General features: G+C 41.2%; 50 protein-coding genes and 1 pseudogene (1 of these 51 running past the window's edge). 13 read left to right on the top strand and 38 right to left on the bottom strand.

The features are described 5' to 3' along the window. The 4 genes from FHQ08_RS07395 to FHQ08_RS07380 all read right to left on the bottom strand — a co-directional run. Positions 1 to 984 carry the 5' portion of a glycoside hydrolase family 97 protein gene (locus FHQ08_RS07395; protein WP_230913766.1) on the bottom strand. 906 nt of this gene lie to the left of the window's left edge, so only the first 984 of its 1,890 coding nucleotides appear in the window; the start codon lies at positions 982 to 984; its stop codon lies beyond the left edge, outside the window. 252 nt (positions 985 to 1,236) lie between these two features. Beyond that, positions 1,237 to 3,048 (bottom strand): hypothetical protein, encoded by a 1,812-nt coding sequence (locus tag FHQ08_RS07390; RefSeq protein ID WP_230913765.1) that lies wholly within the window; start codon positions 3,046 to 3,048, stop codon positions 1,237 to 1,239. A gap of 186 nt (positions 3,049 to 3,234) precedes the next feature. Continuing rightward, positions 3,235 to 4,104, bottom strand: coding sequence for an NAD(P)-dependent oxidoreductase (locus tag FHQ08_RS07385; RefSeq protein ID WP_230913764.1), 870 nt, complete (start codon positions 4,102 to 4,104; stop codon positions 3,235 to 3,237). Positions 4,105 to 4,107: 3 nt separating this feature from the next. Further along, positions 4,108 to 5,337, bottom strand: coding sequence for a serine hydrolase domain-containing protein (locus FHQ08_RS07380; protein WP_230913763.1), 1,230 nt, complete (start codon positions 5,335 to 5,337; stop codon positions 4,108 to 4,110). Between the two features lie 241 nt (positions 5,338 to 5,578). On the opposite strand from FHQ08_RS07380, the gene FHQ08_RS07375 reads away from it, so the two are divergent. Continuing rightward, the gene (locus tag FHQ08_RS07375; protein WP_230913762.1) at positions 5,579 to 6,685 is read left to right on the top strand and encodes an FIVAR domain-containing protein; all 1,107 of its coding nucleotides are present in this window, start codon (positions 5,579 to 5,581) and stop codon (positions 6,683 to 6,685) included. Positions 6,686 to 6,705: 20 nt separating this feature from the next. Beyond that, entirely contained in the window at positions 6,706 to 7,485 is a 780-nt protein-coding gene (locus tag FHQ08_RS07370) for a hypothetical protein (RefSeq protein ID WP_230913761.1), read from the top strand. 218 nt (positions 7,486 to 7,703) lie between these two features. On the opposite strand, the gene FHQ08_RS07365 is transcribed toward FHQ08_RS07370, so the two are convergent. The 8 genes from FHQ08_RS07365 to FHQ08_RS07330 all read right to left on the bottom strand — a co-directional run bounded on the left by FHQ08_RS07365 (position 7,704) and on the right by FHQ08_RS07330 (position 16,514). Next, positions 7,704 to 8,813: a DUF916 and DUF3324 domain-containing protein gene (locus FHQ08_RS07365; RefSeq protein ID WP_230913760.1), complete on the bottom strand. Its 1,110-nt coding sequence runs from the start codon at positions 8,811 to 8,813 to the stop codon at positions 7,704 to 7,706. 81 nt (positions 8,814 to 8,894) lie between these two features. Beyond that, positions 8,895 to 9,545, bottom strand: a complete 651-nt coding sequence (locus FHQ08_RS07360; protein ID WP_230913759.1) for a WxL domain-containing protein — start codon at positions 9,543 to 9,545, stop codon at positions 8,895 to 8,897. A 331-nt stretch (positions 9,546 to 9,876) separates the two neighbouring features. Continuing rightward, a complete protein-coding gene (locus FHQ08_RS07355; protein ID WP_230913758.1) occupies positions 9,877 to 11,001 on the bottom strand; it encodes a DUF916 and DUF3324 domain-containing protein in 1,125 nt (374 codons plus the stop codon). A 94-nt stretch (positions 11,002 to 11,095) separates the two neighbouring features. Further along, on the bottom strand, positions 11,096 to 11,758 hold the full coding sequence (locus FHQ08_RS07350; RefSeq protein WP_230913757.1) for a WxL domain-containing protein: 663 nt from the start codon (positions 11,756 to 11,758) through the stop codon (positions 11,096 to 11,098). Continuing rightward, the gene (locus tag FHQ08_RS07345) at positions 11,758 to 12,078 is read right to left on the bottom strand and encodes a hypothetical protein (protein ID WP_230913756.1); all 321 of its coding nucleotides are present in this window, start codon (positions 12,076 to 12,078) and stop codon (positions 11,758 to 11,760) included. Before FHQ08_RS07345 ends, FHQ08_RS07350 begins: the two co-directional genes overlap by 1 nt. Before the next feature lie 19 nt (positions 12,079 to 12,097). Then, the gene (locus tag FHQ08_RS07340) at positions 12,098 to 13,159 is read right to left on the bottom strand and encodes a DUF916 and DUF3324 domain-containing protein (protein WP_230913755.1); all 1,062 of its coding nucleotides are present in this window, start codon (positions 13,157 to 13,159) and stop codon (positions 12,098 to 12,100) included. 18 nt (positions 13,160 to 13,177) lie between these two features. Continuing rightward, on the bottom strand, positions 13,178 to 13,822 hold the full coding sequence (locus tag FHQ08_RS07335) for a WxL domain-containing protein (RefSeq protein WP_230913754.1): 645 nt from the start codon (positions 13,820 to 13,822) through the stop codon (positions 13,178 to 13,180). Continuing rightward, positions 13,815 to 16,514, bottom strand: a complete 2,700-nt coding sequence (locus FHQ08_RS07330; RefSeq protein WP_230913753.1) for a pectate lyase-like adhesive domain-containing protein — start codon at positions 16,512 to 16,514, stop codon at positions 13,815 to 13,817. Before FHQ08_RS07330 ends, FHQ08_RS07335 begins: the two co-directional genes overlap by 8 nt. 388 nt (positions 16,515 to 16,902) lie before the next feature. On the opposite strand from FHQ08_RS07330, the gene FHQ08_RS07325 reads away from it, so the two are divergent. Continuing rightward, a complete protein-coding gene (locus FHQ08_RS07325; protein WP_230913752.1) occupies positions 16,903 to 17,856 on the top strand; it encodes a CAP domain-containing protein in 954 nt (317 codons plus the stop codon). Positions 17,857 to 18,006: 150 nt separating this feature from the next. On the opposite strand, the gene FHQ08_RS07320 is transcribed toward FHQ08_RS07325, so the two are convergent. Beyond that, entirely contained in the window at positions 18,007 to 18,816 is an 810-nt protein-coding gene (locus tag FHQ08_RS07320) for a Cof-type HAD-IIB family hydrolase (RefSeq protein ID WP_230913751.1), read from the bottom strand. A 75-nt stretch (positions 18,817 to 18,891) separates the two neighbouring features. Continuing rightward, positions 18,892 to 19,650 (bottom strand): DNA/RNA nuclease SfsA, encoded by a 759-nt coding sequence (gene sfsA / locus FHQ08_RS07315; RefSeq protein WP_230913750.1) that lies wholly within the window; start codon positions 19,648 to 19,650, stop codon positions 18,892 to 18,894. Between the two features lie 91 nt (positions 19,651 to 19,741). Between sfsA and FHQ08_RS07310 the strand changes: the two genes are divergently transcribed. Continuing rightward, positions 19,742 to 20,272, top strand: a complete 531-nt coding sequence (locus FHQ08_RS07310) for a DUF308 domain-containing protein (protein WP_230913749.1) — start codon at positions 19,742 to 19,744, stop codon at positions 20,270 to 20,272. Positions 20,273 to 20,405: 133 nt separating this feature from the next. On the opposite strand, the gene FHQ08_RS07305 is transcribed toward FHQ08_RS07310, so the two are convergent. From FHQ08_RS07305 to FHQ08_RS07295, 3 genes are all read right to left on the bottom strand, one after another. Further along, entirely contained in the window at positions 20,406 to 21,032 is a 627-nt protein-coding gene (locus tag FHQ08_RS07305; RefSeq protein ID WP_230913748.1) for an NADPH-dependent F420 reductase, read from the bottom strand. A 67-nt stretch (positions 21,033 to 21,099) separates the two neighbouring features. Further along, on the bottom strand, positions 21,100 to 21,885 hold the full coding sequence (locus FHQ08_RS07300) for an alpha/beta hydrolase (RefSeq protein WP_230913747.1): 786 nt from the start codon (positions 21,883 to 21,885) through the stop codon (positions 21,100 to 21,102). Beyond that, positions 21,882 to 22,955 carry an acyltransferase gene (locus FHQ08_RS07295; protein ID WP_230913746.1) on the bottom strand — a complete coding sequence of 358 codons (1,074 nt, stop codon included), beginning with the start codon at positions 22,953 to 22,955 and terminating at the stop codon, positions 21,882 to 21,884. Before FHQ08_RS07295 ends, FHQ08_RS07300 begins: the two co-directional genes overlap by 4 nt. A 232-nt stretch (positions 22,956 to 23,187) precedes the next feature. Between FHQ08_RS07295 and FHQ08_RS07290 the strand changes: the two genes are divergently transcribed. After that, positions 23,188 to 24,141 (top strand): polysaccharide deacetylase family protein, encoded by a 954-nt coding sequence (locus FHQ08_RS07290; protein WP_230913745.1) that lies wholly within the window; start codon positions 23,188 to 23,190, stop codon positions 24,139 to 24,141. A 100-nt stretch (positions 24,142 to 24,241) separates the two neighbouring features. On the opposite strand, the gene FHQ08_RS07285 is transcribed toward FHQ08_RS07290, so the two are convergent. From FHQ08_RS07285 to FHQ08_RS07275, 3 genes are all read right to left on the bottom strand, one after another. After that, on the bottom strand, positions 24,242 to 24,790 hold the full coding sequence (locus FHQ08_RS07285) for a hypothetical protein (RefSeq protein ID WP_230913744.1): 549 nt from the start codon (positions 24,788 to 24,790) through the stop codon (positions 24,242 to 24,244). Between the two features lie 112 nt (positions 24,791 to 24,902). Next, positions 24,903 to 25,868 carry an AEC family transporter gene (locus FHQ08_RS07280; RefSeq protein WP_230913743.1) on the bottom strand — a complete coding sequence of 322 codons (966 nt, stop codon included), beginning with the start codon at positions 25,866 to 25,868 and terminating at the stop codon, positions 24,903 to 24,905. A gap of 24 nt (positions 25,869 to 25,892) precedes the next feature. Then, complete coding sequence (locus tag FHQ08_RS07275) at positions 25,893 to 27,515, bottom strand: malolactic enzyme (RefSeq protein ID WP_230913742.1); 1,623 nt, start codon at positions 27,513 to 27,515, stop codon at positions 25,893 to 25,895. Between the two features lie 325 nt (positions 27,516 to 27,840). Between FHQ08_RS07275 and FHQ08_RS07270 the strand changes: the two genes are divergently transcribed. Next, on the top strand, positions 27,841 to 28,722 hold the full coding sequence (locus FHQ08_RS07270) for a LysR family transcriptional regulator (protein ID WP_230913741.1): 882 nt from the start codon (positions 27,841 to 27,843) through the stop codon (positions 28,720 to 28,722). 73 nt (positions 28,723 to 28,795) lie between these two features. Here FHQ08_RS07270 and FHQ08_RS07265 read toward each other — a convergent pair whose 3' ends face one another. Continuing rightward, the gene (locus FHQ08_RS07265; RefSeq protein WP_230913740.1) at positions 28,796 to 29,245 is read right to left on the bottom strand and encodes a universal stress protein; all 450 of its coding nucleotides are present in this window, start codon (positions 29,243 to 29,245) and stop codon (positions 28,796 to 28,798) included. A gap of 14 nt (positions 29,246 to 29,259) precedes the next feature. Beyond that, entirely contained in the window at positions 29,260 to 30,849 is a 1,590-nt protein-coding gene (locus FHQ08_RS07260) for an Nramp family divalent metal transporter (protein ID WP_230913773.1), read from the bottom strand. Between the two features lie 184 nt (positions 30,850 to 31,033). Here FHQ08_RS07260 and FHQ08_RS07255 point away from each other — a divergent pair, with 184 nt between their 5' ends. The 3 genes from FHQ08_RS07255 to FHQ08_RS07245 all read left to right on the top strand — a co-directional run bounded on the left by FHQ08_RS07255 (position 31,034) and on the right by FHQ08_RS07245 (position 34,461). Next, complete coding sequence (locus tag FHQ08_RS07255) at positions 31,034 to 31,555, top strand: GNAT family N-acetyltransferase (protein ID WP_230913739.1); 522 nt, start codon at positions 31,034 to 31,036, stop codon at positions 31,553 to 31,555. A 28-nt stretch (positions 31,556 to 31,583) separates the two neighbouring features. Then, the gene (locus tag FHQ08_RS07250) at positions 31,584 to 33,113 is read left to right on the top strand and encodes a helix-turn-helix domain-containing protein (protein ID WP_230913738.1); all 1,530 of its coding nucleotides are present in this window, start codon (positions 31,584 to 31,586) and stop codon (positions 33,111 to 33,113) included. Between the two features lie 406 nt (positions 33,114 to 33,519). Then, positions 33,520 to 34,461 (top strand): CAP domain-containing protein, encoded by a 942-nt coding sequence (locus tag FHQ08_RS07245; protein WP_230913737.1) that lies wholly within the window; start codon positions 33,520 to 33,522, stop codon positions 34,459 to 34,461. Between the two features lie 231 nt (positions 34,462 to 34,692). Here FHQ08_RS07245 and FHQ08_RS07240 read toward each other — a convergent pair whose 3' ends face one another. Both FHQ08_RS07240 and FHQ08_RS07235 read right to left on the bottom strand, forming a co-directional pair. Continuing rightward, positions 34,693 to 37,221, bottom strand: coding sequence for an ABC transporter permease (locus FHQ08_RS07240; RefSeq protein ID WP_230913736.1), 2,529 nt, complete (start codon positions 37,219 to 37,221; stop codon positions 34,693 to 34,695). Between the two features lie 13 nt (positions 37,222 to 37,234). After that, positions 37,235 to 37,936, bottom strand: coding sequence for an ABC transporter ATP-binding protein (locus tag FHQ08_RS07235; RefSeq protein ID WP_230913735.1), 702 nt, complete (start codon positions 37,934 to 37,936; stop codon positions 37,235 to 37,237). Positions 37,937 to 38,084: 148 nt separating this feature from the next. On the opposite strand from FHQ08_RS07235, the gene FHQ08_RS07230 reads away from it, so the two are divergent. Beyond that, on the top strand, positions 38,085 to 38,639 hold the full coding sequence (locus FHQ08_RS07230; protein WP_230913734.1) for a TetR/AcrR family transcriptional regulator: 555 nt from the start codon (positions 38,085 to 38,087) through the stop codon (positions 38,637 to 38,639). Positions 38,640 to 39,045: 406 nt separating this feature from the next. Here FHQ08_RS07230 and FHQ08_RS07225 read toward each other — a convergent pair whose 3' ends face one another. From FHQ08_RS07225 to serC, 12 genes are all read right to left on the bottom strand, one after another. Further along, positions 39,046 to 40,266, bottom strand: a complete 1,221-nt coding sequence (locus FHQ08_RS07225) for an MFS transporter (RefSeq protein WP_269073895.1) — start codon at positions 40,264 to 40,266, stop codon at positions 39,046 to 39,048. Between the two features lie 166 nt (positions 40,267 to 40,432). After that, positions 40,433 to 41,350: a class C sortase gene (locus FHQ08_RS07220; RefSeq protein WP_230913733.1), complete on the bottom strand. Its 918-nt coding sequence runs from the start codon at positions 41,348 to 41,350 to the stop codon at positions 40,433 to 40,435. Positions 41,351 to 41,390: 40 nt separating this feature from the next. Further along, positions 41,391 to 43,244: a SpaA isopeptide-forming pilin-related protein gene (locus FHQ08_RS07215; RefSeq protein WP_230913732.1), complete on the bottom strand. Its 1,854-nt coding sequence runs from the start codon at positions 43,242 to 43,244 to the stop codon at positions 41,391 to 41,393. A gap of 46 nt (positions 43,245 to 43,290) precedes the next feature. After that, a complete protein-coding gene (locus FHQ08_RS07210) occupies positions 43,291 to 45,141 on the bottom strand; it encodes a SpaA isopeptide-forming pilin-related protein (RefSeq protein WP_230913731.1) in 1,851 nt (616 codons plus the stop codon). 44 nt (positions 45,142 to 45,185) lie between these two features. Beyond that, positions 45,186 to 47,060, bottom strand: a complete 1,875-nt coding sequence (locus FHQ08_RS07205; protein ID WP_230913730.1) for a pilin N-terminal domain-containing protein — start codon at positions 47,058 to 47,060, stop codon at positions 45,186 to 45,188. A gap of 32 nt (positions 47,061 to 47,092) precedes the next feature. Beyond that, positions 47,093 to 48,874, bottom strand: coding sequence for a SpaA isopeptide-forming pilin-related protein (locus FHQ08_RS07200; protein WP_230913729.1), 1,782 nt, complete (start codon positions 48,872 to 48,874; stop codon positions 47,093 to 47,095). A gap of 272 nt (positions 48,875 to 49,146) precedes the next feature. Beyond that, complete coding sequence (locus tag FHQ08_RS07195) at positions 49,147 to 49,431, bottom strand: hypothetical protein (protein ID WP_230913728.1); 285 nt, start codon at positions 49,429 to 49,431, stop codon at positions 49,147 to 49,149. After that, a complete protein-coding gene (locus FHQ08_RS07190; RefSeq protein ID WP_269073896.1) occupies positions 49,403 to 50,011 on the bottom strand; it encodes an NAD(P)H-hydrate epimerase in 609 nt (202 codons plus the stop codon). Before FHQ08_RS07190 ends, FHQ08_RS07195 begins: the two co-directional genes overlap by 29 nt. A 95-nt stretch (positions 50,012 to 50,106) precedes the next feature. Then, positions 50,107 to 50,805: a VIT1/CCC1 transporter family protein gene (locus FHQ08_RS07185; RefSeq protein WP_230913726.1), complete on the bottom strand. Its 699-nt coding sequence runs from the start codon at positions 50,803 to 50,805 to the stop codon at positions 50,107 to 50,109. A gap of 24 nt (positions 50,806 to 50,829) precedes the next feature. Further along, complete coding sequence (locus FHQ08_RS07180) at positions 50,830 to 51,519, bottom strand: VIT1/CCC1 transporter family protein (RefSeq protein ID WP_230913725.1); 690 nt, start codon at positions 51,517 to 51,519, stop codon at positions 50,830 to 50,832. A gap of 322 nt (positions 51,520 to 51,841) precedes the next feature. Next, a complete protein-coding gene (locus FHQ08_RS07175; RefSeq protein WP_230913724.1) occupies positions 51,842 to 53,011 on the bottom strand; it encodes a 3-phosphoglycerate dehydrogenase family protein in 1,170 nt (389 codons plus the stop codon). 32 nt (positions 53,012 to 53,043) lie between these two features. After that, entirely contained in the window at positions 53,044 to 54,114 is a 1,071-nt protein-coding gene (gene serC / locus FHQ08_RS07170; RefSeq protein ID WP_230913723.1) for a 3-phosphoserine/phosphohydroxythreonine transaminase, read from the bottom strand. A gap of 334 nt (positions 54,115 to 54,448) precedes the next feature. Between serC and FHQ08_RS07165 the strand changes: the two genes are divergently transcribed. Both FHQ08_RS07165 and FHQ08_RS07160 read left to right on the top strand, forming a co-directional pair. Beyond that, complete coding sequence (locus tag FHQ08_RS07165) at positions 54,449 to 55,069, top strand: histidine phosphatase family protein (RefSeq protein WP_230913722.1); 621 nt, start codon at positions 54,449 to 54,451, stop codon at positions 55,067 to 55,069. Between the two features lie 21 nt (positions 55,070 to 55,090). Beyond that, the gene (locus tag FHQ08_RS07160) at positions 55,091 to 55,858 is read left to right on the top strand and encodes a hypothetical protein (RefSeq protein WP_230913721.1); all 768 of its coding nucleotides are present in this window, start codon (positions 55,091 to 55,093) and stop codon (positions 55,856 to 55,858) included. A gap of 35 nt (positions 55,859 to 55,893) precedes the next feature. On the opposite strand, the gene FHQ08_RS07155 is transcribed toward FHQ08_RS07160, so the two are convergent. Continuing rightward, positions 55,894 to 56,829: a hypothetical protein gene (locus FHQ08_RS07155; protein ID WP_230913720.1), complete on the bottom strand. Its 936-nt coding sequence runs from the start codon at positions 56,827 to 56,829 to the stop codon at positions 55,894 to 55,896. Beyond that, positions 56,830 to 56,975, bottom strand: a pseudogene (locus FHQ08_RS07150) (TMEM175 family protein); the annotation flags it as partial. It abuts the gene before it with no gap. Between the two features lie 195 nt (positions 56,976 to 57,170). On the opposite strand from FHQ08_RS07150, the gene FHQ08_RS07145 reads away from it, so the two are divergent. Then, on the top strand, positions 57,171 to 57,563 hold the full coding sequence (locus tag FHQ08_RS07145; protein WP_230913718.1) for a glycerophosphoryl diester phosphodiesterase membrane domain-containing protein: 393 nt from the start codon (positions 57,171 to 57,173) through the stop codon (positions 57,561 to 57,563). The last annotated feature ends 108 nt before the right edge of the window (positions 57,564 to 57,671 follow it).

Raw genomic sequence — 57,671 nt, 5'->3', positions numbered from 1 at the left:
GCCTTCATCCAAAATCACATATTGCCAATGCATTTTAGCCGCTAAGTCGATATACCGCTTATAAGTAGCCAAATCATTAGTTGCATCGCCATTTAGCCAAGTCCAAGCTGCAATACCCGGCTTGATCCACTTGGTTTTTTTCAGTTTGCGCTTATAGCCTAGATCATCCGCCATCATCGTACCGGTAATGGTTTTAGCTGAACCAGAAGTAATGAAGCGCCATGGGGTCTGCATGGGTAATTTAGCTATAATGGTATCTGTTTGTTCCTGCGAAAGATTTAACTGAAATTGGTCAGACTGCTGCCCAAGCTGCAACTCACTGCCCACATAATTTGGTACTAAGGCCGCTTCAGAAATCAAATTATAAATACCGTTTTGAGCTTGATACAACAATGGATATTGTAAATGAGCCGCTTGAATATCTTGCCAATTTGCAGCCGTCTGCTCGGGTGCTTCATGAGACACATTATAGGGCATATACCAGTAATGACTGTTAGTCGGTGTATTAAAAGTGGTGTACTCGTTATTGATTCCAACCTGCGTATAATCGGCGGTGTTACTACGAACGCCGTAACGAAAGGCAATGCCAGTTTTCATGGCACGCACCGTCAAATCTAAATAAAGCGCACCCTTAGAAAAGGTTAAATTCAATTGATTAGCCGTAAAACTATGTTTTTTCTTGGGACCGGCTATCAAAGTGTATTTTTGTTTAATGTTTTCATGAGATGTCGCATTCAGCGTTAAGCCAGTGGACAAATCACCAAGATTTGTGGCCAGTCCTAATTGTGAAGGTTCAACTATTAATTTACCCGCATGCCACACTTGATAGGACAGCTGACCATCAGCGGACAAGCTGACTTCCGCTTGGCTGCGCTTAGTGGTATCACTGATCAGCCAATGATCGGCACTCGCCGCCTGAACGAGTTGGGGCATTAAATAGCCTATTACCATGAGCAATAGGGCCAAGCCTAAATTTAAGATCAATTGCTTGTTCGTTTTCTTTTTTATGAATAACATGTCTTTTATTATAGATAAAAGCCCGTTAGATTGCGAGCTACGATTGATCAAGGTCGAGATAAAATAAACAGAGGTAGCTGAAAACAATAGATTTGTTTTCAACTACCTCTTAGTTGTGATTCATTTTAGTTTAAACGTGTTCCAAAAGGCAACGACCTCACCTAACGACGAATCACTCAAATGGGAAATCCGCCATTTGTCACACGCTTACTTCAAATATTAATTTACTGGAGCTGATGTCGTGGTATTTTCAATAGTCAGATATTGGCTCTCAACCCATTGATTAGCGCCGAGGTTCGTGTATTCACGACCATCAACCATGATATTGCCAAATGTCTGCCACTGGGTTCCGTTATCTAACCGCCGACCAGTAGCATGAACCCCATCTGGTTCTAAGTCCCAAAGTGTTAAACCTAAGTTTGGTAAGAAATCAACTGTCCCAACACCAGCTTGTTCAATCATCGTAAAGCGAGCACTGATCCATTGGTTCCGGCCAACTTCATACCAAGCACTGCCATCACTTAAGACGGCCTTACGGAAGACCTTCCAGCGTGATTGATCTTGTAAGAATCTTGGATTACCGTTCGCATCATTAACTTGCTTGCCCTCGGGCTTATTATAAAGCACAATGCCACGACTGCCCGTAAAGAAGACTTTACCAACACCATCAACATCACTATAAGAAGCCGTTGAAATATAGCTCGTATCAGCAGTTTCCCCCAGTTTAGTAACCGCAGTTTGCAAAGCTTGTAAGGCAGACATATAGTCGATAACCGTACTATTCGTATCTTTCAGCACACTAGTTGCCTTATCTCGAGCTGTGGTAAAAGCAGTCCAATCCGTATCAGAGGCGTCCCCCTGACCGTAACCATTGACTTGATTCAATAAGTCTGCCAAAGCTTGCTTTTGTGATAATTGACCATTAGCTGTCTTCAAGTTCGTTAAAGCAGTTTGCAGCTTAGTAGAAGCTTCATTGATGGTCGAAACTGGCGTGTCAAACATCGAACCGGCTTTATCTGCAGCCACATTATCTTGGAAATAGGTTTGTGCTTCAACTAAAGCAGCCCATGAATCAGCTGTGAATTGTGCCTTATTTAGACTTAAAGTCATTTGATACTTATCACCCAAGACTTTAAGGGCATCCGTGTCGCTGGCTTTAGCTAGTGCCTTTTGGGTAGTGGTCAAATATTGATAAGCTGTGTTGACTTGTGTTTGAGAAGGATTGCTAGCATTCAAAACATTAGCCGCATTATTTCTTGCTGCCAGAAAGTCTGTCCAAGTACTCTTGGTATAATCCCAAAAATGATAATCCTTGACGCTGTTATATAAGTTCGTTAGCTGTGTCTTAGAAGCTGTGGTTGTACCAGTCAACTTCAAATTATTGATAGCATTATTGATGGCACTTGCTGCATTATTGGCATTTGCTTGATAAGTCGCTGAAGCAACTTGACCTGTCTGGTTCAAAATAGTCGAGCCAGCATAAACAGCATTTTCTAATGCAATTACAGTCTCATAAGTATACTTTGTTGTATCTTGATATTCATTTTTACTCCCATTATTGATTGCATTAGCCAAGCTGATAGAGGCTTTAGCATCGGCTTCATAGGTATTACTTGCCGTCTGAACGGCGGTGATTTCAGCTTGCGCCTGATCATCAGTCGTCGTGGTATCATTCAAGGCGGTCGTTGCCTTGGTAATCGCGCTGTCTAAATCTGTCCGACTTGTGGTTGGCAGCTTAGCATTCTTATAGTCAGCGTTACTTTGCACATTTTTCGCACTATTGATCGCATTTTGCAAAGCTGTTTTATTAGCTTCGGTCATCTTCACCGCTGCATTGACGACGTTTTGCAAATTTAATTGACTTGGATCAGTTGCCTTAGCGTTCTGATCACCAGAATTCGTAGCGGCAGCAGCTGGACTCACACTATTGATCAATGGTGCGGCCATCATCATCCCTGTAGCTGCTAAGCTAATTACTTTTGTATTCGGTTTCAATTGAACGGTCTTCTTGTGTCTAGCTTTATACATCATTTTCATTCCCACCCTTACAATAATTCTTGAAATCACTTAATGTTTTAATCAACTACATTTTAACATAATGCCATAAAACCCGAACGAATCCTGTCTACTTTTAATTATCTTTTAAACAAAAAAGATAATTACTTAACAATCATCTATCATAGCAATATTTATTTTAAGAAAATGACTTTTCAAACGTTACGACCACCATAATTTGACTAGTGCTTGTGTCCCATCATTCCCTAGTTGATGATCCTCAACTAAAATGCGATACAGTTCCGCAGCTTGGCGCGTTGCTGGCAAATCCAGCTGCATAGCTTTGGCACTATCCAGTGCAATGCGTAAATCTTTTAGGAAATGTTTGGCAAAAAAGCCTGGCGTATAATCTGCTTTCAAAATACGCGGCCCGTAATTACTCAAAGACCAATTGGCACCGCCACCGGAACCCACTGTATCGAGAACGGTTTGTAGATCTAAGCCCGCTTTTTTCGCATAAACTAGCATTTCCGTCAAGCCTGTCATCGTACCAGCGATCATGATTTGATTGGCCATTTTGGCATGTTGGCCGTTGCCAGCAGTACCAAAGTAATTAATTTTTTGCCCCATAGCGGCTAAAATAGGCCGAACTTTTGTCAAGGTAGCTTGCTCACCACCCACCATGATCGACAAAGTCCCTGCCTTAGCACCGACATCACCACCAGAAACTGGCGCATCTAAAGTCGCAATATGTTTGGGCTTAGCTTCATTATAAATCCGCACAGCGATATCCGGCCGACTGGTCGTCATATCAATCAATGTCTGCCCACTGTGGGCTCCTTCAAAAATACCATCACGGCCAAAATAAACTTCTTGTACATCTTGGGGGAAACCGACGATCGTAATGATAACATCCACGGCTTGGGCCACTTCAGATGGCGTATCCAACCAAGTTGCACCGGCAGCCAATACAGCTTGGGCATGGGCTTTCGTCCGATTGTAGACGGTAACGGGATAATCATGTTTCAGTAAATTCAGGATCATCCCAGTACCCATGACCCCAGTACCAATAAAACCAATTTTTTCTTTCATTGCTTACTGTCCTTCCTGATTAGAGCTTATAGTTAATAGTTGATAAATTTGATTGACGAATGCCTGGGCTTTTTTTGGTGTCACATCATATTTATAGCGGTTGCTCATTAATACCACGCCATTTTTACCATCTTTCGTTAAATAAAGCGTCGCCTCATAGCCTGAAATTAGGCCATGGGAATAAATATGATCAGTATAATTATAAACACCACCGCCGTAATGACCTGCACTAGTATTGCGCAAAGTCTCTAAAGCCGGCTTAGAAATAATTTTACCCGCCAGAATCGCTTTTTGAATTTTCAAGAGGTCCCCCGGTGTCGAATAAAGGTTGCCCGTCCCCAATTCACGATTGTAGGTTACCGGCGTGATGACGATCGGTTCGGCATAACTGCTCGGATCTTTTTTTTGACTGGTGTAACTGACGGTATGATGAGCTTCCTCTGCAAAAGTTGGCATAAAGCCAGTGTTCATTAAATGCAGGGGCTTAAAAATCTGCTGATCTACCAAATCATAATAGGTCTTATGGGTCACTTGCTCTAAAATACCCGCTAACAGCGTATAATTTACCGGCTGATAGTTGCTCGTGTTGAGCTGGTGGGCATCAAACTGTACGTGTTCAACGGCGAAATTGACAATTTTACGATCTTGATTGCTAAAAGAGCTTGACTGAGCCGTCATAGATAAACCTGAACGCATATTCAGCATCTGGCGCAGCGTGATCTGCTTACTGCCAGGCACTTTTGGATAAAATTGACTTAACTTATCAGATAATTTAAGTTTGCCTTGGGTTACCTGCCGCATCACTAATACAGCTGTTATCGACTTTTGGATCGAAGCCCATTGATAAAGTGACTTATAGTTATTTTTACGCTTGCGGTGATAATCAGCATAGCCATAACCTCGCTGGTAAACCACTTGATCATCACGATATAACAAAGCCGTGCCACTAAAATGATTGGCCTTAAGTAAGGCTTGCAGCTGCATTGTTTGCGCTGACGTCAGTCGATTCACAGTTTTGGCTAAGCTAGGATCATTGCCATTTTCTAACCGATTAATAGCCAGCTGATAGTTATTCTTTTGGCGTGCAAGCTGGCGTTCATATTGACGTTGCTGATCACGCTGGACACTTTCATTTTGCGGTTTAAGGTAGCCCCAATAGATAAACGCACTCAAGACCACCCCTAAACACACCCCCAGTATCAAACTAAGACTTGTTTTTACTGTTAATTTCATATGCCTTTTTTCCTAACATTGTAATCGCATCAATCATAGCATAATCTCAGTACTTTCGTATGTGATATGTTATACTTTAGCCAGTTATTTCGGCCTTATGGCTTTATTTCAGATAGCAGTGTCGCTCATTTGTCCAAATGCTTTAAAACAATAAAAATCTACTATTATCTTGCACTTTATTTTTAACGATTCGTGTTAAACTTTAAGGGAAATAAATGTTCTATCTTGGGGAGGAACCACTATGTATTACGCTAAACACCGTTATACCAACCAACTTTGGTTCAAAAAAATATGGCCGCTTACCGCCGCAAGCTTACTGCTTTCAACGAGTATACAGGCAGGCCTAAGTCTTAATGATCCAAAAACACAGGCGGCAACGACGACACAAACTACAAACGCTGCGAATAATCTACAAACTTTAATCAACGGGCTGGCAAATTATAATTCTGAAACTTACACTGATGCCTCTTGGAGCAATTTATTAGCTGCTAAAGATAATGCTCAAGCTGTTTTGGCAAACACCAATGCTACTGCCGTGGATATTCAGACCGCCGCCAGTCAACTAAACAATGCCCTAACAAATTTACAGTTATTCCAAAATCCACCGATTCGTGAATTATTGCTAGATTACTATTATACGTTACAGCACATTACCCAAGGGTCTGCACCTAGTAATACTTGGACCAACTTTACGACTCAATTAAATGACGCTCGGGATCTACTACAAAGCCCCACAAGTACTGATGCACAACTACAAGCTGCTTATGAAAGCCTTGCTAATGATTACAAAGCCTTGATCAATCAGCAAGTTCTTCCAACCAATAATACAAACAACGGCACTACCACGATTGCCGATAACGCGACAGCAGGTGCTGTCTCCGACAACGAATCGGCGTCGACCCAACAAGCAAGCTACACCAATGTGAACGGCGTCGGTCAAGTCTTCTTTACAACAAACTCAGGTATCCCTTTATATGATGCGCCTAATGGCAATATCTATCACTATACTGATGGCACACAACATTTACTAGCTAATGGTACCGCTTGGAAAGTCTTCCGCAAGGCAACTTTAAGTGATGGCACAACTTGGTATGAAGTGGGCCAAAATCAATGGGTCAGTGCCCAGTACATGATGATTCAAAAAAGTGGCGTGGCGACAATTAATTTTGCTCCCGGATATAGTATCAATTTATGGCAGCTCCAACCAGATGGGGTTCACTTTACAGGCCGACGCTTAACCAACGGGACAGCTTGGAAAATCTATGGCAGCATCATGGTTGGTGGCGTTGAATACTTCAACTTAGGTGCCAATCAATGGGTCAATAGTACTTACGTGACTTTGAGTTAATTGCTTTAGGAGAGATTTTTATGAGTGAAACATTCACTGGCGGCTTTACCACCGACACCTTATTCATCGACTTACACGATTTAGGGAAATTATACGTTCTGTCAAAACTAGCCACTCCGATCAAACCAGCTGTGATGCTATATTTTCAAAAGAGTAAACTTGTTGGTATTGGTACAGAACAACCTAAACAAACTTTCGATCGGATATTATGTATTGACCCACCTGAAACTATTCGGCAAATTAACTTAGAACATTTTTTGATCAATCAAGTTCCCGCCGTTGGTAATCTTGAATTAACAGATACAACCAGCTTAAACGAATTACCCGAGGAACTAGTGGAACCTATCGATACCTATTTTCAAGCTATCAAGCCGCTGTTAATACAGTTAGGCTTTAATTTGACATCTCAAGCTAGATCTTATCAAGCAACAACCGATAAGAAAACACGACATCGTTGGACTAAAGCTATTAGTGAAATGCCTTTTTATGTGAATTATCGCGGCAGTAGGGGCGTTGTTTTTTGGACCAATCGCAACGAACTAACCTTGAAAACCGGTGCACAGATGACAATAACACCCCCGCTCAACAAAGATGGTACATTAGGTTTTTCCGCACGCTTTGCACAGCAATTGCGTCAGGAACACAGCGCTCAGTTTCATAATTACGTGACTACTTCGGATATTACGCTCAAAAGTGTCAACGAAGTCGGCCTTTTCTTATACTTTGCTGGGACGAACAGTTGGCTACAGCTTAAAGATAGAAATGGTCGTTCGATCCATGATTGGACCGCCGTTGAATAAAATCAAGAGTGTGACAAATGGCGTTCAGCACCTGAGCACTAACAAGAATTGCGACAAATGGCAGGCTTTCCATTTAAGCGATTCGTCGTTAAGTGAGGGGGGTGCCGTTTGGCACACGTTTAAATTAAAATTTTTCAAAAAGAAGCGAGATCGTAAACAAAACTATGTTTTGTCTTCGACCTCGCTTCTTTTTACATTCTAAACTTTCTGATCAGGCATTACTTATCTTTCCTTGTTCGTTGCTGCTGTAACTGTGCTCTCAAGCGCTCTGCTTCTTGTTTTTTCCGCCGATAAACGACCCAGAAAATGATACCGGCAATTAGGATAAGTGCCGCGATGAGCCAGAGCCACCAATAATTATGTTCCTGTGTAGGCGCTGCAACTGAGGCTCGATTTAAGTCACGTGCCCGTTGAGCCGTGATTCGAAAGTCTTTGTTAAAATACCACGTCTGGGTTCCAGCCCGTAATTGAATAGCCATTGTATATAAGCCTGGTGCAAATCTTTGCTGATTCAATGATATTGGGAAAGGCACAATTGTATTTGGTGCAACTTGAACATTTTCCTTTTGATGTTGATATAGAACTTTGGTGCTGCCTTTTCGGGTAACTTTAGCCTGCATGTTCACTGGTGCCAGATACATCGGCTGGGTATTGCGAATATTTGCAAAAATGGTATTCCGCTCGGTAATGTGTCCCAGATCAATTGTCCCCATTTTAAATTCAGGTGCCACGGTTGTTGCTGTTGCAGCAGATGATCGTAACAACAAAGCAATCGTATAGGCAAAACGGTTTTGTACCTCTAATGCTGCGCGACCAGAATTGTTAGTGCTGCTTGAAGTATTAGCTACCCTGGGCGTAAAGGTCAATCCTCCTGCAATAACACCCGGGAAACTAGTATTCGGCATTGCCAAGTCAACTCTAACGATCACTGATTTATTGGCTGGTACGCGATACGTTTTTTGTTCCAAGCGCGCAATATCCGTAATTTTATACTGCAATGAACGATCCGATTTACCAGCACTATCATAATTCACCACGCCGTTATAATTTGTCGTGGCAACATTGAGCCGAGGTGTAAAAGTCAAAGCCTCATCTCTTAAATTGAACAGCTCGACTTCAAGAACTTGAGTCTGGCCAGGATCAACACTTAGATCAAAATAATTCAAAGCCTTATTCGGTTGATTGTCAGGTAAGACGGCTCTCACTTTAAATCCAGCGGCGTTCTGTACATCATCAGTAGCACCATAGGCCATGCTTGGTAGGCTGACGAAACCCAGCGTTACAATCGCCACAATTAATGCAATCAGCCCATAATAACTTTTTTTCATCTCTGGTCACCTCCATGATTTGACAATTGAAGCCAAGAGATGTGCCGGCAGCACATCTCCTGAATCAAGGGTCAAATTAGACTAAAGCGTCGGTACTGCCTGAAGATTCCAGGTCACCGCAGCTTCATACACCCCTGCCTTGGTTACGGCTCTTGCGGGAATGGATAACGTCATATCGTTGTTGGTCAAACTCGTCGTTACCGTCCCAATAGCAGCGTTACTACCTGTTAGTACTGGCGCGTCATTGTCATTCAAAGTCACCGAACTCCCATCACCGAAAGTGACACCGGTTGTTGGCGTAGTAGTGCCATTTTGTAAGGTGATTGTCGCGCCATTGATCGTGGCACTATTATCTTCAAGCGCAAACGGTGATGAGGTCTTGGCGTTTAGTGTCCAACCGGTCGCTGTGGCCGCTGAGCGTCGATCTTGAACACTGATCGTGTGACCTGTCGTGATCGTTGACCCTGGGGTTGTGTGACCCGTTCCGCTATCAACCGCCGTGGCCGTTGTAGCGGTATCATTGTTGATTTCGTGGGAACCAAAATGCATATCTGGCACCGCCAAAATCTTTAAAGCGTCTTCTTGGGGCACATCTGTAAATTCTACCCCAGCCCGACTGGTTGCCGTTTGATCTGCCGGTGCTGCCATAGCTTGTCCAGTATCGATTACCGATACAGCGCCCACTGCCGCCAATGTCGTTACCAATACTGTACCTAATCGTCTTTTATTCAAAGACCATGCCTCCTTTAAACAACACAGAATCTGCGTTGCCTGACAGCTATTCCCAATAAGTTAAAGCTTATTAAGATACTTCCAAGTTACTGTTTCTGTGGGAGAAGCGACCACCGTATTGATGTGTTTATTAAAGTAAGTCATCAACCGCTGTTCCCCCATCTTTATTGTATAAAATCCACTAAGAATGGAATAAGCATAACCTATATTTGGAAAAGCACCTGCGTTTAACCCCTGCAATATAATATTTTTTATTTAATTTCATAAATTATGATGCCATAACCACTGTTATCTTGGCTTTTTTGACCGCACATATGCGTGGCTTTAAAGCTCATTTATCGGTTCGATAATTTGCTTTGCGCATGGCGCGTCTTTCACGTTGCAACTGGGCTTTTAATTTTTTCTGTTTCATTTGATAGATCAGAATCGCAGCCAATATAACTAAGAGAATGATGCCAGCAGCTACCCAAATCAGCCAGCGGTTGTCTTTAGGCTGTGGTGTCGAATCAGCTTCATTCAATTTTCGTGCAGCTTCGGCTGTAATTCTAAAATCACGATTGAACCGCCACGTTTGCGTCCCTGATTTGACAGTCACTCGAGCCGTATACTGACCAGGTTCAAATTTTTGATTATTCAATTGAACTGGGAATGGCAAAATGGAATTCGGTGCAATCTGCATATTGCCCTTGCGATTGCGGTATAATACGTCACTTTCACCTTTGCGCGTCACATGTGTATTTACCGTGACGTTAGAAAGATAGGTTGGTGTCACATTGCGTACATTGGCAAAAATCGTATTTTTCGCTGTAATGTGCCCCAAATCCACTTGTCCCATTTTTAAATTTGGCGCGACAACTGCCGCCCCAGTATTAGAACGAAGTAATAAGGCCATCGCATAAGAAAAACGATTATTGATCGTTAAACTCGTTCGATTATTCTGTTTTGAATTATTATTTGTCGTATCATCTTGTTTCTGGCGAAAACTGATTCCACCAGCAATCAATCCTGAAAATGGCTGCTCAGGTGCTGCCATCGTAATTTTAACAAGCGTGCTGCTTTTAGGCTCGATCGTATAAGTATTTGCTTCCAAATGCGCTATATCCGTGATTCGGTGAGCCAACGTTCGATCAGCCTGCCCCTTAGATAGGTAATTTACCACCCCGTTATAATTCGTGGTAGCGACATTTAATTTTGGTAAAATCGTGATTGCATGATCGCGTAGATTTTTGACTTCCACTTCTAAAACCTGCTGCTGTCCAGGATCGACTTTTATATCAAAATAATTCAGATTTTTATCTTCCTGATTTGCTGGAATGACCGGTTTCACAACAAAATCTGCCGCACTTTGTGTTTCCGTCTCGGCCTGCGCCATATCATAATTGCTGCAAACTAGATAAAGACCACAAATAAGTGCGCATAATGCCAATAGATGGTGTCTAAATACATGCTTTTTCATAGTTTTAGCCTCCTAAAAAAATTGAAAACCCAAGTCAAAAGATGTGCGGACACATCTTCTGAGTGGATTTTCAACACTTACTTGTATCAATCCGTTATGGCGTCGCAACTGGCCCAGCAGTTAAAGTCCAGTCGATATTAGCTTCATAGGTGTCTGCATCAGGGACGGCACCAGCCGGAATAACTAGCGCCACATCATCCGCACTAGTTGAGAAGTCTGCTGTTGTTTCACCAATCATGGTCGCATCAGCTTCTAGAACCGTATTTACCGCGCTACTAATTTCAACCGTGCTGCCATCACCGCCTAAGTTCACACCAGTACTGCTGCCAGTATGTGTAAACCCAGGATTACTCAAAGCTACTTTAGCCGTTGTGATTTTATTAGTCGGCGTAATACCCGTAAAATCACCTAACGTAGCTTGTACGTGCCAACCGTTCGCATTAGTTCCTAAACGTTGATCAGAAACAATGATTTTCTTTGAAGTTGTGATTGGATCTGTAACGCTTCCAGCACCACTATCCGCTGTTTGATACCGCATTTCTTTAGAGTTATCAACATTTTGGCTCCCAAAATGGAAGCTTGGTACTTCAGTTATTGTCAGCGGGTCAATTTGTTGTGTAAATTCAACACCTGCTTGACTCGCTCCAGTATCATCTGCAGCCTGTACTTTATTGGTATCAGTAATTGCTACCGCACTTACTGCACCGATCGTACCTAGAGCCAATAAAGTTACGAAACCTAAATTCATTTTTTTCATCATGGTACCTCCTTTAAACGTTTCATTAGCAGCAAGCTCATGCTACTGATCAATAAACCAAAACCAGTGACATAAGCTGTTCGGTCAACTTCATTTAACTGGGGTAGACGTGATTGTATCTGGGCAGAGGGCTGTAAATAATAGCCAGGATTATTTTCGATACTACTATCCGGCACTGACGGGCCAGTAGGTTCTGGAAAATGAATACCGGTAATTTCAATACCCACACGACTCGTCTGTTGGGCTTGAAGCGGGGGGTCCCGAAAGGAAATAAAACTCAATAATAGTGCAAAAATACTGATGATCATACGACCAATCATGGCATCACCTCCTTAAATGCTAATTTGATCTATATGGTAAACGCCGATTTTGGCGGTATTGCTTCCGCTGTTGGACACTGCGCTTAACTAAATAAATCAACAAAACAATTAAAGTTAGCGCACCGCAGCTAAAAATAATTAAATATAAGACTAAATTACGGTCTTGGCGCCAATGTTCATAAGCATCGGTTTGATTAAGTTGTTGGGCTTTAGCTGCAGAAACCACAAAATTTTTAGTAAAGCGCCAATTTTTAGCTTTCGTTTTCACATTCAAATGCAACGTATAAGCACCTGGTTTGAAAGCCGTTTTATTCAGAGAGATCGGCAACGGTAAAATCGTATTGGGCGCAAAATCAACTTTTTGCTGCTGAGTATACAGCGGCTGCTTGCTGCCTTTCGCCGTCACAACCCCTTCAACTCGCGCCCGATATCGAAATAACGGTGCTTGATTGTGAATATCAACTTGGATCGCATTAGCCGTATGACGCTGCGTCAAATTAATTTTGCCAAGATTAAATTTCTCAGCAGGCGCTGACGCTGCTTGTTGTGAGCGCAACAATGTGGCAATTGTATACGTAAAACGATGTTTGATTCGATTTGCTTTGATTGGCTGCAGTGGCTGATCCTTTGACTTGGAATAGATGTGTATGCCACCGGCAAGTACGCCAGCAAATGGTTGAGATGGCGTTTGCAGCAAAAAATCAATTGTTTTCGTTTCTTTTGGCATCAGTGTAATGGTTTGTTTCGCGTTCTTGATTAATTGCGACAATGCATAGGGCAAACTAGGATCTGTATTGCCTGAATTAACGTAGTCTACAATGCCGTTAGCATTTGATGTCGCTGTGACAACTTTAGTGCCCAATGTCAATGACCTTGAACTGGTATTTTGTATTTGAATTTGTAATGGCTGTAGTGCTCGGCTATCCAAATTTAAATCAAAGTAGCCTTTCTCAGCCTGTGTCCCCAGTGGCTTAACAATGAACGGTGCACCTGTCGTAGCTGCTTGCGACCTTGGTGTATGAACGAAACTAACGATGCAAAAGCCAATTAGCAGACCTAACAGATGTTGAAACAAACGCATATCGAACACCTTCTTTCATTACTCTTCGCTCGCACTTGGCTCTGGTCCCGCGAACAAGTTCCAAGTAATCACGGCTTCATAACGTTCATTTTCACGATACCCTTCGGTTGCATTGGTAGGTGAAGGCGGAACAACTAAGCGCATATCTTCATAGTCAAACTCAGCAGTGTGTTCCCCCAACTGTCGGGTTTCTCCAACTAAGACGGTATTCAAATCACGATTGATTTCCGATTTACCACTCAACGATATTCGCTCCGTATCAGCCCCATTCACTTGCGTCTTCGGATCAGATAGACGAATGACTGCACCCTTGATCGTGCTGCCCGCGGTGCTAGTAAAGTCTGATAGTTGGGCTTGTAAATGCCAGCCTTTGATTAGCCCTTCACGCACATCATGCACAGAGATTCTTTGCGTTGTTTGCATGTTTCCTCCTGAAGCGACCGCTGCCTTGGTTGTGGCTTTGTTGTAATTGACATCAATTGAGCCAAAATACATATCTGGGACTTCAGTCACTCTGAAAGGGTCGGGTAGAGATGTAAATGAAACTGAACCGGAACTGGCCATTGTGCCCATAACTTCACTCGCTGCAACAGAAGACTTTGTGCCAAAGATGGCACCACTCAACAATAAACCTGCCCCGATCAATAAATAGCGTTTAGTCACTATCCCTCACCTCCTTAGAAATCGTTGGTTCGGAAGATTGCGGTGCTTGAACCAAAGTGAAGATAACCGTCGTATTATATTTGATATCGGCCTGCTTGCGTTCTTGAGAGAATTTAGCTTTTAATTTATTGGTCACTTGATCCGTCAAGGTAACGGAAGTTGCATTCGCAGTTGTCTCGGATTGATACAGGGTCACTGGATCACTACCAAGCAATAATTCTTGCTGCCCATCGACCAAGTAAAGATTGTTCTTAAGCTGATGATTAGAGTTACTGGCTTTAAAAGGCTCATCTTGCGAAATCTGCAGCGACCAATTTGGCGAAGCGTCAACATCAATATTCGTCACTTCTAAAGTCCCAGTGGCATGAACCTCATGAAAATCAGGTGTTCGTTCATAAATTGGTATCTCCCCAAAATCAAGGATCGTTGGTACTTGAGCCAAGGTGAGCTGGAGGGGATCATATTGTTTAACAACCACATATGGCGGCTGTTTTATCGTGTCGGGATCATCGTAATTGGCCGTTACGATAATGGTATAGTTTTGCTTATTCGTTTCTGTCGAAAGTGGTGTCTTTAATTTAATATCAAACGCAAAATTGCCATTCACATCTACAGTCTTCGTGAGCACTTCAGCGTTGTTTAAGTCATCAGCAGTAACTAGCTCGCCCCGATTCGTGTCTAAAAAATGAAGGGTCACACGGGCGCCAGGTGTTGCTGTCCCTTTGATTGGTGGGTAATCCGTGACGCCTTCAAATCCGTTTGGAAACTCAATTGATTCGGCTGCAAGTTCTGGCTTAGTGGGCTGCCCAATTTCTAAGTATTGCAAGGCATTCGTAAATGGCACTTTGGGGCCACTTCCTGAATCACCCCTAAAATTGGCATTCATTGCACTTGTGACTACTTTATTGTTCCCATTAAAAATCGCCGAGAAATTAATATATGGATAGCGTGCGGTTTGCACTGGGTTCGTATTCGTTTGAAAATTTACAGAACGTTTGACATTCTCATTCAAGGCTAATTGAACACCCTCGATAATCGGCTGTGTCCCAGCACTGGTCGTATTATCCAAAATAACTTTTGAGCGGCCGATAGTGATAGGGTTACTGCCCGCGCCCTTAATAATTGGTAAATCTTTCATGCTATTGTTACTGATGAGCACTTCCGCTTGGTCCCTGATGTCAAGCGTGCTACCAGAATCATCAAAGGGCAAAATCCGCCTACTTGGCTCATTGATTTGAATCGCGACATTCGCCTGATCACCAAAAGTATAATTGAACTGCTTTGCTGCACTAGCATTGTAGATAGCACCTGCATTGATTGCCATTTTCCCGAGAATATCAAACTTAATTTGATTATTGCTGTAGATAGTGTTGAAAATTGATTTATCACTGTCAATGGTCAATTTAGCCTGCGGTGCCACATCAATTTCAGTGTTAGCGCGAATGTCATTATAGATCACATCCAAACTCTTTAATTCAATTGAAGCTTGTCCTTTACTTTGAATATGATTGCCGGAAGCTCGATCGCCAAAGATAGCTTGATTCGCACTGATCCGGATTTTAGAGGTATCATTATCAGAATCACCGGCGCTGATAATGGCATTTTCAGAATATCCACCAAAAAATTTATCTACTGAAAGATCAATCTTTGAATTACCAGTTGCTTGTATCGGCAATTTTGCAGTGTTCCCATTCACAAAGGTGGTAATATTTTTACCTGTCAGCGTCCCATTGTCACTAATATCCATTGTTGCTAAATTACCATTAGCCGGCATCACATGACCTGAAATATTATTTAACCGCATGGTTCCGCCAGCTCTAGCAGCAAAATCGGCTTTATTTCTAGGATTGTCCCCCCAAATATTTGTAGCGGCATTGACGTTGATCGTACCCCCAGTTTCAGCAACAAAGGTGTTCCCACTCGGCTGATCAAAGACATCATCTTCAATATTCAAATCAAGTGTCGAGCCTTCACCAAAAACGGCAATTTTTGAGTCAACAGTGTATGGATTATCAATTAACGTATTTCGCGTTTCGATAGAAACTTTGGCGCCGTCACCCACTTCGATTCCGACCGTCTTAATATCAGTTGTTCTAGCTCGTAAAAAGTTAAAAGTAGTATCGGCCTTTTTTATCTTGGTTGTGCCTGAGATAAAGACTAAATTGTTTGTTTCCGCAAATTCTTGATGATTAGTAATAAAGTCGTTGTTACCCTCAAAAGTAATCGCAGAGCCATAATGGAAATGGAAAGGTTGTACGCCTGTATAGGTGACATCTTCAATCGCGATAATTGCTTCCTCACCGTCTCGATCTGGTCTAAAAATACCGTAGTAATTATTATTCTCAATCGTTAAATTTTTAAATCGTAGGGTTCGCTTATCCATTGCATCCCGCGTCGCTTTGATTGCTGTACTGCCATTATTACCAGTTGTAATACGTAATTTATGGCCGTTCCCATCAATCACTAGCTCTTCATTTCCTTGAGGCGGCACCACATTAATATATCCAGCGCTGGACAATTCAATATCTGCCGTAAATCGGACATTTTGGCCGCTTTCTAGAGCAGTTTTCATTTCGCCTGGGGTATTGACTTCTGTATAAGTGGCTGCACTGTATGCGGGCGCTTTGTACTGGTAAAACCCTAGTAGCAAACTCAAGCCTAGAATGATGCTGATAATAATTATTTTCTTCATTTGCTTCACTTCCTCACATTCATAATTTTCTATGTATGGGGGACGGACTATTTTTTGTATGAGTTTATTCTAGCGGGTACATTAAAAAAATAATAATCGAGACCTGATGACACAAAAATAAATTGCCGTTAATCACTGGTATAGCAGTAATTAACGCCAATCTATTTTTTGATATTACAATAATAATTTTTGTTATCTAAAAAAATAAAGGTATTTGTATTGACGCCAAAAATATTCAAGCAAACTAAAACCCACTACCTTCCCCAATTTAAGCCCTAAATGGATTAAATAATCTCTATCGAAAATAAAACGCACTTGGTACCGAATGCCCCAATCATAAATAATTAATTTACGCAAACAATAAATAATTATTTATAGGAGGGCCACCATGCGTAAATGGCAAGCAACATTTCTACTCACAACTTCATTAGGTGCATTAAGTCACAGCTTACAGGCAAAACCCAAGCCCATTCAAGCCGCTGAAGCTGCGCAACAATATAGCCACACCCCAATCTTTCGCAAGCGGGCACTGCAGGTAGCTTACCAGCCCAATTTCGATCACGTCCGTGCGCTAATGGTCCATGGTATTAATGATCTACGGGCACAAAATGGCTTACAACCACTCCGTTATAATCAAAATATTACCGATGCCTGGTCACAAACTATTGTGGATCGCAACATGCGTAATGGCAAAGTTGCCCATGAGATTGGTGATCAACGGCAGGCCATGCATCAAATCGGTTACTACTTCTTTGGTGAAAACTTAGCTATGACACCAATTGATGTCCCCATCAAATCTGGCGACCGAATCTTACCGGCTGTAACATCAGATCAACAATTAGCCATTGCCTTGATCACCCAATATTATGACGACATTGGTGTGGCTGATTTTGGGCATCGCAAAAATTTATTAAACCCTTACTTTGATCAAATTGGGTTAGCCTTAAATTATCGTACGGATGCTGATGGTACTGTTAGAGTTTATAACAGTTTGAATTTTGCTGGTGTTGCGACCAACGAAAATAACCAAGCAATCAACGATTACTTGGCTTACAGTACCACGATTGGTTTAGATCAGCAGCGCTTTCCGAGCACTTATACCCCATTAGATGAACAAACCATCAGCCGTCAAGCAAATTTAATTGGCGTCGTACCCCGAAATCAAAATATTCATCTCTATAATCGTTACGGACAACAAGCCACACATTCTGGCCGTCAATTACCTGGTGGCAGTACTTGGCGCATCACTGAGACTTGTTATGATGAAACCGGCCAACTATGGTATCAAGTTGGCGCCGATCAGTGGGTCAATAGCAATAGCATTCAAGTTCAATGCTGGTAAGAGCGCGAGTGAAGCCGGTTAGCTTCGGCGCACTAACACAAATTGTGCAGATGAAGCGCTAGCTTCAACAAGCAATTAGGGTTAGGTGACGAAGTTAGCTTCACGAGCGCGTTTAACAATCAAAATCAACACAAGTAAACCAAGGCCGCCTTAACTAGCCAATAATTGATCTAACACATCTAAAACACCACTATGGTTGTTATCATATTTTGTCACGTTTAGCCCAAGTTGACGCATCTGCTCAGGTGCGTTTTTCATTACATAACCGTGCCCAACATGTTGCAGCATCTCTAAGTCATTATAATTATCCCCAAAAGCCATGATTTCATCAGGACTAATGTGCCAATGCGCTTGTAATTGGGTGATCCCCCAAGCTTTATTGACCCCTTTAGGAATCACATCAATACTGCCAGATCCGCTTGGTGTCGCGAATAAATCTGTCCCAAATAATTCGTTTAAATATTTGGCCTGCTGAGCCACACTTTTTTGCGGCCAATCAAGATTCACCTTATAAATCGCATCCTGAACTTGTTGTAAATCCGCAACGGGGTGCATATCATGCAAATAATAACGAGTCAAGGGTTCATGGATCGTAGGATCATCAGCGGCCACATAAGTCGCATGCTGGCCGGAGAGTCGTAACCGCGCCTTGGCAAAAATGGCATCACTTTCAACGTGGGCTACCAAGTCACGGACTGTCTCTGTCGGTATTGTCTTTTGTGTAATTACCGTTTGACCATCAACGATATGGGCGCCATTTTCAGCAATAAACGTCTGTAAAGGTGACTTTTGCGCAAAAATACGCTGTAAGTGGCGTAATTGATTGCCGCTAGCCACGACAAAACGAATCCCTCGCTGATGCAAAGCTGCTAATTGAGCATTAAAACGATTAACATCATAATCGTGGTGATCATCAAAAAAAGTCCCATCAATATCCGTTACGATCAATTTGATTGTCATAAAAAAACTCCCGTTCTAATTTAGATAGCGCTACCATCATTATCAATGATAAAGTTACTTAAAGCAAGCGACCGTTTATTGCTTCGATTTAGGTGTGATCGAAGATGGCAGACCATCACTCTCAAAAGGAAAAGCTGCCACAAAGGGCAACGGTGTGGTTAAAGTAATCGTGTCTGGTGTCACCTTAGTCCCATGAGCCATGACCCGTACGCCCAAGGCTTGAGCCCGCTTGACTTCCGTTGCCAAAGCAGCATCTATTGCTTGGTTGATCGTCACTAGATGGATGTGCGGCATCTGTACTATAAACAATAAGTAACTGCGATACCCTTGATCCAGGGCACGCTCTAGGGTCTGCACATGTTTTAGTCCCCGAGTTGTTGGCGCGTCTGGAAAGGCCCCTACCTGTTGATTGCCCAATGTTACCCCTTTAACCTCCACAAAAAAAGGCCGATTTTGTTCATCAAAACCCATAAAATCCAAGCGCGATTCAAGGAATTTCACTTCAGGTATGACTTTAGTAATTCGCTTGATGCCAGGCAACTGGATATAGTTCGTGCTTAAGCCTTCATGAACAAGCACATTGGGTGCTAGTGAATCGATATTAATCCAATAGCGATCATACTTTTTGGCTGCCACGAGATCATACTGGGTCTTTCGTTTGGGATTATTTGTATACACCAATGCGGTGGTGACGCCGGGTTGCAGAATGGTCGTCCGACCGGTATTTTTCACATGGGTGGTCACGACTTCACCAGTCTCAACCAACCGGCAATGGGCAATGAATCGATTGGGGCGGTCAATAAAATGTGCAAAATGGATATTTGGATATAGCACGTTATCCTCCTTAAGTCCCTATCGTATGGATAGGTTATCACTTACAATAGAACTATCAATTAAAGTCATTATAGATGAGGTGGCTATGGAAATGAATAAATTTTTTGATTCAATGCGGCATTTAACTTGGCTCAAAAGTATTGCCTATATTATTTTAGGTCTCTTCAGTTTGTTTGAGCCCAAGAGTGCCCTAAATATCTTTATTAATGTTGCGGCATTATTTGTGGCTGTATTTGGGATCATTAATCTAATCAATGGCTTGCGGCATCGCGCGCAAGTTAGTGGGATGAATACTCAATTAACTGTGGGTATCTTGCAATTATTGGCAGCTGGATTAATTCTGATTTTAACAAAACCAATTTTAAGTGCGCTGCCATTCATGCTTGGTATCGGCTTAGGCATTGCTGGTGTGACCCAAATTGGGAATGCTTTAAGCTCTAAACAATATGTAAATGTGGTCCGGTGGCCATGGCTCTTATATGGGGCATTAATTTTGATCATCGGTCTGATCTTACTGTTCAATCCATTCAATACCGTTCTATTGACCTTGCGGATCTTCGGTGCCGCACTAGTCGTTATGGCTATTATGGAGATCGTCCGTGGTCGCAAATTAACTGATTAGCAAAAATAAAATACATTAAAAATAGAGAAAGCCAGAGACGAGTTTAACATCTCTGACCTTCTCTATTTATTTTACGAACGAATCCATTTTAACTGTGTGTCAAAAGACAACGATCCTACCGAATGACAAATACTTATGCTTTGTTTAACGCGGCAATCAATTCGTCTCGATTTGCACGAATGGTATAAGCTGGCGTTCCATTTTGAAAACGAAAACCTTCTTTTAATGGCCCCGCATCATAAACATCAAAGCCCAGTTCATTAATGATTCGGCTGACCTCTGTCTTAGCTGCGGTATCATCACCAGCGATTGGTAACGTCCGCCGGTCTGGATGACCTTCAGAATGTGAGGTTGTAATTAGATCCCGCGCAAAAATCGAATTAAAGGCTTTTACAACTTTGGATTCAGGTAAATGTTGCTGCAACAATTCACTGGTAGTGGTTTTACCTTCGTCTAGCGCAGCAATCTGACCATCACGTTCAGGATAATAATTCATTGTATCAATGACGATTTTGCCTTTCAGTGGAGCAACAGGTACTTGTTGATAGTGCTTCAAGGGAATCGTGACAACGACAATATCCCCTTGTTGTGCAGCCTCTTCTGCTGTGGCAGCAGTGGCATGAGCACCCAATTCTAACACAGCAGATTTAAGCGTTTCTGGTCCGCGGGAATTACTCAAAATCACATCGTAGTTATGCGTCACAAATAAGCGTGCTAAATTCTTGCCAACATTACCGGCACCAATAAAACCAATTTTCACAAAAATCACCCTTTCCAATAAACTTAAACTCAATTTAAGTGTAAGCGGTTGGTCGGGTGAATTTCAATCATAACGGCTTAAATAAATATTCGGCAATAATTTGATCAACAGCACCATTCTCATGCAGCATACTGTGATATACCGTTAACGGGCTGCCGTGAACCACCACTTCGCGATATGCAGCCACACGCGAGGCAGCGATTTGTTTCAAAGCTAAATCTTGTTTCACTGGAATACCGCCATCACTGCCCAGATGCCAAATGTCACCGGCAATATTTAAAATATACAATTGCTTAGGTAATAAATGACCCGCTGTTTTATTTCCCGGGAAATTAGTGGCAATATTAACAAACTTACTCACTCGTGGCACTTGCTTCGTTTTAGCGGTTGGCGAAGTTAAATAGTCGAAGACAATATTACCGCCACTGGAATGACCGACTAAATTGACCTTTTGCACCTGATATTTTTCTTTTAAAATATAGAGCACTTGTCTCAGTTGCTTTGCTTCCACATGCTCTTGTTTATTATTTTGAAATAGCACTTGAATCAAAGGATTCTTCTGTTTCAAACTCGCTTGCTGATCGATCTGAACGTTGCCTTGTTTAGTGACATGAATAACCATCGCTTTTGTCCCGATTCCATAATGATCCATACGTCTGATCATACCGCCAAAAGAAATTTTGTTACCCATATACCCAGGAATAAACAACGTTGGGGTTTTCGTATCCTGGACCCGTGTTTGTGTCAGATAATGATGATTCCGCCCCCACCAGGTCCCAACCAAAACGAATAAAACAAGTCCAATTACCCCTAAAGTCCAAAATAATCTACGATGCGATCGCCGTTGCTTCACGTTAGTGCCTCCTGGAATAACCCTCTGAAATACTTGATCAAATTATCTAATAACGCTGACAGAATGAAAGTAGCTAAAATAATAATTGCCCAAGCCCCAAACATGGTGCCCGTGGTATTTGTTTTAAAAAATAAATGCTGGTTGCGCAATTGCTCCATCACAAAAATTAAAAATGGATGACTCAAATACATTGTATAGGAATGTCGAGAAAGTACGTGCCAGAAGCGTTTCATGCCCGGAAAAAGTTTGAACAAATCCGAGCCAATAATATAAAGTAACAAAAAGGCTGCTAAGGAATAAAGTAAGCGTAAATAAGTCGAAACAATCGCTAAGCCTTCGTTGGGTTTTTGCAGCCGTATGAGTAAATCATTTAACATGAGATAGCCAAAGAAACTGGCAATCGTAAGGCTTAGTGCCACCATGAAATGCACAAAATCCTGGTGCCAGATTGTCAATGACGTCTTGATGGCTAGTATAATACCCAAAACAAACATGATACCCCACCAATTGATCGGCAAGAAATACATAAAACTACGCCACGGCACACTTTTTATTTGTGCCATTATCAAATATAAAATTGCTGGCGAAACCAGTAGAAAGATGGTCAGCGGCCACCCTTTACGTCGTTTGATCAGCCGAAAGAAAAAAGGATAAATTAAATATAAATAAATCAATAACACCATAAAATACAAATGAAACCAAGTATTTCCCAGCCACAGATGATTCAAAAAGCGTGTGAACCACCGTTGACTGAAAAATACTTGGTGCTTATAGATCGTATTCACAATCATGTAAAAAAGACTCCAGAAGAAATAAGGTACCAATAACTTGAAAAACGCCTTCTTTAACATATAAGGGTAAGTCGGTCCCCGACGAATATGCTCGTATTTCATGGAATTGGTATAACCAGAAATCACGATGAACATAAAGACCCCACTACTGGCAATCAAATCACCTACATAAGCCACTTGATCGGTATTATAGTTGCTGGCAAAAACGTGAACCGTGATCACAAAAATGGCAGCAATCGCGCGCGTAAAATCTAAGCCATAATCCCACTTGCGTTCCACTGCCCCTCAACTCCAATCTAAGTTCACAATACTCTTTATTATATTGAAGTTATTGAGAAAGTAAAAGTGCAGTATTCAACAGATTGATAACGTCTACTTTATTCGTGTCTCTGGTAATCAATGGGTCAAACGTTTTGATGTTAGCGGCGGTAAAAGTCGCTGGGCCAGTGATGCTAATGACTATGACAGTTATCGGCTAGGCGGGCAATTAAGCGATATTTCTGGTGCCGCTTTGCTAAGCAGTCCCTTCGTTGATGAACAGGTTGTTCTAGGTAACTATGATGGTGAAATGCCTAATGACTACATTGAAGTCAACGGTATTCGCTATGCCCAAGTAGATGGTGGTTTTATCAGTGATGATGACTTAATGAAAAACTTGCAGCCAATTCAGCATGGTGATATTTATAATAAGATCCCAGTACTAGCTTACCACCGTATCGCGCAAAATGAATTTGAAAGAGACAATAGCTTTTGGTCGTATACCCTGAGTGTTGGTAAGTTTAAAGATGATATGGCTTGGCTAGCAGATAATGATTATCATACACTCACCGAAAGTGAAGCTATTGACATCTTACTAGGCCGAACCACAGCGCCCGACAAATCTGTCTTAGTAACTTTTGATGACTTTTATGGTGGCTGGATTGGTACAGGTGGTTTAGAGGATACCACTGGAATCGATCAAACTGGTGTCAACTGTGTTGATATTATGACAAAATATGGTATTAACGCCATTTTCTTCTTAATCACTGGTAATAATCAGATCAGTGATGAGGAATGGACTATTTTAGGCAACCTAGATCATAATCAATTTGCCTTGGGCGCCCATACAGTCACACATCCTGCAATTAGCCAATTAACAAATGATGAAATATACGACCAAATTTCTGATTCCAAAGCTACGATCGAGTCTCGTACTGGTGCAACAGTTAGAACATTTGCTTATCCCGGTGGTGATCGAAATGATATTGCTCGATTAGCCTTACGTAAAACAGGTTATGAGCTCGCATTTAATTTTGGTTTTCTACACAACGATACACGGCGAACAGTTCCCGATACAGAACTCACAGAAAGCATTACTGATGGTAGTTTAAGTTCATATAATTTAAATAGAAAAGAAGTCAGACCAGATAATGCTTGGACCTTACCTGATGTGCTAACTAATGACCATACTCCCAAAGAATCTTAATTAGCTAAAAGAAGGATCTCTGTTGAAATAATTTCATCAAAGATCCTGCTTTTTATTATTTTAATGTACAAAAATATAAATGTAAATTTCCATTAATTAACTATATATAAGGTACCGGATAAGCAGCACCATCAGCGTACACAACAAACCATTGAAGCGCAGCAACCGCCCCTAACTCATTCCATTCATATCTAACAACAGTCCAATATGGCTGGTCACCCCAATAACCACCACTAGGATTCCAAATTGGCCTATAGGTATTATAAGTACTACTACTGTCATATTTCGGATATTTCGTTACGATATTTAAAATAGCATCTTGTTCATCTTGAGCAGGAACTTGGACTTGGTCCGCTTCGATCCAATTATTTGCACCAGCCCAATAATAGTACCCATCACTACGTTTAGTATAGCCATAAATTTTCCATTGGGATTCTCTTGGTAAGATTCGATCAAAAACTCGGTCTTGATCATTACCTTGATACAAATTGGCGCCCCATTGACCATCAACGGTGGCAACAGAATAATAATCGTTAAACTGGTTTAGCGGTCGAAATGATTCCGCCTGTACTGATTTTGTCGGTAAAAACTGTAACGCAAAGAATGTCACTGCTAAACAGATAAACAATATTTTTTTACAATTCATCATAACGACTACCTCCCTGATATAGCTACAACTATACCACAAAAAAATTCCGTGAAAGCTAGTAGGCCTTCACGGAATTTTTTGACTTAATCGATGCTTGATGGCACCATTTTAACTAAATGAAGCGAATCAATTGCATTAAGATTGGCACCACAATCACGAATAACACGGTACTGGTCGTGACCACATTGGTGGCGTATTCCACATCACCATGGGATTGGCCCACTAGAATTGGTAAAACGGCTAAGCCAGGTGCAGCGGCTTGAATGATCAACGTGCTCGATTCAATATTAGGCATCACTTGCCCATTGGCTTTGAATAGGGCAACAATCGCAATCATAATAGCTGGTGCGATCACAAAGCGGCCGAGTAGTGCCACAACGGTATCTCGATCAAAGTGGATAGATTTTAATCCGGCATCGGCTAATACGATCCCAATATAAATTAAGGATAATGGCGTCACGATACCACCAACCATAGAGAACGTATCATTGATTAGTTTTGGTAATGGCAAACCAATCAATAGCCAAACTAAAGCCACTAAGAAACCCAATAGTGGTGCTGGCAGAAGTTTGCGCCAGTTGAAGTTACCCTTGGAGCTGCCTTTTGTTTTCGTAGGATCATCGGCTGAAATAAAGAATACCCCGATAGCCCAGGTAGATACCGTGTTCGCCACATAGTAAATCAGAAAGTATGGCAAACTAACTTGGCCAAATAATGCCATATTTAACGGTAAGCCGATAAAAATTGTATTGGCATTAACGAACATGTTGATAAACGTGCCCCGGCGGCCGGGCCGAACTTTCAAAATTTTAACTAGTAACCATGAAATCAAATAACCCATGATAAAACTGATCAGTACATAAATCAGCCCACTGGAAAGGCTGACCAGCTTACTACGCGTCAAATTATTCAAAACTGAAACGAAAATTGATAATGGTAAGGCAATATTCATAATCAAAAATGAAATACTGCCTTTAAATTTATCATCAAACTTTTTAGTGCGTCGTAAATAATACCCCAACGCAATGACTAGGACGATTTCAACGACACTAGACACAGATGTTAAAAATGCAGTCATATTACGCTCCCCTAAACTAATAAATTAATATTTTGGTATCCACTTCATCTCATCGATGGCTTTTTCAATATCTGTAACTGGCTCTTGATTCAAGTTGGCATCTAATGCCGCTTGTCCTGTAGCTATGGCAACCGTCTTAGAGAAAACGTCTAATTTTGACACCGGTGGCAAAACAGCCGCACCAGGTTGCGTTGTATCGACGATGCCACCTAATGAGTGCGCCGCAGCACTGATCATCTCATCAGTCAATAGCTTAGATGTTGCCGCAATCGTTCCAAAAGCTAGCCCGGGGTAAACTAAAGCATTATTTGCCTGACCAATTTCATAAGTCACGCCATTATACTCAACTGGGGCACTTGGAATACCAGTAGCTACTAAGGCACGGCCATCGGACCATTTGATTACATCTTCGGCTTTGGCTTCCATTAATTTTGTTGGATTAGAAATTGGAAAAATGATTGGCCGGTCAGTATGGGCAGCCATCTCTTTGATCACAGCTTCAGTAAACGCACCTGGAACAGTTGAGGTACCAACCATGATTGTTGGTTGGACGGTTTGGATCACTGATAATAGATCCGTCAACTCGTCAGCATTAGCAAATTCAGAGCGTTTTCGGGCAAATGGCTCTTGTTCCGGCGTTAGGTCTGGAGTATCTTCAAATAATAATCCTTGCTTATCAACTAAGTAGAAATGTGATTTTGCTTCAGCTTCAGATAAGCCTTCCACCCGCATTTCATCATAAATCCGCCGTACGATCCCGGCGCCAGCTGTACCAGCACCAAAAGATAAATACTTTTGATCCGTTAATTTTTCACCAGAGATCTTCAATGCACCTAAAATACCAGCCAATACGATGATTCCCGTCCCCTGAATATCATCATTGAAGGTCGTGATCTTATCCTTATATTTGTCTAAAATTTTAGCCGCATTACTACGCCCAAAATCTTCCCAGTGCAAGTAAACCTTCGGGAACTGTGCCTCAGCTTCAGCCACAAATTGATCAATAAAATCATCATATTGTTGTCCGCGAATGCGTTCATGGCGTTCACCCAAGTATAAGGGATCCTCTAACAGAGATTGGCGGTTAGTCCCAGCATCAATCACAACTGGCAATACTTGGCTTGGATCAATACCAGCAGCAGCAGTATAGACCATTAATTTCCCAACAGAAATATCAACGCCTTGCACACCCCAGTCACCGATACCTAAAATACCCTCGGCATCACTCACGACCAGCAAACGAATATCACGACCATCAGACCCATTTTTAAGGGCGGTTGCGATATCTTGCGGTCGGTCAACTGATAAATAAACAGCATCTTGCGGCTGCACGAATAAATGACTGTAATTTTCTATCGTCTCTGCAATCGTTGGATCATAGACGATCGGCATGAATTCCGCCACATGTTGACTGAATAGGTAATAGAATAACGTCCGGTTTTCGTTAAAGATCTGCATTAAGAACAATCTCTTTTCCAGATCATTCACTTTTGTTTGATATTGGGCATAAGTTTGTTCTGCCTGTTCCGCAATCGTTTGAACCCGTGGCGGTACTAAGCCATTCAAACCCAATTCGTCCCGTTCTGCCTGAGTAAAACCTGTCCCTTTATTTAAAAATGGATTATTTAATATTTCACGTGCTTGCATCTAACTACCTCCTATAACCTCTGAACCAACAACTTGAAAAAACAATGACGCTAGTATACGGCCGTATAAAAAACATAGTCAAATTGATGAGAAATGATAAAATATGTTTATAAGACAGAGCGTGACAAAAGGCGGTCAGCGACCGAGCACTAACAAGAATGGCGATAAATGGTGCCCTTACCATTTGAGTCATTCGATGTTAGGTGACGTCGTTGCCTTTTGGAACGCGTTTAAAAACTAGAGTGTGCGTAAAGCTAATGATTCAAGCGTGTTTATAGCGTGACAAAAACTTATCACGATCAATCAACTTGGGAGGATCATAACCATGCAAATCAAAGACTTAGAATATTTTGTAAAATTAGCTGAACTACAAAACTTTACTCAGGTGGCACAGTATTTTAAGGTGTCCCAGCCGACGATCACTTACGCTATCAAACGGGTGGAGGAAGCCTTGGACGGTCAATTAATCCAGCGAGACCAGTCCCATCATGCTATCAGCTTGACGCCGGACGGGGCGCAATTCTCGGCTCATGCAAAACATATATTAAACGAATTACAAGTGGCGCGAATCGAGATCAAAAATAATGCTCGTGCTAAAATTTTTTTAGGCTTGCCGCCGATTATTGGCAATTACTACTTTCCCCAATATATCCCTCAGTTGAACCAAGCGCGCTTGATCCAGTACTTGCACACACACTCCCGCGGTTCCGAGTATTTATTAAGCCAATTATTAGCGGGTGAACTTAATCTAGCCTTATTAGCGACCAGCACCCAATTGGATGCACAAGCGCTAAAATTGATTCCATTAGCACAAAAAAGCTTTGGCATCATCGTGAGTCAACAACACCCGCTTGCCAAAAGAGACAGCGTGGCTTTTAGTGAGATTGCCGATGAAGACTTTGTTGCGCTAGACGAAGGATTTGTCCACACCGCCGTTTTTGATGTTTTAACTGCTAGTTCAGGGCATAAACCAAATATTATTTATCAGACAGACGATGTGAATATTTTGAAAAAAATGGTCAGCCAAAATGCTGGTATTGCGCTATTGACTGATCTAGCTGTTACCCCAAATGATGACGTGAAATTATTGCGTATAAAAAATGACGACTTGCCAAGCTTTAAAATCTACTTGGCTTATCGTCATGATTATATTCTAGCGCCAATTGAGCAACAATTTGTAGCTATTTTTACGCAAAAGGCACACTAATTATTGCAGACTATTCGTTAACCCGTTATTCTGTTTGATTATTGAAATGATTTATATCATAATATGAAAAACCTTATCGAATCACAAATACTGAAATTGGTGCATATTTAGCCATATAGGCTGCTTGACTCCCAAAACGACGGCTAAGGCCTTTTTTTGATTTAGAGCCAATAATTAAAACATCCGGTTCAATATGGGGGATGACGCTTTTGACGATGGTCTCGCCAGCCTCACCCTCATCAACCACAGTATGCACTCGGTCAATTCCAAAATCTTCCGCTAATTTGCGATAATCATTCAGATGTTGTTCTAACTCTTCTCGTTCGCCATGAACGTAGTCCTTACTTAAAGCTTGAAAGACATTCATCTCTTGCGATTCCAAGATGGAACAGATGAATAAAATTGCATCATCTTCTTTAGCTCGATTCAAAGCATAGCGAAAGGCTAATTGTGAATCATCTGAATCATCCACCCCAACTAAGATACGGTCGAAGTGTTTGACATTACTCGGTCTATCACTCATTTTTCATCCTCCCGTTATTCTTTATGGCTGGTTGCCAAGTCAGCGGCAATTTGAGCTTCATGCCGCTTATTACCCTTGTAAAGTTCGTATATCGTCCAGGCCAAGAGTGCCAGTACAGCTACAATTAAAACGTAAGCAATAATATGGGCTGTCGTTAGCTGACCAGCAGATGGATGATCACCAAAGAAAGCAGCAATGGAATCCGGTAAACCTAGTAGGTTCAAGTAAGTTAATCCAATAACTGAAATCCAGCCTAAAACTTTAATAATAAAGCTATTTTTAAAGCGTTGCCCCATTTCAACACGACTATCTGTAAACATCAGTAACGGTAACATTGAGAATGGTAAAGCGAAAGCCAGAAATACCTGTGAATTATTCATTAATGTGTTTAAAGCCGTATGTTCTCTAATTGCACTTTGCCCACTGGTCATCATGACACAGATCAATACTGGAATTACTGAAATCAAGCGCGTGACTAACCGACGCAGCCAGAGTGGCATCCGCATATGAACGAAGCCTTCCATGATGACTTGCCCGGTCAAGGTGCCGGTAATGGTTGAATTTTGACCAGAAGCCAATAAAGCAACTGCGAACAGGGTCGATAAAATTCCAGAACGAGCCACGCTGATCAAAACGCCATTACTCAAAGTAGAAGTGTTGGATAAGGCATCGAATAGGCCGAAGAAAGAAGGATCTTCAACAGCACCTGATTTGAAGACAGCTACACCCATGATCAATAACAAAGAATTTACAAAGAAAGCAAATGTTAGCTGAATGTTAGAGTCCCAAGTGGTAAACCGAACTGTCCGAGCAACATCTTCTTCATCTTTATGATCAATTTTACGTGTTTGCGAAACAGCAGAGTGCAGGTATAAATTATGTGGCATGACAGTGGCCCCAATAATGCCTAATGCCCCACTTAATGGGGTCATACCAGCAACAGAATGACCATTAGAAAAAGTCTCAGTTGTCGGAATGAATCCCTTAATAACATCACCCCAATTGGGATCTGATAAGGCAACTTGATAAACAAAAACTAATAAAATAACTAAAATTAAACATACAACGATTGCTTCAATTTTACGGAAACCAACTTTAGTCAATAATAGCAATAATAAAACATCGAATACGGTGATAAATACAGCAATGACTAGAGGAATATTAAATAGTAAGTATAATGCAATTGCAGCCCCGATAACTTCAGCAATATCTGTTGCCATGATCGCTAATTCTGTTAAAATCCACAAAACGACACCTAATGGCTTACTCGTGCGTGCACGAATTGCCTGTGCCAAATCCATTTGGCTCACAATGCCTAGTTTAGCTGCCATATACTGTAACAACATCGCAATTAAACTAGACATCAAAATTACGGAAATCAATAAATATTGAAAATTTTGACCACCAGTAATGGAAGTAGACCAGTTACCAGGATCCATATACCCTACAGCAACTAGGGCACCTGGTCCAGAATAAGCAAATAGTGTCCGCCAAAAGCCTTTACCTTTTGGCACCTCGACCGTACCATTTATTTCTTCTAGCGAAGGGCCATTTGCATACTGAATGAGCTTTTTATGACCCTTCTCTTGGGATTGACTTCCCATCATTAACACCACTCCTATTTCGTTTTCAAAATTATCATACACCTATATTTAGATAAAGGAAACATAAAATTAAGGTCAGCCTAACTTTTTTTGATTCAAAAAAGTTTGCAAAGTGGCAAAACCTTGCTATTATAATCCAAGCAGTATAATAACTATCACTATTTAAAAAGGAGTTTTTTAAAAAATGAGTCTTGTTTTCCGAAAAGCAACTGTCAACGATTTTGATAAAATTATGGAAATTATTGAGCAAGCGAAGGTCCTACTTTCAGAACGGCGCATTCCTCAATGGCAAGGTACCGATAGCCCTGACGACGTCTTAATTCATTCTGATATTGAACAGGGTATTGCTTACGTCTTAGAGGCTGATGGTGAAGTAGTAGCTACGGCCGCCTTAACAACTGAAATTGACGCTGCTTACGAAGCGATTGAAGAAGGCCAGTGGCTCAAAAGCGCTGATGCGCGTTATATTTCACTGCACCGTGTAGCTGTAGATGCCACTAAGAAGAATAGTGGTTATGCACGGAAATTTATCGGCGGATTAGTTAATGAATCAGTTAATTTGGGTTATCATGATATTAGAATCGATACGCATCCAGATAATTTAGCCATGCAAAAAGTGATCAAAATTTCTGGCTTTCAATATCAAGGTATCGTTTATTTACCCCACGAAAATGGCAAACGTTATGCCTACCAGATGATCATTTAATACACCGTTCACATTCATGGGAAGGATAGTGACTGTAGTGGATAAGGAGGATCTACTTGATAGTAAGGCTTTATTTGATGTGAAAATGTTAGAACGAATTTTCCACAATCATGGTACCATTGCTAAATCAATCTTAGTCAACTATATGCACACAACACAACGGATGGTTTCTGATCACGTTGCGTCATTAAATAGTAACTTGAAATATCTTTGTCAAGATGAAAATATTGGGCTCACTGAAACTCGGAGTACGATCACACTTGTCATGGATCCTATCTATAGTTTGGAAGAACTCACAAACCGGATCATTCGTGATTCATTACCTTATCAAATCTTAGCTTATGTTTTCTGGCATAATTCATTTACCATGCAAAAAATGCAACAAGATCTTATGATCAGTGAATCTACCCTCTTTCGGACAATGAACAAGGTTAATCATCTGATCGCCGAATTCGATATTTCTATTCGTAATAATCACATCAATGGCCGTGAAATAGATATTCGGCACTTTTACTATAAGTTCTTTGTAACCCTAAATAATTCTGATCCTAAACTGACCACACTTTCACAACCACAATTTAAAGACTTCATTACTGATTATGAAGCCTTGATCCATGAACCTCTATCCGAAGTTGCTCGTAATTCCATGAGAATCTACTGGAACGTGGTCATGCAACGGTTAAATCTTCATGACCACAATGAACATGTCGATGTGATCTCGATTGCCGACATTGAAAAGTATGACTATGGTCAACGTTTGATTGAAATATTTCGTAAAAATTTTAATATCTTTTTAAAGAATCACTTAGGCTTTGAGGTTTTAAGTTTCATTGTTTACGTTTCTTTTGAGCATGTTGTGCCAATCAATAGTGAATTTTTCCAGATTATATACAATTCTGATCTACCTTATGTTCAAAAAATTCGTAATACAACTAATGAAGTTTTGGCGCTGTTGGATATGAAATTTGATTTAGAATTACATCGGGACTTTTTGCGCTATGCCTTCTTTAGTGAATTGGGGAATATTCTGTTTATGCCTGGCGTCTTGGGTAGCCGGCACCAGCTTCTATACACAGCAATGAAGGGGATTTTCTGGTCTGCTGATAGTGGCCAGGCCAAATTCCGAGACTTCCTGATTCATCGATTACAACGCCATGATGCTGTGTTCAAAAAACCGACCATTGTCCATTTTTTAGTTAATTATTTTACAAGCATCCTGTTATTACTGCTAAATCATACCAAACGACAATTTAAGTTGGCTTTTTATGACAACCACGAACAATCGATCAATTATTACCTCATCTACGGTTTAACAGTACAAACCCGAGCAAACTTTAATATCTCACTGGAAAATTTCGTACCTGGTCAAAAATACGATGCTATTTTAACGAGCACTAACTACTTTGATACGAAGGAAATTACAGCAAGTATCTCAGATACTAAGAATATTATTGAAGTGAAAGATTTTGGGACCCCAGAAGACTTTAATCGTATTTTCCTGTTATTAGACCGTCTTGTTTCAGAGTATTTGTCCAGTAATTTAACCGCCCTTTACTGAGAGCGAGACAAAACTAACGTATTGTTTTCACCTTCTGTTTGTTTGCGAACGACTAAATTTTAACCTTGTGCCAAAAAGCAACACCCTCACCTAACCACGAATGGCTCAGCCCACCATTTTTCTCAATTCCTGTTAGGGGCTCAGGTGCTGAGTGCCGCTTGTTTCACTCTCTTTCAAAAATAACAAAAAAGCATTCTCATTTTGAGAGTGCTTTTTTGCTGTATTCCTTTATTTTTATTAACTATTTTAAAATTAAATAACCGATATTCGGCATTTTTTGTCATTTTTCATTAATAAAATATCATTATATGCATCTCATCTTGTCATAGTCGGCAGTTCATGTAAGCGTTTTTCATTCATAATACGGTTGCAGAGGAGGCCACCTAAAGAAAGGAAGATGAGTGTCATGAGAAAAATGGCATATTTAGTTGCCCCGGCATTATTGGGTTTCGCACTCTCTTCAATGAATGCACTACCAATGCCCCCGAGCAACCAACCTCAAGCTGTACTAGCTGACACATTACCAGCACAGACGGTTCGTTATACACCTAATTTTGATCATGTTAGATCGCTGATCTTTTACGGAATCAATCACCTACGTCAAGAAAACGGCTTGGCACCAGTTCAATACAATCAGACCATTACTGATGCTTGGGCTCAAAAAATCACTAACCAAAATGCTGTAAGTTCCAATTTAGCTCATAATATGACTAGTGAGCGTCAAGCCATGCACAGCATTGGCTATTACTTCTTTGGCGAAAATATCGCCATGACACCAATTAATGTTTCCATTCGTTCTGGCGCTAATATTCTGACTCCGATCACTAGTGATGAACAACTGGCCATTGGTTTGATTACACAATACTATGACGATGTTGGTGTCACAGATTTTGGCCATCGTAAGAATCTACTAAATCCCTGGTACACTCAAGTTGGCATCGCCTTTGCCCAGCGGACAGATACTGATGGTGTAACCCGAGTCTATAATAGCCTTGATTTTGCGGGCACATCAACCATTCAAACGAACAATATGATTAATAGCTATGTGGCTTACACATCTGCAATCGGTGTCAACGATGCCCAATGGCCAAGCCATTATACTCCACTTAACGATACTAATATTGATGCCCAATCAGGTATGTATGGCGTGGTTCATTACAACAACGGTGATGCTATTACTTTATGGGACGGCTACACTGATCAAAAAATCCCATCTGGACGTTATTTAGCAAATGGGACGGCTTGGAAAATTAATTCTGCTGAAACTGATGATCATGGGCATCTCTGGTATGAAGTTGGTCCAAATCAATGGATTGATAGCACCTATGTGAACACTTATAGCTGGTAAAAAACAAGACATGCCCAATCATAATTAACAGGGGTGGCTGAAAACAAAACTAACATTTTGCTTTCAACCGCCCCTGTATTTGTTTACAAACGATTTCATTTTAAACGTGTTCCAAAAGGCAACATCCCAATCTAACCATGAATGGCTCAAATGGAAAGTCAACCATTATCGTAATTCTTGTAAGTACTCAGGCGCTGAGCACCTTTTGTCTCACGTTCCTCTATTTACCAGCTATTCACTAGCATTCAAAGCTTGAATCATATGAATATGTTTGAGCTTAAAGTGGGTTACGATAGCCACAATCAACGAAAAGATAATAGTCATTACAGCCGAAATCACATAGCCTGACCAATGGATGACCGTTGGAAACAGGATCAGCTCTGAAGAAGCTTGTGCAAGAATAAATTGCAGCAGCAGATGCCCAATGCCAAAGCCAAGCAAGATACCTATCCCTGTAAAAATAATACTTTCGCGTACCACATACATGGTCACTTCATTATTGAAGAAACCAAGCACCTTGATCGTAGCTAATTCCCGTTCCCGTTCAGAAATATTGATATTCATTAAATTATATAGCACAACAAAGGCTAAAGTACCTGATAGAACAATAAATATCAAAACAACTGGCGCGATACTTTTAGTCGTCGTCCGCTGCAGTTTGATTTGTTTACTCAAAAAATTAACATTCAATACTTGTCCCGAATCCAGTAATTGCTGGGTCAAGCGGTGCTCTTGTTTGGGCGTCATAACCTTCGTTTTGAGAAGATAAGTATTTAATGGGACCGCCTTGGCCGTTTGTTTGGTTAGATAAGCGTGCATGACATATATATTATGTCCCAAATAGTTCTCCGTAATACCGGCAACTTTTAGTCGATACCGCTGTCCTGCGGTTGTTCTGAGCGTGATTGTATCCCCAGTTTGAACAGCTAAAGTTTTTGCCAATTGTTGGGAAATAATAGCACCAGCATTCGTCAGTCGTAATTTATGTTGCTGTGGCGTCCGCAGTGTCACGTAAGCATCAAACTTTGCGGCTTGATCTGCGGCCATCAAAGTCGCCGTCTGTTTGGTAGTCCCTTTTTGCTTCAAAGTAACTTGTTCACTGTGCACTGGCAACGTACTCTGAACAGTCGATGCATCTGTCAACAATTGTGACACTGAATTGAGTTTAACTGCATCTTGCCCAGATTTTAACGTGACTGACGCTTGATATTTCGTTAATTGACTAAATTGGATATCTGCCGGTGCACCAATTGAATCGCGAAGTCCAAATCCGGCCACCATTAAGCCGGTACAGCCAGCAATCCCTAAAATTGTCAGGATGTCTCGTGCCTTATAGCGAAAAATATTGCGATACGTGATTTTATGATTGAATGATAACCGTGACCAAATTGGTGTCACACGTTCCAATAAAACGCGTTTGCCAGCTTTTGGTGCTTTAGGCAAAAGTAACGTACTCGGTTTCTCACGTAAATCTTTGACCAAAACATAAAGTGCTGAAAAAACTGTGGCAAAAATAGCCGCACCCGTTGCCAACAAGATTGGCCCCCCATAATAGGCAACCTTGTAATCTGTGAAAATATATTGCTGTTTCAATATGCTGAAGACGACGGTCGGTAAAGCTTTACTGCCAATCAAAATACCCAGCGTGGTCCCAATTGTGGCTGTGATCAAAGCGTATAACAGATATTTAATAGCAATCTCATGATTAAAATAGCCCAACGCCTTCAAAGTTCCAATTTCTTTGCGATTTTCTTCAATCATTCGCGTCATCGTTGTAAACGTGATCAAAATGGCAATCAGGAAGAAAAAGCCTGGAAAGACATTAGCAATAGCATCGATCCGCTCGGCTAGACTGCGATAGTCACTAAAGCCTGGACTATCTGAGCGTTGATTTAAGATATATTCTGTTTTAGGTAACTTGATTTGCTGCAGCAATTGCTGATCTATTGCCGCCGTGTTAGGTACAGGTTGCCCTTGTGCCGCTAATCTAGCTTTAGCTTGTACCAATGCTGTTTGTTGTAATTCACGTTGACGTATGGGTTGCCGAGCGTTCAAAATTTGCATCAATTTTTCAGCAGCCGTAGCACTCTTAGACTGATACTGATCAGAGAAGGGCTCGTATTTACGCAGCTGCTTCAATCTAATATACATCGTGCTGTCCGCTGGTATGTTAAAGTTTGTTTTAGGCGTATAAACAAAACCATCTAGTTGACCATTGCCAATTGTCGTGATGCCCCGTTCCTTGCGATCAATGTAGGTTGGTGAAGTGACATAGCCAACAACCTTGACCGTCGTCTGTTTCAATTGCTTACTGGTAAATCGAAGCTTTGTGCCCATAGGATAAAGCTTTCTAAGCTGAGCATCAATGACGGCTTCATGATTATTTCCCGGGAAATGTCCCGCAGCTAATTGCAAATGGTCTTGAGAGTCATTTTTATCAAAACTGATAACTTGTAAGTTCTTTTGCTTTCTGTGTTCTACCATTGGCACTCGGTTTCCTAAAGATACCTGGGCATGTGGCATTTTTTTAAGGATCGCCTGCCGGTCTTTGGCTGTAAAGCCAGTGGTAGCTGTAATTTGAAAGTCAGAAGCGTGACTAGTTTCTAAGTGTTGTGCGGCTGTTCGTGTTAAATCTGGCCCCACAGACTTAATGCCTACGAACAAAAGGACCCCCATTAATATTATTAAGATGATCGCCACAAAACGGCCAAAAGAACTACGAATATCTCGAATTAATGATTTAAAATAAATATTTTTCATTTTTTGCCAGCACCTACCAGACAATATCCGCAACCGAGATCGGCTTCGCATTGATTTCGTTCGCACGAACCTTAGCATCATTAATTCGAATAATTCGATCAGCCATCGGTGCGATAGCTGAATTATGCGTGATGATCACGACTGTCTTATGATACTTCCGACTTGCGTTCTGTAATAATGTTAAAACCTGCTTACCTGTTTCAAAGTCCAGTGCCCCTGTGGGTTCATCACACAATAGAATTTTAGGATTCTTGGCTAAGGCGCGGGCAATCGCCACTCGCTGTTGTTCCCCACCAGATAATTGAGCGGGAAAGTTATTCATTCGCTGGCTCAAGCCTACCTGATCCATGACCGCATCAACATCTAATGCATCAGAAACCACAGCCGAAGCTAACTCTACGTTTTCTCTAGCTGTCAGGTTAGGTACTAAGTTATAAAATTGAAAAACAAAGCCCACATCAGAGCGGCGATATTGCGTTAATTGCCGTTGTGAATACTGTGCTACATCAGCGCCATCCACTAGTACCTGACCCGCACTGGGTAGATCCATCCCGCCTAGAATATTTAGAACTGTTGATTTACCAGCACCACTAGGGCCAAGAATGACTGCTAGTTCTCCAGCCTCAATATTAAAAGTCATGTCATCATTAGCGACAATGACCGTGTCTCCCATTTGATAACGTTTAAACTCGTGCTTCACTTCAATAAAACTCATTTCATCACCCTGTCATTAACCATACATACTGTTGGTTTTATTATCTAGTCATAGTATAATTTCTCTAATAATCAGGTACAATAAGCAAAATCAAACGATTCGTTATTAATTGAACACTTTTTATAATTCTGTTGAAAGCAGGGACATTATGGCTGGAACTAAACATAACCGGCGCACACTCTATACTAAGGCGGCCATTAAAGAAGCATTTTTAACACTCTTATCCGCTAAAACACTCTCTAAAATTACCGTCACTGAGATATGCAAACGTGCGGATATCAATCGTGGAACTTTTTATCAATACTATACCGATCCCTATGCTTTATATCATGAATTGGAAGATGAGATCATTGCGGAATTAAAACCAATTTTACGAAAAACGACTTCTACTGAGATCGAACAATGGCTCCATAGTTTCATCAATATTTTGTTACAACAAAAAGTCATGATGCAACATATTCTGGCGGATTATCCAAATAGTCGGGTCATTCAGGTGATTTTTGATCAGGTACACGATTTCGCCATTACCCAATTTTCAGAACGTTTTAAAGAAACAGACCAACGCTTACTAGAATATTATTTTACTTACTTCGTTAGCGGCACAATTGGCACATTGTTGCAGTGGCTTTCTGATGGTAAACAAACCACAACTGCAGAAATTACTAGAGTCCTAGCTGCTCTTTTTGAAATGACACCCCATTAAGAATGCATAACGTTTTGGTGCTAAAGGCGTAGGGTCAGGAGACTAATCGTAGGAAGGGTGTGAGACAAAAGGCGCTTAACACCTGAGCACTAACAAGAATTGTGAAAAATGGTGAGTTTTCCATTTGAGCCATTTGCGGTTAGGTGAGGCTGTTGCCTTTTGGCACACGTTTAAAATTTCACACAAAAAAGGCAAAGTAGAATTTCTACTCTGCCAAAATTGTCTAACATTTTCAGTTTTTAACTGTATTTAAAGGGACAACGACTTTTATCTCACTTTAATGATTTTAGTACAAATTTAACCTCAGTGCCCAAAGCAACGACTGACTGTATGCCGCTACCAAGATCTGTTCAGTCATTTTCGGCACTCATTAGCACTTACTAACTTCTAAATAGCAGTTTTAAATTCAATCAATTGTTTTGCCTTTAGTCTCTTCACCCAAAAATAAAACCGCAAGTGCCCCAACAATCAGTGAGGCTGCAAAAATAATGAATATCCAAGTAATACTTACTTTAGCCGTTAATAAATAACCCACCAATAAGGACCCAACGATACCACCGATACGCCCGAATGCAGCAGCCATACCAGTGCCGGTGCCGCGTATTTCTGAAGGGTATTGTTCTGGCGAATAAGCGTATGTTGCACCCCACGCGCCTAAATCAAAGAAGGACATTAATGCGCCCCAGAATACTAACATCGCGGTGCTGCTAGCATTGCCAAATAAAGCGGCACTGATTGCGGTCCCAATTAGGAACGTGACTAATACCCCTTTACGACCGATTTTTTCAATTAACCAAGCGGCCATGAAGTACCCGGGTAATTGGGCCAAAGTCATAATCAGTACATAGCCAAAACTATGCACAATATCAAACCCACGAACCACCATAACGCTCGGCAGCCATAGAAAAATACCATAATAAGAGAAAACGATCATAAACCAAAGCAGCCACAGCATAACTGTGCGTTTCGTATACTGCCCCGTCCAAATAGCTGCCATTTTTTGCCACCAAGTTTGTTTTGTATCCGTAGTAACACTTTTTACTGGATCATTGGCATGACGTAAGTGTATGCGCATCAAAAGGCCATAAACAGCAGTGATCATCGTCCCTAGTAGCGCAACCCGCCAGCCATATCTTGGAATCACAAAATAAGACAAGATTGAAGCAATCAGCCAACCGCCTGCCCAAAAGCTCTCTAATAAAACAATATAACGTCCACGCTTTTCAACCGCAACATTTTCAGAAACGAGTGCGGATGCGACGGGTAATTCACCACCTAAACCAGCTCCAACAAAAAAACGTAGTACAGCAAAAAGCGTCAAACTACCCACAAAAGCAGAGATACCATTCCCAATCGAAAAAATTAATAAAGTTACCAACAAAATATTACGCCGTCCAGCTTTATCTGCTAAAGCGCCAAAGACAGTCGCCCCAACCGCCATGCCGATGGCGCTAATTGAACCAAGCCAGCCCAATTGTACCGCACTTAAATGCCATTCCCGTTGTAATGCAGTTAAAATAAACGATAACATACCAACATCCATCGCATCGAAGAGCCAAGCGAAGCCAGCTACCGTCAATAATTTTCGTGAACTTAATTGTGAAACAGGTTTATCTTCCGCAATCATATACTTCCTCCAAAGTGTCAAGACATATTTGATAAACTTAATACTTACAGAAAACACCCAACATGTCAAGACATATTGCCAAATAAAAAGCCATTGTCTGAAGTCCTTATCACTCCAGCAATGACTCTGCACTACACCGTCTATGTGTCTAAAATAAAACTAAAATTTAAATTCTCCGCCAACTTCGAAATTCAAAAGGTTGGATTTTAGATTGTAACTGTAAGCGACGACCCCGGCAGTAAATCGCCCATAAGACAATCGCTACCAGCAGTAATACGATAATTATCGCAACCAGCCGCAAAGCTCCAACTTCTTGATCTTGGTCAATTTCTTTGATTTGTGTGCTTGCTTTAGTTTGAGGATAGGGAATTCGATAGCCAGTAACTAACAAACGATGAGAATTAATCATATAAGGGGTACAGGTCATTAATGTGACCTTATCACGCCCATGTTCGATTCGCAGGTACTGATGTTCCGTGGGCTTGATCACCTTTATTTTTCGCACTTCATAAGCCAACCGGCGATCATTGGCATGAATATAAAATCGGTCTTTTTTCTTGAGCTTGGGTAGGTCTGTAAATAATTTAGCATTTAATAACCCCCGATGTGCTGAAATAACCGTATGGGTATTCACACCCCCAGTTAGCTGAGAAGTCCCTGTCAAAATTCCCGCGCCTTGTTGTAAAAGTAGATCGGTTGTCATATCAAAAATTGGCATACTAGTATTCAATTTAGGAATATGCAAAGTTCCAACCGTGTGACGTTCATAATAAGAAAGTTTCTTTTGCTGCGGCACTGATTTATTGGTTGTCGAAAAGGGATCTGCCTGTGGCGTTGCATTTTTTTCTGCTAATTTCTGGTTTTCTTTTTGAGCTGTTCTTCTTTTCATAGCCATCTTGGCATCATGGGCGCGGTCACTTTTCCGCTGATAATATTGGACTAGTTGCTGATTGATCGAGCGATTTACCGCGTCACGAAAGAAAGGATAGATCAAACCACCTAAGCCAATTAATAAAAGTAAGAGCATCAAGGCATCGAAGAATGTAAACCGACGTTTACGGCGGCGATGTTTTCCCTTGACCATGACGCACCCCCCTTTGACGGACACTTACGCTTTACTAAGCTTAATCAATTTTACGTTTTTTGAAGTAAATACCAACTGCCATGATTAACAAAATGCTGCCACTCAACAGCCAAATCACACCATTACCACCAGTTACAGGAACCACAAATTCAGGTCGTGTCGGTTCTTTAAAATTCTTAATGTTTTGTGGTTGAACCTTTGTTTGACGATAAGTATATTCCAGAAACCTGAGCGCTACATCATTGGGGAGCAGCATATAACCTGGTGGTGCTTTGACTTCCTTAAAGTAATATATTCCTTCTGGCATATTAGGTTCATCTATAATATAGATCATACCTTCTTCTCCAGATACATACTTCTTAGCTTGGTCTGGCGTAGCTGAACTAGACCAACTGGCGTCTGGCATATAATATTCTCTAGTGTCCCCCTTAAGGCGGTAAAGTACAAATTCAGCACCAGGCAACGCATCAAGTCGGCTGTTAAGTTTTTGAATAACAGCGCCTATTATTCTTGGTGTATACGTCGTTGTTTTATCTTCGTAATTATTATCGTAGCTTACTTCCGTAGTAATATCAGCATTTTTTGTTGCCTGAGAATCTGCTTCTTTAGCCCGGTATTCCACCTCCAGATAATCTCCACGAGCCACATCTTTGAAGATACTATTTGTCGAAAAATCAAGTTTAAATCCGTTTTGACCCTCTTCAAGACTTTGCACACGTCCATTAACTGAATACTTTTTTTGTCCAGTTTTATCTTTAACTACAATTTTCAGTACTTCAGGATCAGAGCATAAAGCTAAGCCCGATCCAATCTTTACTACCAATTGTTTATCTGATTGACTCATAATATCTAATGGCAGTGGCATTTGTACTTTAAAGGTAAAAGGATCATCATTTTTGATTTCTTCAAAATCACTGCTGATTTTTGGCGTTGGTACCGTATACAAAATTACATTCGGTACCTCTGTTGCAGAGGTATCAATCGAGTTACCCAGTTCATCGGTTGAACGATACTTAAAATTGTCTACGCCATCATTATGAATCTGTAACAATGGCCGAGCATTTGCTTCATGTAAGCCTGCTTGCAGCTTATAAACACGAAAATGGTGTACTGTTGCGCCCATAGCCGCCCAAGGTAATTCCGCACTGATATAGCCATTGGCATCAGCTGTAAATTTATAAGCCTCAGCCTTATTTTGCGTATAAATGGGTCGATTATGTTCATCGACACCTTGATACCACTCGCCAGCAGCTCTTTCAAGCAAATACTCATTTACCGCCGGCAGATATTTACCCTGCTCATAGTCATAGTAGACACTGTTAAACTGAACTTTTTTCATGCCGTAATAGTCAGCAAAATACAAGTGAAATGCCGCTTCTTCTTGCGGTAAATTTTGGTTCAAAATTGCTTTTTTATCTGTCCCTGGTGCTTTAACAAGATAGACTGCTTTGGTCTGGTCTTGATAGCTGGCTACAGATCGTTCTGGCAACATAATCCGAGCCAAACCAGCTGCATCTGTTTGTGGCAGTTTATAGTGAGGCTTTTGATCTAACGTAGCCTCTTGCAAACTCAGTAAGTTTTCGTTGATTTGAGCAGCATTTTGTTTCTGATAAACTAGGTCACGATAGACGTCAGTGACATCATAAGCAATAAACTGACTATTGGCGATAGGATCGATCAAGCCTACATTTTTTGCCAAACCATCGTTACGCGCGCGCTGATCTTTATAATTTAAGCCAAAATTATGGACCACTAGCTCTTTTTCTAGCGGGGCCGACGTTTCGGCCCGAATATGATTGGTGCCCCCGCGAATCAAAAAACCAGTTAACAAGGCTAGGCAAACAACGAGTAATCTGATGACATAGCGTGAAGTAAACTGCTTCCGCGCAATCATGCCAGTGCCTCCTTTCTCAAGTGTCATTTTGATAACGATTAAGATGCTAAACATGTTGCTTCTTTTTGAAGTAAACGATCGTGCCCAAAATAACTAGGATACTTGCACCAACTAACCAAATGATTCCATTACCACCAGTTACAGGAACCACAAATGCTGGCGGTTGTTCCTCTTTGATATTCACGACCGTTTGAGGGTTGAACATGGTTTGATCATAAGAAAGCAGCGTGATTGTAAACGTCATGTCATCACGTGGTTTATATCCTGGTGGTGGCTGAATTTCTTTCAAGTAATAGGTACCAGTAGGCATGTTTGGCTCGCCTAGAAAAGATATTATACCGGCACTATTGGACGTATAACGCTTAGCTTGTTCTGGATTGACTGAACTAGACCAGCTGCCACCGGACATATAATACTGCTTTGTAGCTCCGGATAGTCGGTAGATCACGAACACGGCACCTTGCAATGGCTGTTGACTTTGGTTGATTTTTTTAAAGTTATAACCAGGCTTAAAAGTATACGTGGAAATCTTGTTTTCGTGATTGTTATTATAGGTAACTTCAGTGCTAACATTCGCAGTTTCTGGCACATCGGCAGCTGTCTTAGCCTGATATTCAACCTCCATATAATCGCCATCGGTAAGGTCTTGAAAAGTACTCATTGTCGTGAAATCAATTTTGAACCCATTTTGTCCATCACCGTATGGTTGCGGCTGCCCACCAATTGTATATTTCGTCTGTCCATCCGCGTCCTTAGCAACGGCACGCAATACCTTCGGATCTGTCATTAAAGGCATATCAGACCCAATTTTTATGGCCCATTGATTGGTTTGATAGCTTGATATATCAAATGGCAGTGGCATCTGTACTTTGAAGGTATAGTGTTTCTCATCACCAGCATCTTCAACGTTACTAACCAATTTGGGTGTGGGTATCATATATGAAACCATATTGGGTACCTCGGAAGCGGGTGTTCTAACGACGTGCCCAAGTTCATCCATTGCTCGATATTCAAAGCCATCAATATCATTACTGTGAATTTGTATTGATGTTCGGTTAGCCGCTTCATGAAGCCCTTCTTGTAATTGGTACATCTGAAAATAGTGCATCGTCGGCCCCATAGCTGCCCAGGGAATCTCAGCACTGGCATAACCGTGTGCATCAGGTATAAATTTATAGGCCTCAGCTTTATTTTTCGTATATAACGGTCGGTTCTCGCTATCTACACCTTGATACCACTTATCACCAGCCGTAGATCTGCCAAGAATATATTCATTAGCAGCGGGTACAAGCTTGCCCTGCTCATAATCAAAGTAAACACTATTAAACTGAACTTTTTGCATTGCGAAGTAATTGGCAAAATACAAATGAATTTTAGCTTTTTTTTGTGATAAATTATGATTCAAAAGCGCTTTTTTATCTGTCCCTGGTGCTTTGACAAGATAGACTGCTTTCGTCTGATCTTGGTAATGACCTACCGATCGTTCGGGTAACATGATTTGGGTCAAACCGGCTGCATTGGTTTTGGGTAGTTCATAATGCAGCTTATTCAGCAACGCTGCATCTTCTAAGTTCAACAATTGTTCATTGATTTTGGTCAAATCCAGACCCTGATAGACCAAGCTGCGATACACATCAGTGACATCGTAGACAACAAACCGACTGTCAAAGACCGGATCTGTTAGTGTGGTTGTTTTTTCTGTCCCGTCATTGGTCACGCGCTTATTTTCATGGTTCAAGCCAAAATCATGAATCACCAGTTCTTTTTCTGGCGAGGCCGACGTTTCGGCCCGAATATGATTGGTGCCCTCGCGAATCAAAAAACCAGTTAACAAGGCTAGGCAAACAACGAGTAATCTGATGACATAGCGTGAAGTAAACTGCTTCCGCGCAATCATGTCAGTGCCTCCTTTCTTGGATGAATCCTGTAACTAGACTTTTTTTAAGCCATGTGTATTTTTCTGAAATAAATTACGGCACCAGTTACGACCAGGCCACTAGCCAGGATCAACCCGATGATGCCCAAACTACCAGTTACTGGCACGTCAAAGGTTACATTATTCGTGATTTTTTTCGGATCATCTTTAGTATCCGTGTAACTGGTATCTGTTACTTCAAATGGTGTCTTAGTGCCTTCGCCTTCAGGTAAGTGGTAGCCCTCAGGTGCTTTTACTTCTTCCAGCACATATTGACCAGTTTCTAGCCCAGTCACTTCAATCAGCCCAGATTCATTGGAAATAAAACGATGAGCAGCTTCTTTGTCAGTGTGCCAATCCCATTGTTTTTTATCGACGTCATATGTCCGATATTCCGTTTGACCCTTCATTTGTCGAGAGACAATGAATTCCGCACCTTGCAGCCCCTTTTCCGTCTGTAAATCAATTTTTTGGAAATGGTAGCCGTGAGTTTTGACCTCTACTTGATCGTCGGATTTACCATAATCGTGGTCTAAAATCACTTCATTCTCTAGATTTGTATCTGGTTTGGCGCCAGCCTTGATTTTCATGTCTAAAGCCACTTCATATTTCATCCCAGCCGCTTGAGGTGGGTTGGCCTGTAGATCCTTTAATAGGTCAATTTTGATGGACTGATTTGATAGTCGCGTGCCAGCCACTTCAAAACTGCGTATAACACTCCCTTTCGCATCAAGAACATTTACTGGAATTTTAGCTAGATCAGTCACTAATTCTAGATTGGCATCATAGTTATCCGTTAATTCAAATTTCGTATAAGATTTGTCATCGACCGGAATTGGTACGGTTAATTTGTAATGATGCACTTCATCGTAATTCAAGTCATTTTTGTTGACTGTCTTTTTTATCTCTGGCGCGTCGTAGTTATAGATGCGATCTGTTGTTATCGGCTTACCATTAAGGTCATAGCCTTCAAAGATAGCCTTGCTTGGATCTTTTGGATCGTGTTTCACTTTTAGAACCACATCTTTTTCCCATAATGGCTTATGGAAAGGATCTACTGATGCTGTTTCTTCAATGTAATGGTCCCCTGCCATCATGGTCCAAGGTACATCCAATTGTACTTTACCATTGGCGCCAGAAACTAATTCATGTGCCTCTTTAGCATCTGTCGTATAGATGGGTTCATTATTACCATCTAAATCTTTGAAATACTCTTTCACACCGTTGTTTTCCCGCCAGATTGTAAATTTAGCACCTTGTAAAGCTGCTTCATTCCCGGTGGCATGGGTGTAAGAATATTTCTCAAATTCTAATTTAGATTGCCCAAAGTAGTTCTTAGGATAAAGATGCACATCTTTCAGATACTTTGTTGCTGTCGAGCTTGGGTCTAAGAACGGAAATCCAGCAGCAAATGGTGCTGAAGCAATAACCCCTGCTGGTACGGTTGTTTCTATGAATAAATAAACCGCATTTTTGTTGCCATTTGTACTGGACTTATTCGGTAGTATCTTCGTTGCTTCACCCTGATCATTCGTCACCCCAAAATCATATTTGGGATTATTTTGGTATTCGGTTGGTTTTAACTCAGCTAATTTCTTCATAACGCTAGCCATCGTTGCACCGGATTCACCCATTAAGCGGGTATAGTGGTTAGTCACATCATAAGCTGTGAAACCAGCGCCAGCTAAAGGTGTCCCGATGACATTCGGTTTTTCGGTACCATCATTGGTTATGGCCGCATTCTGGTCTGATAATTTACGTTTGTGGATCGTAACCGTTGTTTCACCACTTGCTTCTGCTGCCTGAACCACTGTACTTTGTAACGCGCCTGATAATAACGGTACGAACAACATTAATGCTGCTAATATTTGCCAGACACGCTTCATAATGATGTTATGCATTGTTTTCGCCTCCTATTGCGAAATCGAAAGGTTCAATGCGTCGCTTTATATTTGCGGTAAACTGCCCATATGATGATCGTGATACCAATCAGACCTAAGCCATTTAATAACACGGCCCCTGTCTGTGGTAATAGACCACCACCTGAAGTCGGCGTACTACTACCACTACTGTTACCAGTAGCCGCCGGTGTATTTGGGTTAAACAAATCAAGCAAACTATTGGTCGTTTTTGCATTTACAATATCTTGTCGATTTTTAGTTTCATTGGTATCATTATCGCCAACCGTAAATGAAACTAAGTCTTGAGTCAGCTGATAGCCATCGGGTGCTTGAATTTCACGAAGTTTGTAACTGCCTTTTGGCAAACCGCTAATTTCAAAATTACCATTAGTGTCACTAGTTAAAATCGTTAAGTTCGAACGTGTTAATTCGCTATTGCTGCCATTATTTACGATCCATTCATTCTGACCACGCACTTGACGTAAATATTTGCCTGCCTTATTTGCAATTACAAACTTAGCATTTTTTAAGGCCTTGCCGTGGTCAGCCATATCAACTTTCTTGAACCGCTTCACATATACCTCAGAGTCTGATGAGTTTTTAAGGTTCACAACAACTGGTACGTTGGCATCTCCCGGTCGGGGGTTTTCTGGTTCTGGTTCTTGAAGCGGTTGACCATCAACCATTACCGGTTCATCCCAAGTTCGGGGGACATCTACGCGAACCATTTTTTGTGATTCATCGATACGATAGCCTTCCGCTGCTTCCACTTCCTCGAAATAATAAGTTCCCGCAGCCAACAAACGGCCTTCCATGGTTACCAAACCATTACTGTTAGATGTGAAAACTGTTACCCGAGGGTCACTGAGTGGGTCCCCCATTAATTGATTTTCTGGAATCCACTGATTTTGTAATGCACTTTCATAACTCATGTCTAGATATTGCTTCTCACCATTCAGCTGCCGCCAAAGAACGAATTTAGCACCTTCTATTAACTGCCCTGAGCTGTCTGGATCTGTGGCTTGATTTTTCCCGATTTTTAAGAAATAAGGATCCCGAGCATAGCCAATATTTTTAGGATATAAGTGTAACGTCCCAGATAACGGTTGATGGGTCACTTCATCCATAAAGGGCAACTTAACGACGCCATATCGGGCGATTTTGTCATAGTCAATGTTCTCCGTGAGACCCACATCAATTTCAGCTAAAAGATATCTTGCATTCTGCTCTTTGCCAGCAATCGTAACTTGCTTGGGTAATGTGAAGCGCACAAGCCCATCCTCAGTATATTTCTTGCCATCATTATCGGTGAACGTGTCTGTCTTAGTGTCCCCTCTTGCGACAATTTTGGGATTGCCTGCTTTATCCAGCAGGAAGGCATATAGTGGATTCTTACGGACAGCTTCATAATTTGGCTGCGTCTTATCAGCTAGAATTCGTAGATCTTCTCTTTTTAAGACTTTAGGGGTAAAAAAATTAGCAACAATATCATCGTGTGTCATCCCAGATTTTTCGAGTTCGTTATACTTTTCCGTTATTTCAAAAACGACAAAAGTGGCATCATTTAAGCCAAACGTTTGTTGGATAAATGAGTTATTGTCGTCAGTAATTGCATGACCGGTGTTGCGAAACTGATAGTCTATTTCCTGTCGCAAATCAAGATAAACTCTTTTATGAATTAAAACATCTTGTGTTGCCGAACTGTCAGCCATAACTTGGGGACTTGAGAATATCGGGATCAGCAAGCCGATCAGCCCAATCAAACCGACAACTGCTTTTCTGATTTTTGATATGAAATTATTTTCTTTGTTCACTTCAAAGCACCTCCTTTACAGGTCATGTGCTCCTTTCTGGTGTTAAACCTCTGTCACACATCAACTGATCATTACTATTTACATCACCTGCTTTATCGTTGGGTTGATTTATTTGTATCGCTTGTTCAATTAGAATATAACCACCTCCAGAAGTATGCTGCATCCCATAAGCTTTCCTACAACTCAATGATAAGTAGTCAAAAAGAAATTCAATAATTCTCATTTTTTGATTTAAGTATTTTTAGCCCACTCCAACGCCAACACGTATTTGCTTAGGCTTCTGCCTGTAATTTTTCAGGGTATTTTTTTAAAATAATCAATATATTAGAAATAACATTTGGTATAAAAACAACTTCAAAATCTGAAATCATTATTTTTATTATATTTAAGCTTTTTATGAATAATACCCGCAAAAAAATAACGCAACGACCGAAAATTCGGTGTTGCGTTATTTTTATTAATATATTTATACAAAAGTGCAACAAAGGGCGCTGGGCGCCTTTTATCTCACTCTCTTCTACCTCATATTTATATTGATTGATTTCGATAGATGCCAATATCCACGGGGACAGTCAAGCCACAATACACTGGCCCTTTGTTTCGCAGTTGACCTACCTTGCGGTAAGCCATGGTTATAGTTAAATCTGCCTGAAAAGCGACGCCCATGATGGCACCCGTATTTGCATTGAGCCCACTCGGCATATCTACCGCCACTTTAGATGCTTGGGCTTGATTTAGCGTTTGAATGACCTGCGCATAAGCACCGGTAATCGGTCGCGAAAGACCAATGCCAAAAATAGCATCTACGATCAAGTCGTAACCGGCAAGATCCTCCGGCAATTCCTCTCGAAACGGTATCTGATAATAATCACAAATCTGTAATTGCTTTTTTATCTGAGCGCTGGCATGGGTTTGATCGCCTAAAAGAACGACTGTTACGGATATTTGATGTACATGTAACATGCGCGCGATTGCTAAGCCGTCGCCACCATTATTCCCAGTACCACAAACCACAAGTACTTGGGTTGGTGTTAAGAGCTGTTCGATCAAGCGTGTTGTTTCTAAAGCAGCACGCTCCATTAGCACTAATGATGGTATCCCAATCGTTTCAATCGTATATTGGTCACAAGCAGCCATTTGCTCGGCAGTCAAGATAGCATTAGTTTTATGATTGGCTAAAGTCACAGCTAATTTGCCTCCAATTTTAATTTGCGTCACAAAACATAACGTAATTACAGCATTAAGCCCACATAGTAGTGAATGAACATCGTTACAATACCAACGATCACATTTCGAACAACAGCACGTTTCACTAACCCATTCCCCAACTTAGCACTCAGAAATCCCGTTAAAGCAACTGAAAGTGAAACAGCTAAAATCGTCCCCGGCCACTTGAGTGCTTCTGGTAGCAAGGTCATCGCAACTAATGGGAAAATCCCACCTGAGGCTGCCGAAACTAATGATGAAAAAGCTGCATTCCAAGGATTCATATAATGATGTAAATGTAGATCGTGTTTGACACGCACCACAGTGCCCAAGGCATCTTTGGTCATCAAATCTTCCGCAATCGCCTGGGATGTTTCCCGAGTAACGCCTTTTCTAACATAAAAATTAACCACCGCTGCTACTTCAGCAGGATAATCTGTTTTCAAAAGGGCTTGTTCTTGAGCAACAACTGCTTTCTCCGTATCCTTTTGAGAACTAACAGAGGCGTATTCGCCAGAAGCCATCGAAAAGGCACAAGCTAACAAATCGGATAAGCCAGCAATAAAGATAGTAAAGGTATTTGACGTCGCTACGGCAACGCTAAACAGCACCCCAACAACTGTCAAAATACCATCATTTGAACCTAATACACCGGCACGTAGTGTATTTGAACGTTCTTGCATTGTCATCTTAGGCCGTTTTTTTAAAGTCTTCGTATTATTCATTGTCCTTCATCTCCATCAGAACCCTTAGTGGGCAAACAAGGACCCAATTGCATAAGTAACGATCATCGTCAAAGAGCCAGATACAATGTTCCGTAACATAGCTTTCCAGCGATTGGCTTTACCCAGTGCTGCTGCCGTATAACCAGTTACCGCCAAAGCAATAATAACTGAGATCACGGTTGCCAATATTTTGATATGAGCTGGAAACATTGTGATCGCAACTAACGGCAAAATTGATCCGGTAGGAAATGAAATCATTGACGCAAGGGCGGCTTTGATTGCGCTAGTATGTTCCTTAGGATCAAACCCATAGCGCTCTCGAACAGCTGTTGCAACGGGATCCTTAGCCATCATTTCAGTGGCTGCCTTTGCTGCTAGATCCTCACGTACCCCTGTCTTTTGATACTTTTGTTTTATGTAAGCGACTTCCTGGTCAAAATGATCATCAACACGTTCAGTTTCCGTCTGAATCGCCTTGCTCTCAGTGTCACGCTGGCTATTCACTGAAACGTATTCCCCCATGGCCATCGAAACTGTTCCAGCCAACATACCCGAAATTCCAGCCAAGAAAATGGCATAACTATTGTTCGTTGCCCCAGCGACCCCAATAACGATCCCAGCAATCGAGAGAATGCCATCATTGGCGCCCATGACAGAAGCCCGCATCACGTTGATTTTCTCAGCTAATGAAACTGTTTTTTTCTTTAAATTCATTTTTTTCACTTTTTGCATCCAACTCACCTGATTGAGAATGTTTATTGATTAGAATTATTATTAACTGTCTTCACCAATCAGTATAGGTCTATTTCATTTCAGGGTCAACATTATTTCCAATTTTTTTAAATTTCGGATTCATTTAGCTTTTTATGCGTTATTTGTTATTAAGCGTAATCTAGTTACTAAAACTGATTTAGAGCGATATTAGTCCCAGTTTATCCCAAAACAATCACTTCTTTAAACTAATTTGTTAGTTGAACTTAACAATACTTTGATTTATCTTTTACAGCAATTAATAATTTATAACTAGTATTACTTACTAACTACGACAAAGAATACGCACACGTTTCATACTATCAATCGCATTTAATCGTGCCAATAGTGTGTTTTTCTTAGCAAGTGGCAGCTGGTTGGTATCCACCATCGTATAAGCATAATCAGCTTGTGCGCTGTTCACCAGATTTTCAATATTGATGCCAGCATCAGCAATGAGTGTCGAAATTTGGCCAATCATATTGGGAACATTACGGTGCATTAGGGTAAAGCGGTACTGAGTTTGAAAAGGTGCTTGGACATCGGGCATGTTTACGGCATTTTGAATATTGCCTGTCTCTAAGAAAGCCTTTGTTTCAGCAACCGCAAGCTTGGCGCAATTCACTTCTGCTTCAATTGTGGAGCCGCCGATGTGGGGCATGATCGTGACTTTGGGTTCATGTAGGATCTCTTTAGAACTAAAGTCAGTGATATACTGCCGTAATTTGCCGGCTCTTAAAAAAGTGATGGCTGCTTGATTATCCACGATGCCTAAGCGTGAAAAGTTTAAGAGGACCGCATCTGGCTTCATCATGGTCAGTTCGGAAGTGCCGATCAAGCCAGTTGTTTCTACATTTTTAGGTACATGGATCGTTACAAAATCAGCTGTTTGAATAGCTTGAATCAATGAAGTTGCCCGCTTAACCTTTTGATTGATGTGCCAAGCAGCATCAGCTGACAAATATGGATCATAGCCAATCACTTGCATGCCTAAATCACTGGCTGCGTTAGCCACTAATGATCCAACGTGTCCTAACCCAATGACGGCTAACTTTTTATGTCGTAATTCCGTGCCATTAAATGCTGTTTTTTCTTTTTCCGTTCGCAGTGTAACGTCTGCTCTCTCAACTTTTTGCGTCCAATTAGCAGCCGCAATAATATTACGATTGGCAATGATCATATTAGCAATAATCAGCTCTTTAACTGCATTAGCATTACCACCCGGGGTATTAAAGACGACTGTCCCATTTGCTAAGGCACGATCCAGAGGAACGTTGTTGTAACCAGCGCCACAACGGGCAATAGCTTTTAAATTTTTCGAAAAAGTCTGTTGATATAAATCAACGCTGCGAATTAAATACGCATCAGGATCTTCAGATTGGTTGATGGCATAGTCGGCGGTAAAATCCGCCAAGCCTTGAGGTGCGATTGCGTTAAATGTTTTAATATGATACATAAGTTTGACCCTCCAATAAAATATTTATGGTACTATTTGTGTTTTGCTTCAAAGTCAGCCAAAAAATCGATCAATTCGGTCACGCCAGCTTCAGGCATGGCATTATAGATACTGGCACGTAAACCGCCTACGGAACGGTGACCCTTCAGATTCATCAAGCCCGCTTCAGCTGCTGCTTGGATGACGCTTTGATCAAGCTGCGCTTCACCAGTGGTAAAAGGCACATTCATCAAAGACCGATCAGACGCCTTGATAGAATTAGTAAACAACTGTGACTGATCTAAAAATTCATATAACCTCGCCGCTTTGCGCTGATTAATTCGTGTGATGCCTTCAACGCCGCCTTGGTCAGCCAACCACTGTAAAACTAAGTTGGCAACATAAATCTGGAAGACGGGTGGGGTATTTAAAGCGGAGTCTTTCGCCGCTAATTCAGAATACGCAAGCATACTTGGCAAATTAAGCTGTTGAATGCGTTGTTTCTTAATAACAACAATTGTCAGACCAGCCGGAGCCAAATTCTTTTGGGCACCTGCGTAGATCAAGTCAAATTTTGTAAAGTCATATGTCTGTCCCAAAAAGTTAGATGACATATCCGCTACAAGTGGTAGTGCAGTCGTCGGAACCGTATGGTAAGCAGTCCCTTCAATGGTGTTATTCGTGGTTAAGTGAATGTAATCGTACTTGTTGGTGATCTGTGGCCAAACTGGCAGCTTTTGATAATGGTCTATTCCTGAAGAAGCAAGAATCTCTGCTGTGAGCTGAGGTAGTTTTTCAGCTTCGGCAGCAGCTCGCTGAGACCAATGGCCGGTATCAATAAAACCAATTCGATGAAATTGTGTAGCTAAATTCAGCGGTACAGCCGTAAATTGTAACGTTGCCCCACCCTGCAGCAGTAAAACATCATAAGCGTTGCTTAAATGCATCAAGTCTAATAGGCGTGCTTTTGTATCATCGATCAGGTCGACAATTGGCTGCCATCGGTGTGAAACTTCCAGAATGCTCATCTGCGACGCTTCAAAATTCGGTAATTCTTTTTGAACTCGCTGGATGACCGTCTTAGGTAAAACTGCTGGACCAGCCGCAAAATTGTAAACTGTCATATGCTTCAATCAACCTCCAAGTTATTTAATGAAACTTGCCAAAGACAAATAAAAAAGCACCCACAATGTGAGTGCTCGGATGTATTTAATTATGACATCCCCTGACCCACTTTTTAAGCAGTAGGCCAGCGCATGTTGAAGTGGCCTACATCACCGAGATGATGAGGCCCATGAGACAACTAAATTATTTTGGCATCTAATTTGTATCTTCCAGGTTGTCATAATTAAAATCTCCTTAAATTATTAAAATTATATTAGCAAACGGATAGAAAGTTGTCAACATCTTTCGTAATTTTTGCTAAAATGAAGTAAATTCATCCCTAGGAGTCTAACTATGACAGAACTTTATCTCATTCGACACGGACGCACCGATGCGAATGATGCGGGTATTAAACAAGGTACCATCAATACCCCCAACACTTACTTGAACCAAACGGGTCAGCAGCAAGCGCAATTACTGCATCAATATTTAGACTTAGCCCAATTCACACACATTTATGCTTCACCGTTAGTACGGACCAAACAAACAGCAGCCATCTTAAACCAAACGGCACAACTTCCAATCACTTATGACCAACGCTTGCTGGAAATCTCATATGGCCTTTGGGATGGTCAAGCTAATACTGACTTAGAACGTCAATTCCCAACTTATTTCGATCCTGTGATTCACGATGTGCGGTCAAACTATGCCACCATCGCTCAGGGGGAAACTTTTCAGCACGTCGAACAGCGCGTTGCCGATATTTCCCGGGAAATCGTCCAAAACTTTCCCGAAAATAAAATTTTGATCGTGACCCATGGTTTTACGGTGCGTAGTTTTGCCATGAATGCTCTGCACCCTCAGACACAAGGCCTGATGGAACCAGATAATTGCTCCGTAAGTAAGCTTAGTATTGATGCCCAAACGCAAGCCCAACATCTCATTTACTATAATCGAACTGTAGCTGGATTTTAATTTTAGAAAGCTGGTGTCTCAGTGACTACCTTACATTTCACAACCTTGAATCATTTAGCCGATCAATTTAACCAGTTGCCGGCCGAACTCAGACAAACCCAAGATGTTCGGTATTACTATGCTCAATTACAGCATCTCCCAGCTGATGCCGCAGACTACCAAAAACAAATGGCGCTAGATGCTTTTAACAAAGTACTTGCCACTGTTCAAACACAGCAATCCCGGCAAAAATTATTAGCTCACTATCAACATTTAGCCAATCAATATGAACAGTTACGCAAACAATGGTCCTGGCAGCGACAGACAAACTTAATTTATCAAGATCTTAAAGACCACGTATCACAACTAACTACAGCTGAGTTAGCGCCACGCGTGACAGCTTTTGCAACCCAACTAACTGCAGATCTCAAACAGCAAAAAGCAGCAGCTCTCAAACGAGCTGCTAGCTTGATCCAACACAGCCAACAATTACCAGCAACGATTCAAAGCAAACCCGCACTGAAATCGGCACAAGCTGCATTAAAACAAGGTTTAGCTGCCCGTGATTTTGAAACGATCCAACAGCAAAATATTATTTTAGCCAATATTTTAGCGCTGACGGCAAAGGATATTACCTTGCCTTATATGCCCCAAGCTGTTACGTCCAGTGAACAGTCTCTTGTTACTGAGCCTAAAAAGTCAGGAACGCCTGGCTTGGGTGATCTAAAATCGGAAATTGACGCTTCGCCACTGTATTTTATGACACCTGAAGATCTAGCTAAGAATTATCCCGAATACGATCGCGACTGAAACAAATCTAACGTTTTGTCTCAAGCTCTGCCAGCTCACTTCTTTTTATCTTGTTCATCTTGAATCTCTTGAATAATTTTGCCAATAGATTCAGCGCGTTCATGCTTATCTTGTGTGCGTAACTTCTTGAACTGGGCTTGCCGCTTGGCAAAAGCTTGCGTCTGTTCCGGTGTAAGTTTTGCTTGACTTGGCCGACCTTGACCGTGATCTGGCCGCTGTTGCATCCACGCTTCAAACTGTTGCCGCCGCAATTTTCTGAATTCATCTTTTGAGAGGCCCTTTTGTTTGTCCCTATCGCGTGGATTCACATTGTTATCTAACCAACTACCCCGGTCGTCTATCGCAGTCCTAACATTATCCAACCAAGTTTGAAACCCTTCAACTGGATCAGTCTCCGTTGTTGCCTGTTGGGTTTCTTTTGGTGTCTCTGTTTGAACTGACGCTGGTTCAGTTTTTACTGGTTCTGCTGCCACCTGTTCAGTGCTATCAACCTCTGAGTCTGGACGTTGGCGATTTAAGAAATCACGGAACTTCTTAAGACCATCATTGCCATCTAGTTTTAACAGATCTTGCCGTTGGTCTGGCGTTAATTGTTCCAAGTCATACATTTCTTGTCGCTTTTGACTATTCACAATAAAACTTGCAATAGGATCAACCAAGTAGAAAACCACCACGACACGAGGTACAAAATAAGCCAAAACCACAAACACAACTGACCCCACGGCAATTGCACGCGAACGCCCACCATAGATTTTCATATAAACTTGCTGCATATCCTGCTTATCCGTATATTTGAAATGAATAATGGCTTTAGAAAGTACCCGAAAAGATAAACTTAAAATAATCTGCAAAACACCATAAATAATCACTGTGATCCTCGTGGTGTTAGAAGCCATCATATTCGTTGTCAAAGGAACCAATGATAAAAATACCAAAAAAATGAAGTCATAAATTAAAATTCGATACGTCATATTCTCAATTTCATTAAAGACCGTGGCATGCTGATACCACATGTTGGCAACGTAAAAAAACTGATCATAAAAATGCCTGTTTCTTTTGCTAAATTGATATATGCCGGCCAACTGTCATGTAAAACTGCTGGCAACTCTAATACCATAATCGTAATGATAATTGCAATGATCGCATCACTGAACGCATCTAGCCGTAATTTGAGTTTTTCCAAAGTCGTCTGCCAACCCTTTCGCGCCAGTTATGTTGCTCTAAGTTTACCTGGCGCTTATAATTTGAATCAATTGCGATTGTGCCACAATTACTAGCAAAATTAAAGTAATTTTATTGGAGGAAATTCATTTTGAAAGGTGCGCATTTATTTCGTCAAGCTTTCAACGCTTTTTTTAAACATTGGGGCGCGTATACGATTCTTATTTTATTTATGAATATCCTCTTGGCTGAGCTGATCATTCCGATCATGACCTGGCTAGCCAGCTTAATTCTCAAATATAACCGAATACCATTTATTTCTTATACAAATATTGGCATGCTCCTAAAAAATAAACCTTTAGCGCTATTAGAACTGATACTGCTACTTCTCCTGATTTTAACGTTAGTATTTTATCAATTCAGCTTCACCTTTCAAGGTGTTGAGCAAATTCGCCGCAACCAGCGTCAAAACTTGCTGGCTTTAGCTAGAGATAGCTTCATAAACTTAAAAAGCTTACGGCCCAGTGGCTATACTCCTACTTAAGTAGACAGGTAAATAATTAAAACCTGTTTGCTTAGGAAGGAGTATTTTTTATGGGCCGAAAAGGTTCCAGATATTCTATTGATGAGAAACTTCATTTCATTGGCCTAC

The organism is Agrilactobacillus fermenti, from assembly GCF_021030645.1.
GTDB classification, from domain to species: domain Bacteria; phylum Bacillota; class Bacilli; order Lactobacillales; family Lactobacillaceae; genus Agrilactobacillus; species Agrilactobacillus fermenti.
This window is presented reverse-complemented; position numbering and strand designations above follow the sequence as displayed.

Excerpts from the sequence above, each read along its gene's own strand:
- FHQ08_RS07225 (WP_269073895.1), bottom strand. The coding sequence starts at position 40,266 with ATGATTGCGGAAGATAAACCTGTTTCACAATTAAGTTCACGAAAATTA.
- FHQ08_RS07330 (WP_230913753.1), bottom strand. The coding sequence starts at position 16,514 with ATGAAGAAAATAATTATTATCAGCATCATTCTAGGCTTGAGTTTGCTA.
- FHQ08_RS07345 (WP_230913756.1), bottom strand. The coding sequence starts at position 12,078 with ATGATTGGTCGTATGATCATCAGTATTTTTGCACTATTATTGAGTTTT.
- FHQ08_RS07175 (WP_230913724.1), bottom strand. The coding sequence starts at position 53,011 with ATGTATCATATTAAAACATTTAACGCAATCGCACCTCAAGGCTTGGCG.
- FHQ08_RS07255 (WP_230913739.1), top strand. The coding sequence starts at position 31,034 with ATGAGTCTTGTTTTCCGAAAAGCAACTGTCAACGATTTTGATAAAATT.
- FHQ08_RS07205 (WP_230913730.1), bottom strand. The coding sequence starts at position 47,060 with ATGCATAACATCATTATGAAGCGTGTCTGGCAAATATTAGCAGCATTA.
- FHQ08_RS07325 (WP_230913752.1), top strand. The coding sequence starts at position 16,903 with ATGCGTAAATGGCAAGCAACATTTCTACTCACAACTTCATTAGGTGCA.
- FHQ08_RS07210 (WP_230913731.1), bottom strand. The coding sequence starts at position 45,141 with ATGATTGCGCGGAAGCAGTTTACTTCACGCTATGTCATCAGATTACTC.
- FHQ08_RS07355 (WP_230913758.1), bottom strand. The coding sequence starts at position 11,001 with ATGAAAAAGCATGTATTTAGACACCATCTATTGGCATTATGCGCACTT.
- FHQ08_RS07155 (WP_230913720.1), bottom strand. The coding sequence starts at position 56,829 with ATGACGTATCGAATTTTAATTTATGACTTCATTTTTTTGGTATTTTTA.
- serC (WP_230913723.1), bottom strand. The coding sequence starts at position 54,114 with ATGACAGTTTACAATTTTGCGGCTGGTCCAGCAGTTTTACCTAAGACG.
- FHQ08_RS07165 (WP_230913722.1), top strand. The coding sequence starts at position 54,449 with ATGACAGAACTTTATCTCATTCGACACGGACGCACCGATGCGAATGAT.
- FHQ08_RS07370 (WP_230913761.1), top strand. The coding sequence starts at position 6,706 with ATGAGTGAAACATTCACTGGCGGCTTTACCACCGACACCTTATTCATC.
- FHQ08_RS07280 (WP_230913743.1), bottom strand. The coding sequence starts at position 25,868 with ATGACTGCATTTTTAACATCTGTGTCTAGTGTCGTTGAAATCGTCCTA.
- FHQ08_RS07180 (WP_230913725.1), bottom strand. The coding sequence starts at position 51,519 with ATGAATTTAAAGAAAAAAACAGTTTCATTAGCTGAGAAAATCAACGTG.
- FHQ08_RS07385 (WP_230913764.1), bottom strand. The coding sequence starts at position 4,104 with ATGAAAGAAAAAATTGGTTTTATTGGTACTGGGGTCATGGGTACTGGG.
- FHQ08_RS07390 (WP_230913765.1), bottom strand. The coding sequence starts at position 3,048 with ATGATGTATAAAGCTAGACACAAGAAGACCGTTCAATTGAAACCGAAT.
- FHQ08_RS07275 (WP_230913742.1), bottom strand. The coding sequence starts at position 27,515 with ATGCAAGCACGTGAAATATTAAATAATCCATTTTTAAATAAAGGGACA.
- FHQ08_RS07365 (WP_230913760.1), bottom strand. The coding sequence starts at position 8,813 with ATGAAAAAAAGTTATTATGGGCTGATTGCATTAATTGTGGCGATTGTA.
- FHQ08_RS07260 (WP_230913773.1), bottom strand. The coding sequence starts at position 30,849 with ATGGGAAGTCAATCCCAAGAGAAGGGTCATAAAAAGCTCATTCAGTAT.
- FHQ08_RS07240 (WP_230913736.1), bottom strand. The coding sequence starts at position 37,221 with ATGAAAAATATTTATTTTAAATCATTAATTCGAGATATTCGTAGTTCT.
- FHQ08_RS07265 (WP_230913740.1), bottom strand. The coding sequence starts at position 29,245 with ATGAGTGATAGACCGAGTAATGTCAAACACTTCGACCGTATCTTAGTT.
- FHQ08_RS07245 (WP_230913737.1), top strand. The coding sequence starts at position 33,520 with ATGAGAAAAATGGCATATTTAGTTGCCCCGGCATTATTGGGTTTCGCA.
- FHQ08_RS07190 (WP_269073896.1), bottom strand. The coding sequence starts at position 50,011 with ATGGCTGCTTGTGACCAATATACGATTGAAACGATTGGGATACCATCA.
- FHQ08_RS07310 (WP_230913749.1), top strand. The coding sequence starts at position 19,742 with ATGAATAAATTTTTTGATTCAATGCGGCATTTAACTTGGCTCAAAAGT.
- FHQ08_RS07380 (WP_230913763.1), bottom strand. The coding sequence starts at position 5,337 with ATGAAATTAACAGTAAAAACAAGTCTTAGTTTGATACTGGGGGTGTGT.
- FHQ08_RS07270 (WP_230913741.1), top strand. The coding sequence starts at position 27,841 with ATGCAAATCAAAGACTTAGAATATTTTGTAAAATTAGCTGAACTACAA.
- FHQ08_RS07340 (WP_230913755.1), bottom strand. The coding sequence starts at position 13,159 with ATGCGTTTGTTTCAACATCTGTTAGGTCTGCTAATTGGCTTTTGCATC.
- FHQ08_RS07320 (WP_230913751.1), bottom strand. The coding sequence starts at position 18,816 with ATGACAATCAAATTGATCGTAACGGATATTGATGGGACTTTTTTTGAT.
- FHQ08_RS07235 (WP_230913735.1), bottom strand. The coding sequence starts at position 37,936 with ATGAGTTTTATTGAAGTGAAGCACGAGTTTAAACGTTATCAAATGGGA.
- FHQ08_RS07185 (WP_230913726.1), bottom strand. The coding sequence starts at position 50,805 with ATGAATAATACGAAGACTTTAAAAAAACGGCCTAAGATGACAATGCAA.
- FHQ08_RS07220 (WP_230913733.1), bottom strand. The coding sequence starts at position 41,350 with ATGGTCAAGGGAAAACATCGCCGCCGTAAACGTCGGTTTACATTCTTC.
- FHQ08_RS07230 (WP_230913734.1), top strand. The coding sequence starts at position 38,085 with ATGGCTGGAACTAAACATAACCGGCGCACACTCTATACTAAGGCGGCC.
- FHQ08_RS07215 (WP_230913732.1), bottom strand. The coding sequence starts at position 43,244 with ATGATTGCGCGGAAGCAGTTTACTTCACGCTATGTCATCAGATTACTC.
- FHQ08_RS07285 (WP_230913744.1), bottom strand. The coding sequence starts at position 24,790 with ATGATGAATTGTAAAAAAATATTGTTTATCTGTTTAGCAGTGACATTC.
- FHQ08_RS07375 (WP_230913762.1), top strand. The coding sequence starts at position 5,579 with ATGTATTACGCTAAACACCGTTATACCAACCAACTTTGGTTCAAAAAA.
- FHQ08_RS07350 (WP_230913757.1), bottom strand. The coding sequence starts at position 11,758 with ATGAAAAAAATGAATTTAGGTTTCGTAACTTTATTGGCTCTAGGTACG.